46 protein-coding genes (1 of these 46 running past the window's edge) are annotated in these 57,671 nt (G+C 48.8%); 7 read left to right on the top strand and 39 right to left on the bottom strand.

Annotated elements, in window-relative coordinates:
• Nucleotides 1-714: 714 nt before the first annotated feature.
• Together ACYVC2_RS07230 and ACYVC2_RS07225 are read right to left on the bottom strand one after the other, a co-directional pair.
• On the bottom strand, nucleotides 715-1,356 hold the full coding sequence (locus ACYVC2_RS07230) for an alpha-ketoglutarate-dependent dioxygenase AlkB family protein (protein ID WP_461101635.1): 642 nt from the start codon (nucleotides 1,354-1,356) through the stop codon (nucleotides 715-717).
• Between the two features lie 12 nt (nucleotides 1,357-1,368).
• Nucleotides 1,369-2,031, bottom strand: coding sequence for a hypothetical protein (locus ACYVC2_RS07225; RefSeq protein ID WP_461101634.1), 663 nt, complete (start codon nucleotides 2,029-2,031; stop codon nucleotides 1,369-1,371).
• 281 nt (nucleotides 2,032-2,312) lie between these two features.
• Here ACYVC2_RS07225 and ACYVC2_RS07220 point away from each other — a divergent pair, with 281 nt between their 5' ends.
• Nucleotides 2,313-3,266 (top strand): helix-turn-helix transcriptional regulator, encoded by a 954-nt coding sequence (locus tag ACYVC2_RS07220; protein WP_461101633.1) that lies wholly within the window; start codon nucleotides 2,313-2,315, stop codon nucleotides 3,264-3,266.
• A gap of 150 nt (nucleotides 3,267-3,416) precedes the next feature.
• On the opposite strand, the gene ACYVC2_RS07215 is transcribed toward ACYVC2_RS07220, so the two are convergent.
• The 10 genes from ACYVC2_RS07215 to ACYVC2_RS07170 all read right to left on the bottom strand — a co-directional run bounded on the left by ACYVC2_RS07215 (nucleotide 3,417) and on the right by ACYVC2_RS07170 (nucleotide 18,210).
• Entirely contained in the window at nucleotides 3,417-4,283 is an 867-nt protein-coding gene (locus tag ACYVC2_RS07215) for a hypothetical protein (protein ID WP_461101632.1), read from the bottom strand.
• A gap of 43 nt (nucleotides 4,284-4,326) precedes the next feature.
• The gene (locus tag ACYVC2_RS07210) at nucleotides 4,327-5,559 is read right to left on the bottom strand and encodes a PspA/IM30 family protein (RefSeq protein ID WP_461101631.1); all 1,233 of its coding nucleotides are present in this window, start codon (nucleotides 5,557-5,559) and stop codon (nucleotides 4,327-4,329) included.
• A 407-nt stretch (nucleotides 5,560-5,966) separates the two neighbouring features.
• Nucleotides 5,967-7,445, bottom strand: a complete 1,479-nt coding sequence (locus ACYVC2_RS07205) for a hypothetical protein (RefSeq protein WP_461101630.1) — start codon at nucleotides 7,443-7,445, stop codon at nucleotides 5,967-5,969.
• Nucleotides 7,446-7,486: 41 nt separating this feature from the next.
• The gene (gene csm5 / locus ACYVC2_RS07200; protein ID WP_461101629.1) at nucleotides 7,487-9,079 is read right to left on the bottom strand and encodes a type III-A CRISPR-associated RAMP protein Csm5; all 1,593 of its coding nucleotides are present in this window, start codon (nucleotides 9,077-9,079) and stop codon (nucleotides 7,487-7,489) included.
• Nucleotides 9,076-10,119 (bottom strand): type III-A CRISPR-associated RAMP protein Csm4, encoded by a 1,044-nt coding sequence (gene csm4 / locus ACYVC2_RS07195; RefSeq protein WP_461101628.1) that lies wholly within the window; start codon nucleotides 10,117-10,119, stop codon nucleotides 9,076-9,078. Before csm4 ends, csm5 begins: the two co-directional genes overlap by 4 nt.
• A 3-nt stretch (nucleotides 10,120-10,122) precedes the next feature.
• The gene (csm3, locus tag ACYVC2_RS07190) at nucleotides 10,123-10,836 is read right to left on the bottom strand and encodes a type III-A CRISPR-associated RAMP protein Csm3 (protein ID WP_461101627.1); all 714 of its coding nucleotides are present in this window, start codon (nucleotides 10,834-10,836) and stop codon (nucleotides 10,123-10,125) included.
• 20 nt (nucleotides 10,837-10,856) lie between these two features.
• Nucleotides 10,857-11,354 (bottom strand): type III-A CRISPR-associated protein Csm2, encoded by a 498-nt coding sequence (gene csm2 / locus ACYVC2_RS07185; protein ID WP_461101626.1) that lies wholly within the window; start codon nucleotides 11,352-11,354, stop codon nucleotides 10,857-10,859.
• A gap of 4 nt (nucleotides 11,355-11,358) precedes the next feature.
• A complete protein-coding gene (gene cas10 / locus ACYVC2_RS07180; RefSeq protein WP_461101625.1) occupies nucleotides 11,359-14,046 on the bottom strand; it encodes a type III-A CRISPR-associated protein Cas10/Csm1 in 2,688 nt (895 codons plus the stop codon).
• On the bottom strand, nucleotides 14,003-14,734 hold the full coding sequence (locus ACYVC2_RS07175) for a CRISPR-associated endonuclease Cas6 (protein WP_461101624.1): 732 nt from the start codon (nucleotides 14,732-14,734) through the stop codon (nucleotides 14,003-14,005). The genes cas10 and ACYVC2_RS07175 overlap by 44 nt, the downstream gene beginning before the upstream one ends.
• Nucleotides 14,735-14,799: 65 nt before the next feature.
• On the bottom strand, nucleotides 14,800-18,210 hold the full coding sequence (locus ACYVC2_RS07170) for a DEAD/DEAH box helicase family protein (RefSeq protein ID WP_461101623.1): 3,411 nt from the start codon (nucleotides 18,208-18,210) through the stop codon (nucleotides 14,800-14,802).
• A gap of 197 nt (nucleotides 18,211-18,407) precedes the next feature.
• Here ACYVC2_RS07170 and ACYVC2_RS07165 point away from each other — a divergent pair, with 197 nt between their 5' ends.
• Together ACYVC2_RS07165 and ACYVC2_RS07160 are read left to right on the top strand one after the other, a co-directional pair.
• Nucleotides 18,408-20,243: a trypsin-like serine peptidase gene (locus ACYVC2_RS07165; RefSeq protein WP_461101622.1), complete on the top strand. Its 1,836-nt coding sequence runs from the start codon at nucleotides 18,408-18,410 to the stop codon at nucleotides 20,241-20,243.
• 20 nt (nucleotides 20,244-20,263) lie between these two features.
• Nucleotides 20,264-22,246 (top strand): hypothetical protein, encoded by a 1,983-nt coding sequence (locus ACYVC2_RS07160; RefSeq protein ID WP_461101621.1) that lies wholly within the window; start codon nucleotides 20,264-20,266, stop codon nucleotides 22,244-22,246.
• A gap of 46 nt (nucleotides 22,247-22,292) precedes the next feature.
• On the opposite strand, the gene ACYVC2_RS07155 is transcribed toward ACYVC2_RS07160, so the two are convergent.
• The gene (locus ACYVC2_RS07155; protein WP_461101620.1) at nucleotides 22,293-23,438 is read right to left on the bottom strand and encodes a restriction endonuclease subunit S; all 1,146 of its coding nucleotides are present in this window, start codon (nucleotides 23,436-23,438) and stop codon (nucleotides 22,293-22,295) included.
• A 221-nt stretch (nucleotides 23,439-23,659) separates the two neighbouring features.
• Here ACYVC2_RS07155 and ACYVC2_RS07150 point away from each other — a divergent pair, with 221 nt between their 5' ends.
• Nucleotides 23,660-23,887, top strand: a complete 228-nt coding sequence (locus ACYVC2_RS07150) for a hypothetical protein (protein ID WP_461101619.1) — start codon at nucleotides 23,660-23,662, stop codon at nucleotides 23,885-23,887.
• Nucleotides 23,888-23,893: 6 nt separating this feature from the next.
• Nucleotides 23,894-24,700, top strand: coding sequence for a hypothetical protein (locus ACYVC2_RS07145; RefSeq protein ID WP_461101618.1), 807 nt, complete (start codon nucleotides 23,894-23,896; stop codon nucleotides 24,698-24,700).
• Nucleotides 24,701-24,795: 95 nt separating this feature from the next.
• Here the strand turns inward: ACYVC2_RS07145 and ACYVC2_RS07140 are convergent, their stop codons facing one another.
• From ACYVC2_RS07140 to ACYVC2_RS07040, 21 genes are all read right to left on the bottom strand, one after another.
• Nucleotides 24,796-25,422: a hypothetical protein gene (locus tag ACYVC2_RS07140; RefSeq protein WP_461101617.1), complete on the bottom strand. Its 627-nt coding sequence runs from the start codon at nucleotides 25,420-25,422 to the stop codon at nucleotides 24,796-24,798.
• 37 nt (nucleotides 25,423-25,459) lie between these two features.
• Nucleotides 25,460-27,043: a type I restriction-modification system subunit M gene (locus tag ACYVC2_RS07135; RefSeq protein WP_461101616.1), complete on the bottom strand. Its 1,584-nt coding sequence runs from the start codon at nucleotides 27,041-27,043 to the stop codon at nucleotides 25,460-25,462.
• 47 nt (nucleotides 27,044-27,090) lie between these two features.
• Entirely contained in the window at nucleotides 27,091-30,228 is a 3,138-nt protein-coding gene (locus ACYVC2_RS07130) for a helicase-related protein (protein WP_461101615.1), read from the bottom strand.
• Nucleotides 30,229-30,467: 239 nt separating this feature from the next.
• Nucleotides 30,468-31,715 carry a DUF2130 domain-containing protein gene (locus ACYVC2_RS07125; RefSeq protein ID WP_461101614.1) on the bottom strand — a complete coding sequence of 416 codons (1,248 nt, stop codon included), beginning with the start codon at nucleotides 31,713-31,715 and terminating at the stop codon, nucleotides 30,468-30,470.
• Nucleotides 31,716-32,260: 545 nt separating this feature from the next.
• Nucleotides 32,261-33,247 (bottom strand): DUF3871 family protein, encoded by a 987-nt coding sequence (locus ACYVC2_RS07120; RefSeq protein WP_461101613.1) that lies wholly within the window; start codon nucleotides 33,245-33,247, stop codon nucleotides 32,261-32,263.
• A 1,203-nt stretch (nucleotides 33,248-34,450) separates the two neighbouring features.
• Nucleotides 34,451-34,822 (bottom strand): hypothetical protein, encoded by a 372-nt coding sequence (locus tag ACYVC2_RS07115; RefSeq protein ID WP_461101612.1) that lies wholly within the window; start codon nucleotides 34,820-34,822, stop codon nucleotides 34,451-34,453.
• 20 nt (nucleotides 34,823-34,842) lie between these two features.
• On the bottom strand, nucleotides 34,843-35,769 hold the full coding sequence (locus ACYVC2_RS07110) for a DUF6371 domain-containing protein (RefSeq protein WP_461101611.1): 927 nt from the start codon (nucleotides 35,767-35,769) through the stop codon (nucleotides 34,843-34,845).
• A gap of 133 nt (nucleotides 35,770-35,902) precedes the next feature.
• Nucleotides 35,903-36,991, bottom strand: coding sequence for an AAA family ATPase (locus ACYVC2_RS07105; protein WP_461101610.1), 1,089 nt, complete (start codon nucleotides 36,989-36,991; stop codon nucleotides 35,903-35,905).
• A complete protein-coding gene (locus ACYVC2_RS07100) occupies nucleotides 36,988-37,341 on the bottom strand; it encodes a helix-turn-helix domain-containing protein (RefSeq protein WP_461101609.1) in 354 nt (117 codons plus the stop codon). Before ACYVC2_RS07100 ends, ACYVC2_RS07105 begins: the two co-directional genes overlap by 4 nt.
• A gap of 920 nt (nucleotides 37,342-38,261) precedes the next feature.
• On the bottom strand, nucleotides 38,262-39,134 hold the full coding sequence (locus ACYVC2_RS07095) for a hypothetical protein (protein ID WP_461101608.1): 873 nt from the start codon (nucleotides 39,132-39,134) through the stop codon (nucleotides 38,262-38,264).
• 21 nt (nucleotides 39,135-39,155) lie between these two features.
• Nucleotides 39,156-40,277, bottom strand: a complete 1,122-nt coding sequence (locus ACYVC2_RS07090; RefSeq protein ID WP_461101607.1) for a tyrosine-type recombinase/integrase — start codon at nucleotides 40,275-40,277, stop codon at nucleotides 39,156-39,158.
• Nucleotides 40,274-40,828, bottom strand: a complete 555-nt coding sequence (locus tag ACYVC2_RS07085; protein WP_461101606.1) for a helix-turn-helix domain-containing protein — start codon at nucleotides 40,826-40,828, stop codon at nucleotides 40,274-40,276. Before ACYVC2_RS07085 ends, ACYVC2_RS07090 begins: the two co-directional genes overlap by 4 nt.
• A gap of 228 nt (nucleotides 40,829-41,056) precedes the next feature.
• Nucleotides 41,057-42,436, bottom strand: a complete 1,380-nt coding sequence (mnmE, locus tag ACYVC2_RS07080) for a tRNA uridine-5-carboxymethylaminomethyl(34) synthesis GTPase MnmE (protein ID WP_461101605.1) — start codon at nucleotides 42,434-42,436, stop codon at nucleotides 41,057-41,059.
• Nucleotides 42,437-42,490: 54 nt separating this feature from the next.
• Nucleotides 42,491-43,564, bottom strand: coding sequence for an oxygenase MpaB family protein (locus tag ACYVC2_RS07075; RefSeq protein WP_461101604.1), 1,074 nt, complete (start codon nucleotides 43,562-43,564; stop codon nucleotides 42,491-42,493).
• Nucleotides 43,565-43,679: 115 nt separating this feature from the next.
• Complete coding sequence (locus ACYVC2_RS07070) at nucleotides 43,680-44,441, bottom strand: MBL fold metallo-hydrolase (protein WP_461101603.1); 762 nt, start codon at nucleotides 44,439-44,441, stop codon at nucleotides 43,680-43,682.
• Nucleotides 44,442-44,527: 86 nt separating this feature from the next.
• Nucleotides 44,528-44,908, bottom strand: a complete 381-nt coding sequence (locus ACYVC2_RS07065) for a response regulator (protein WP_461101602.1) — start codon at nucleotides 44,906-44,908, stop codon at nucleotides 44,528-44,530.
• A 233-nt stretch (nucleotides 44,909-45,141) separates the two neighbouring features.
• The gene (locus ACYVC2_RS07060; protein ID WP_461101601.1) at nucleotides 45,142-45,657 is read right to left on the bottom strand and encodes a GNAT family N-acetyltransferase; all 516 of its coding nucleotides are present in this window, start codon (nucleotides 45,655-45,657) and stop codon (nucleotides 45,142-45,144) included.
• Nucleotides 45,658-45,753: 96 nt separating this feature from the next.
• Nucleotides 45,754-47,322, bottom strand: coding sequence for a serine hydrolase domain-containing protein (locus tag ACYVC2_RS07055; RefSeq protein ID WP_461101600.1), 1,569 nt, complete (start codon nucleotides 47,320-47,322; stop codon nucleotides 45,754-45,756).
• A 185-nt stretch (nucleotides 47,323-47,507) separates the two neighbouring features.
• Entirely contained in the window at nucleotides 47,508-47,870 is a 363-nt protein-coding gene (locus ACYVC2_RS07050; RefSeq protein ID WP_461101599.1) for a hypothetical protein, read from the bottom strand.
• A gap of 281 nt (nucleotides 47,871-48,151) precedes the next feature.
• Nucleotides 48,152-49,186 (bottom strand): SO2930 family diheme c-type cytochrome, encoded by a 1,035-nt coding sequence (locus ACYVC2_RS07045; protein ID WP_461101598.1) that lies wholly within the window; start codon nucleotides 49,184-49,186, stop codon nucleotides 48,152-48,154.
• Nucleotides 49,186-50,391: a parallel beta-helix domain-containing protein gene (locus ACYVC2_RS07040; protein ID WP_461101597.1), complete on the bottom strand. Its 1,206-nt coding sequence runs from the start codon at nucleotides 50,389-50,391 to the stop codon at nucleotides 49,186-49,188. The genes ACYVC2_RS07045 and ACYVC2_RS07040 overlap by 1 nt, the downstream gene beginning before the upstream one ends.
• Nucleotides 50,392-50,676: 285 nt before the next feature.
• Here ACYVC2_RS07040 and ACYVC2_RS07035 point away from each other — a divergent pair, with 285 nt between their 5' ends.
• Complete coding sequence (locus ACYVC2_RS07035) at nucleotides 50,677-52,596, top strand: M14 family metallopeptidase (protein WP_461101596.1); 1,920 nt, start codon at nucleotides 50,677-50,679, stop codon at nucleotides 52,594-52,596.
• A 213-nt stretch (nucleotides 52,597-52,809) separates the two neighbouring features.
• Here ACYVC2_RS07035 and ACYVC2_RS07030 read toward each other — a convergent pair whose 3' ends face one another.
• From ACYVC2_RS07030 to ACYVC2_RS07010, 5 genes are all read right to left on the bottom strand, one after another.
• On the bottom strand, nucleotides 52,810-53,250 hold the full coding sequence (locus tag ACYVC2_RS07030; RefSeq protein WP_461101595.1) for an SRPBCC family protein: 441 nt from the start codon (nucleotides 53,248-53,250) through the stop codon (nucleotides 52,810-52,812).
• Between the two features lie 149 nt (nucleotides 53,251-53,399).
• Nucleotides 53,400-54,212, bottom strand: coding sequence for a LytR/AlgR family response regulator transcription factor (locus tag ACYVC2_RS07025; protein ID WP_461101594.1), 813 nt, complete (start codon nucleotides 54,210-54,212; stop codon nucleotides 53,400-53,402).
• Entirely contained in the window at nucleotides 54,213-55,241 is a 1,029-nt protein-coding gene (locus tag ACYVC2_RS07020) for a sensor histidine kinase (protein WP_461101593.1), read from the bottom strand.
• A 38-nt stretch (nucleotides 55,242-55,279) separates the two neighbouring features.
• Nucleotides 55,280-56,296 (bottom strand): S41 family peptidase, encoded by a 1,017-nt coding sequence (locus ACYVC2_RS07015; RefSeq protein WP_461101592.1) that lies wholly within the window; start codon nucleotides 56,294-56,296, stop codon nucleotides 55,280-55,282.
• Between the two features lie 44 nt (nucleotides 56,297-56,340).
• Nucleotides 56,341-57,165, bottom strand: coding sequence for a hypothetical protein (locus tag ACYVC2_RS07010; RefSeq protein ID WP_461101591.1), 825 nt, complete (start codon nucleotides 57,163-57,165; stop codon nucleotides 56,341-56,343).
• 239 nt (nucleotides 57,166-57,404) lie between these two features.
• Here ACYVC2_RS07010 and ACYVC2_RS07005 point away from each other — a divergent pair, with 239 nt between their 5' ends.
• Nucleotides 57,405-57,671, top strand: partial view of an NAD(P)/FAD-dependent oxidoreductase gene (locus tag ACYVC2_RS07005; RefSeq protein ID WP_461101590.1) — the start only. It continues 738 nt past the right edge of the window; 267 of the gene's 1,005 nt are visible here — the first part of the coding sequence; its start codon is at nucleotides 57,405-57,407; its stop codon lies off the right edge, out of view.

The raw sequence follows: 57,671 nt of genomic DNA, 5'->3' as shown, positions 1-57,671 counted from the left end.
GAAAGGAAGATGGTCTTAATCCTTCTTTTTCTGGACGGGCAACCCCGGGTTAGTCTTTACATGCCTTCAGCCTCGATGGCCCACGACCCACAGAACATCCTAATATCCCAGTGGCATGGGACACCGGACCCTGGCTACGAGGACACGGTCCCACCCATGGCCTTCACCATTATGTCTTCATCCTTCTTTCTCTGGACGGGCAACCCCGGGTATTGATTATTTCGGTTATCTGTTCTATTGGACCGAGTCTTCATCCTTCTTGAGCTGGACACACAACCCCGGGATCTTGGCTCTGTCGATGATGACGAATACTCTAATGTGTCTTAATCCTTCTTTCTGTGGACGGGCAACCCCGGGCAGATTGTGACTCGTGAAACGCTTGAGCCTCTGTAGTTTTCATCCTTCTTGAGCTGGACTGGCACCCCGGCCCCGGGGAGCGTAACTAGTTACGTTGCTGATAATCAGAAGACAAAGAACATTTTTGTTCAAAAATTACAGATAGCACATTGAAATTTTCAAACAGAAAGGAACATCAATACCGTTAAAACTGACAAGTTTACCTATTCTATTTGGATTCGGAAAGCCCATCAACCGCTTTTCTGCGTGAAGGCATCTCAGGCAGAAAAGCGGAGATAACGTGAACATCACCCTTTGTCAAATCGGTTAAGGATTGGTTGTGTTACGCTGTGTATTGAAAATAAGTAATTAGTTGAGCTAAATTATCAGTCGAAAGGTCAGGTTTAACCGCTCCCCGATTTTAGCAGCTGTTTTTGGCACCTGGTGCTGCCAGAAGTGTTGCGTGCTGGCTTTCATCAGCAAAAAAGTGCCATGTCTGAGCTCAACTTCATGTTTTAGCGCGTGATCGTCTTTTCGACGCAACTGAAACCGGCGCGTGGCTCCAAAGTTTACTGAACCAATTACGGGATTCTGGCCAAGCTCCTTTTCGTCGTCGGCATGCCAGCCTACATAATCCTGCCCGTTACGGTAACGATTAAGCAATACGCTCGAAAACCTGGCCCCCGACGCTGCTTCTATGCGTGTTTTGATGGTCAACAGTTCGTTTGTCCATGGATGCGCCTGTAGAGTAATTCCGGAGTAGGTATAAGGTTTGTCAGTATCACCGTACCAGGCCGACAGCCTGGGCAAGGGTACCTGCTTACCATAGAGTTTGATCTTATCCTGCTTCCATTGGATCGTATTCAGTAGGGTTGTAAACAGCCGATCCGATTCAGTTGGGTCAAAAAACGCAGGGTAATACAACAGTTCCGCATCTGGCAACAGAATCAGCGGATTCGTTTCTGACACCTGAGCAGAGTGATTCGGAGTACCGAAGAGGTCGAGTTGGTTCGTCGTCATGGTTGTAAATGGCTAGAGTTGAACAGTAAACAGGCATTCCGTACGCTTGATGGAATAGGGTAAATAAGCCTTTCTATTTACCCTATAGACGTTGCCCACAAAATGGTCAGTCCGATCAGATAATGTCCGGGCAGTTGCGAACTGATCCCGAAATTCGCGCAGCCGTCTGTTGCGGAAATCAGCAATAGCCGGACTAACGCACACAAACCAGTTTTCGCCCGAGTGAGTCGCCCGAATGGTACGGGCGATAGCTGTATAGTCGACATGTGGCATATCAAGAAGGTTCGAGAACAAGTGAATTTTCACCGCTCGCGAATCAGTCGATAGCTGGATAGAGGCCAGAATATCAGCGTTTTGATTGAACGACCTTATTTCCGTTTTATCATCTCCAAGTAATACGGTCAAATGATCAATGGCACGATTCAGCGCTAATTTTGATGGCTCAACAAGCGTCACCCGGCTTAATGATAGCGGTAAGGCATGTTCGCGTATATAATCGATCAGCACACCACTCCCCAGGCCTTGTCCACACCCCCAGTCAATGATTTCGATCGGAGCTGCTGACAGATCACCCACGGTTGTAAAAAACTTCGTAAAAGCACGATCGAGTTTGAGTCGGTGCATGTCGCCATAAGCGGCCAGGTAAGCAATACATTGAGCTTCAGTGGTTAGCACAGCTGTTCCCTGCTGGCAGGCACGAAAGTCTTCATCGGTTCCAGCCGTTCGATACAACTCGACGTTACGCGCAATTAGCTGACGGAAACTGGCTGGCTGGCCGGCAAAATAAGCCTGGAGTTGATTGAGGTAGTTTTGATTCGTGAAGGCTGAAGAAAATTTGCGGTAAGTCTGGCGTTAGACTTCACGGCAAAACTCACTTCCTTCCATGTACTGTATTTGCAGTGAAAAGAATATTCCATAAATTGTCGAAAAAAGAGATGCCTAAAAACAAGCGATATATGGATCGGCTGATTGCGCTCCATGAGAAACTAAGCAGTGGTCAGCATTACACATTTGACGAATTGCGGGAAGCCTGTGAGCAAAAAACAGATCAAACGATCTCCGAAAAGACCTTATATAATGATCTAAATGATCTGCGTGATTTAGGCGCGATTATCCCTAAACGGGATCGTTCAGGAAGGCCGTATTTCTATAAAGAACCGTTCTCGTTGTATGGCGTCCTGAACCCAACCGATGCTGCTTTGGCTAATGAAGCCGTGGCGTTGCTGCGACAAATGAATACGTTACCACAATTTGCGGGACTGGAGGATGTAATGTTGCGATTCGAGCAACAGGCTGGCGTTATTGGTAAACCGCGCGAGAGTGTGGTGCAATTTGACCAGAATCAGCAATATAAAGGCCTTAACTGGTTGCCGGAGTTATATAAAGCGATACAGGATGATCATCCTGTATTAATTCACTACACAGGCTTCGGACAATCGACTGCTGAACTCCGGTTCAGTCCTTATTTATTGAAAGAATATAACAACCGCTGGCATGTCTATGGCCGAGGTGCCGAGTCGTTAGGTTTGGATAGCCTGGCGCTGGATCGCATAGATACTTTAAAATTATTACCTGACTTGCGACGTCAACCTAACCACACCGATTGGACCGCGCATTTAAACGATGTCGTTGGCTTCACTCACCTAACAAACGTGCCCCTAGAAACCTGGATACTGCGCATCCGGCTACCCAGGGCACGCTATGTAGAGACCAAGCCATTACATCATTCTCAAGAAATCGTTGAAAAAACCGCTGAGTATTGGGATTTTCGATATCGACTAAAATGGAATAATGAACTGAATGCCAGAATCTTAGAGTTAGGTGCCGATGCCGAACTGATAGCACCGGAAAAGTATCGGCAACAGCTGGTGGGAATGATTCAGGCCATGATGAATAGGTATTTGAAATAAATTTCAGCGATTGGGTTCTGTTTTGCCGGGCGCCTGTTGCCTTTTTAGATTTACGGTAATAGCAATTCTAATGGATTCCTCAGCCACTTCGATGAATTCACGGGCATAAAGGCCGCAAAGGATAGAAGGAAGGGTTAAACCCTTCCTTCTCTACGGACTCAGGAAACCAGTAAGGCTGGCGAGCGATTTCGGTAAACTACTGCGTAGCTGGCACTGCCTGCGCTTAACGCGCATCTCCTGGAGCCATTTTTGCCAAACCGCCACTAATAACTCAGTCTCTTCCAGCCGGTCATATTTCGGTTGAATTTCGGCCACACAAACCGATAAATTCGGTAGAGGTTTCGTTATGGGCAATAGACCTTCGGTGGGTAAGGTCAGGGTTTGTCGCCAGGTCGGGTCTTTTCTGAGTCTATCAAGTACCCGGGCATCGGTGGCACGATTGCCCTGAGTTAGGCCATGCGTATTGTGCTCAAAATCGAAATACCCATCTGTCAAAACCAACAGGCAGTTATCATAAGCCGGGTCCAGATCAGTTGGCAGCTGCTCGTTCGCATACTGCCAAAGGTCACATCCCGCAAAATCACGGGTTTTTGAGCGTCCGGCAGTAGCCTGAGCATAGAGTTTGGTTAGTTGGCCGGGTAGCGCTTTATGGATAGCGTCAAGTTGCTTACGCTTTTCGGCCAGCTTTAACCGGCTCATGTCCAGATATAGCCCATTCATGAATTCCTCCGCGTCGTAGGTTACGTTTCGTTGGGGAGCAATGACGACCCGAAATCGATCCGCAGAATTAATGATCAGTTGCTGGCGTACCCGCTGCTCAAACTGATTGAAAGCAGTCTGAATCAATGCCATATCGCGTTGCGGCTGGCCAGCTATCAGCAGCCGGTCCGATAAATCAAGCAACACGACTACATTGATCGGGCGGGTTCTGGCAGCTGGAGCAAAGGCACCTCCAGAAGAGGAACACGTAACAAACAGAACGAGTAGGCAAAACGGGCGCAAGATGAAAGTCGTCATGATTGATAAAGATTAATGGGTGAAAGGAAACTATACAGTTTGATTAGTCATTGGTCAGATGCTGCGTATAGAACGCTGACATCACTCGCGCACAGTCGTCACGCAGGCCCGCATCGTTACCCATCCGGTTGTTGATATACGTCAGCCAGCCGTCGTAAAAATCGGTCACGTGCTTTTCCAATTCCGAAGGGCTCAGCACCACTGATTGCCGACTGTCTTCCAGGGCTTTGATGTCCAGCTCGATCTGAGCTATCTGACCGGTGTACTCCGCCGTCTGGCCCTTAAGCGTATTGATTTGTTCACGCAACGCCTGCTGCTTCTCCCGGCAATGTTTGATATCAATAGCGGCCAGGCGGGCTACATCTTTCTTGCCAAATTCATGCAGTACAGCTTGCAATAGCCCACTCCAAACCATAGCGGCAACAAACCCCATTGCAATGACTAACCAGAATACCGGCGACGACCACCAGGTATGATCGTTCTCTTCTGCCAGCCCCATCAGTACCTTAACCTCGTTGTTTTTGGCTTCCACGAAGTAAGCGATCAACCCGTCGGTCATGGCAATTAAGGCCACCATGACACCCGTCAGTAAGCGCCCCAACCGGGTTTTGATCGCCAGCAGAACGTGCAGAAAACCACCGAAGGCAAATAACATAAGCGGGCCAGCCCAGTGAAAATCGAGGGTGGTAAAGGCTTTCCTGGAAAAAATAGCCGACAATACGCTGGTTTGCCCTTCAGGACCAGCCGCTTTTAGTTCAGTAGGTAAGTCGCGGAAGAAGCCCGAGTAAAAAGCTGACGTATAGAACAAATACACGAAAAAGGTAAGCAGACCAAGCAGAAGACTATAGAGTCCGAGCTGCATCCGATCGCGATGATCTGGATTACGCACACCATTAACCTCGTCTCGTCGAATTTGCTGGATCTGCTCGTCCTCCTGACGGATAGCCTCCTCCAGCGCCGGAATCGCCGACTCATCGTTTTGCCGGATTTGGGTGCGGATGGCTTCTACCTGCTTCTCAAGTTCCAGCACTTGGCTAGCCACGTTTTGGCGTTTTTCCTCCTGCCGAAGGGTGTTGTTACTTTCATCGACCAGATAACCGCGCAGAATACGGTTCAGCAAGTTTCCGAACGCTTGAGCGTTGCCGCGATGCTGCTCGGCTTTTTCGTAGCCGATCTTATGCAGGTTTACCGGGGGCAGCGAATCGTTTGTACCCGGTAGGGAAGAATTCGGGCGATTCGTATGATTATTCGCGGAGGTCGTAGGGAACGTCGTCATGGCTAGTTGTATCTAAGTGATTTAATGATACAAATATGCTAGCCTCTACTGTAACAGAATTGCAGTCAGTGAAAGAATTCATAGCTTCTACGGTATTATCACCACGAACGAACAGCACCAGCTATTGAAGCTAGTATAATCCTTGTTTTGCGGGATGTAAACTCCGAGGCGAAGAGGGACGACATGTATTGGAACAGCTTTGTGTTGTCTTAATCCTTGTTTTGCGAGATGTAGACTCCTAGAAGACAAACGTTTCCGTCACAATAGTCCGAATATGTGGTAATCCTTGTTTTGCGAGATGTAGACTCCTAGAGCCTATCTAGTGACTCACCTGATAGACAGACGATTAAAGACCGGTTTTTTTGCCCTAGTATGGCAAATTATGCAAATGATTTGTTTTAAGTAGTTCAAAGTAAATTTCTTATCTCATTGCGAATACGATCGTATATACCAAATCCAGTGATATTGAAGATTTGGTCGAGCGTTACATTTAATTCATCTAATTTACCTTTCCCAACAGTTTTACTTAGTTGCTCAATGCTGACGGAAGCCAAATTATGTGTAGCCTTATTACGAAAATTGGACAGTTGGGAGAGTATCTGGTCTGCTTTTTGAAGAAGAGCTCTATACTCATCACTATCATCTAATGCCCCTGATGCTATTAGAAACTCATAGCCGTGTTTGTACAAGTACCTGTTGGGGTTATTTATTTTCAGACTGTGCCCAGATACCTTACAGGTTTGTAAATAGCCCAGCAAATCCCGTCCCTCACTATCTTTAGTATCTGTGTAACCGCTTAAAAGACTAATCCACTTGCTATTTCTGTTATTTGGGTTTTCGTATACGCTATCAAAAAAATGAGCAGTATCACCTAATATCTGATCGAATTTGACCCGGTATAAGTTTTCCAGTAAAGTGTACATTCGCAATAAATAATTGCCGTAATCTTTCTGGTGATAAAGGATTTTTGCTGACAGATATAAGTCTCTGCATTTTGTTTCTGTTGTAATAGGCTTTTCCTTAAACTCTCCAGGAACCCCTTTGGGGAAGCTAGTATAATTTAAATTCAACTTGTAATAGGCAAACTTGGCATACATGTCAATCACTTCCTTATAAGGATCTTCATCAGAAAGGAGGCCAGCAATCAACCCAAAATCATAGTCATCCAGATGCTTGAGAATCTTCTGTTTATTTAAATCATCCAGAAACTTGTCTGTGAACTTTAGCACAAGCGGATCTTTTCCATCAGGCTTTTGATAAAGTTTTACTTTGTGCTTGAAAGCCTGAATCAATTGCAGAGTAACCGCCTGATTAACTTGGTCGATTCCCCCCTGTGGCAACAGAAAGATAGATTTTATATCATCTACGTTGTCGAAAAGCGAATGATTCCTGGCCGAAAACTGCTCGTATTGGTAATCAATGTCGGCAACCCGTTCATAAATTTCATACTGGTCAAACTCCGCATCAGTCAGCCAGGGATGCTGCTTCAGCATTAACTCAATGACCGTTGTCAGATGAATCGTATCGTTATTGTAGTGAAATGCCTTTACATTCCCTTCGCAGTATTCCTTTTCCTGATTCGTGTAAATTAACAGGACGGTATCGACCGGCTTTTGCTCCTGAGCGAGTTGCTCCACAACGGGTGTAATTAGCGGCAGCTCCAGCACATCGAACACAAGCGGTAGATGAGTAGCTAACTGCCGGCCCGTGGCGCGTGGCGAAACCGTGTAATAAGTTGGGAAATCTCTGGAAGTAAACACCTCGATGCGATGCCCATCTCGTTCAATAAATGCCTGCTGAACCGTCCATTCATCTGACTGCTCGATCAAGTCACGCCGAAGCTGCACATCCCGGGTACCAACGGTAATTATCAAATAATTTTTCATTTGCTCATTCAAGAGTTGAATTCTGGGAAGCTCGGAAACGATTATTTAGGTCGGACGTAGCGAATCTGTAACAAGTTTTTCTTTTTATCGAGTTGATCAGCTTTTACGACAACGACTTTGCCAACCGGTTCTGCACCTGAATACCCTATTAAATCAAATTGCCTGGTTTCGTATCCTATGGTATACACTTTTACTTTGTTGGTCTTAGCTGACACAACAACTTCAGCGTCCAGTTCCTGTCCCTGCTTGAGCACCCCTTCGAATAGCTTCGGCTTACGGGCTTCTTCAGCTTTCATACGCTCCTCCTCCAGCCGTCTGGCTTCGGCTTGCGCAGCTGCGTGGGCAGATTCTTCAGTAGCCAGGCGTTGAGCTTCGGCTTTTAGTTGCTTCTGGATCTCACGCTGGCCTGCCTGTTGCTGCCAGGTAACAAACTCATTTTCGGAGAAAACCGTCAACTTCAAGAAGCCCAGCGGTATACCTTCCAAAGCCATCTTCCGCGACTTTGGCAAAGCAAATTGGTTGTAACGCGCATTTCGTCGAACAGCTTCTGCCAGATCATCCATTTCGACGGCAAACTTATCTTTCGGCAAACTTACCTTCCATTGTTCTTCTGCCCAGCCACCGGTCATGTTCAGATAGCCGGTGCCAAAACCAACCCGAATTACACACTGATTTTCTTTTAAGCCAGTCATCATCCCTTTTAACGAGTCGAGGTAATCGCTGGCTCCATCAGGTAATTGCTGTGATTGATATTGGTAAATTTCTTTTTGGATAAGCCGTTTAGTATTGGCGTTAATATCGAGCAATAAACGGGTCCAGCTGATGCGATCCCGGTGGGGGATTTTATCGGCAGTCTCACGATAACGACGTTCGTTAAGCAGGCTGATCAGTTCGGCTGGTATCTGCACCCGACACAACGCTTCAGCACCGTCCGGGATACACTCAATAAGCTGTTTTACGTCGTCTTTCATTTCAAACGTATGTCCACCTTTTTCATTAAGTGTTTCTGATAGTAGACAGACCGTCTTGTCAAAATGGGCATCACCAACACGGAGAAACCGAAATACATCATGGTTAGGCACCTCACCCGGCTGACTGACGTTGGTGAAGTATTTCGACTCTAATCGTTGACCGTTGTAACTATTTCTTTGTTTGCGATCATCAAACCGCTTAAAATCACTGATCCGCTGAGCGGCTGCCGGATTTTCCTGGATTAACGCATTGAAAAAAGCGGTTCGAATAGCTCCTTTTAGTGAAGAGCCCGGTAAAATAGGTTGACCATTCCCTGAAAACAGTTGCTCACGAATGGTGGGAAACTTATTTTTTCCATTAATTGACCATTTTCCGGGTTTACGCTTACCAATCGTCGTCATCATGCGCTGGGCTACATCAGCCGGAGCCAACGTTGGTTTACGTTTGCGAACGTAGTCAAATAAGTCCTGCTCGTTATCAATGATCTGTACCCATTGTTCCAGATTTTCTTCCCCGATAACATCCAATATTTTTCGCTCATCAACAACAGCTACTACATTGGCTTCGGGGAAATATAAATATTCTGTATTACCCTGCAAAAAACGGCCACTGCCGATATGCAAAGGCGTAAGCGTCTCGATCAGAACGTGTCGCGTGTTCATGAATTTTCTGGATAAAGCGTGATTGGAATAGTAAAAGCCAGTCCGTCGCGCCATACATGCTGAGTTACTTCGGGAGTATCGGGTTTTAGATCTACGATTTTGCCGTCTGGCAACCCGCCTGTCCGGTGCGGAAATACGGAACCTTCCGTAAACATATAGATTGATTTCTTTCGGTAAGTCAGGTGTTCCAGTCGTTCGGGGCTTGCTATATAACCTCCTCGTTTGAGCATGCTGTACGCACTCTGGTCCAGGTAAGCCGCCGTAAGCTCGTTTTGTTGGGGACACCATAGCGATAGCAGCATATGATGGGAAGGGTCATCGGATACGCGTAGCGTAAGTGCGGCTTCCATTACCTCAAATTGTCCATTACCAACGCTCCTATCAGTGCCAATGCCATTGTCACCAAGGTATTTTAGAGCGGCCAGCATTTCGTCATAGATGGTTCCATCACCATCTATCCCTTCAAAAGCAAACCATAGTCCAGTATTATGGCTGAAGTACAGGCGATCTACATAATAGGGTAATGGATCTTCTTCATAGTTAGCCGGGATGGTAACGCGTTGTTGCACATCCGTAGCGAATACAGGAGTATCGCCTAGCGCCCGCACGTCGGCATGATCACTGACAAACCGGCCATCGGCGGTAAAATCATTAGCACGCAGGCTCCGTTTCCGCTCCGTGATCAGATCTTCTACATACGATTGCCCCAGGAACGCCAGCTTTTTATGTTTCTTAGCTTGTCTTTCTTCTGACACTTCAGTGTTTAGAAACGGCTGAATGCGAATCTGCGGTTTTGGAAAAAACAGTTCATTTCCCACAAATGGAAATGCTGATGTGATGCGAAACCGTTTGAAAAAAGCAGCTGTATCCCCTGTTTTTTCAGTCCCAAAGACCTGTCGGGCGCAAACATATAAGGCCGATTTTAGGGTGTCAGCGTGTAGCACGTCTTCGCTTTCACCATATTCGTCGGTTTTACCCTTCGAGAGGTGTAAAGGTGAGCGAAAGTGCATTTTTAACACTCGATAAGTGCGAAAAGCCATGGTTTAGCGCAAATCTTGGGGGACATTAGCTGCGTCAAGCGACAATTCGCTCTGACCGACTTTACCCTGATAAAATTCACTGGTCCGCTCAACAACCGACTGGATTCTAATTTTCACCTGCCCATTTCCGCGAGAACCCGATCCGCCAAGGTAATCGTCCTGAAGAAGTTGAAGGGCTTTGTAAGTGAGGTTATGAAGCTCACTACTATATTTATCTTCATCGAATATATTGACAACGATGTTCAACCCGAAGCGCGCACCAGCGGGAACGCGTTCAAAAGTACGAGGCATGGCTGCCGACGTGATTCGGTCAATCACTACCTCGGTTTTTGCTTCGGTAAAAGGTAATTCTGTTCCCTTTAAGTCTTCGGGATTAAGTAGAAAACCATCCCGGCAAATGATGCGCGATGGCCGTTGACGATCATCTCCACGGGCTGATCCAAACAATACGGTTGTCTGATGATCTGGATTTTCACCAGGACCGTTTTTCACTTTCCCCATCGCCTTTTCGCCAATATAGCCAAATGAAATTTCGAGTAAAGAGCGCATTTTGCCCTTAACCGAACTGCCCGGCACGTAAGGTTGCTTAGTGATTGGATTACGAATGACCATCTTGTCTGGGCCGCCAATACCCATCGCGGTGTTGGACCCGCCAATCATCAGACCGGTCAAGGCTTCGATTTCACCTTGTATCAGGATCTTTTTTATTAATTTCATGTCTATCAGTTAGTTTGAAGTTAATCACGGCCACCGGCGGCTTTGTGGTAAGCAAGTATGGCTTCAATAAAATCACAGAAGTTTTTAAATCGTCTCCCATCCCCTTCTGTACGAGCTCCGACAGATTCATGAGCTAACTTCATTACCCGCTCAAAGTCAGCTGCTCCCGTTGATTTGTCTTTATCCTGCGCCCGACGGGCCGCGTAAGCCATCTTAGGCTTCAAGAGGAGAAAATCAGTCTTCGCTGTGTCGAATCCTGCCATTTGGATTCGTTTTATTTCGCCAAAGACATTTCGTATCTGCGAAGTAGTGAAACTGCTATTCTTTAGATGATCACCAAATCCTTCAGCGAAAACGATAGCATCGTCGGTTATACCATTCGTGATCCAGTCGGCAGAGAAAGCAACTTTTTTTTCGCTATTGCCATAAGTGGGAGGACCACTCTGTTGACTTGAGCCGGCATCTCTGGATGAATAGCCACCCCGGTCGCGGCTATAATTGTAGGGTTGTTGTGCCATTTGATTAATCGGATTGTTTATCTTCGCTTCGCATCTCTAGTTCGGCCCATCGAGCCGCAACATTAAGCAGTGTCAGAAAATCATAAGTAGTCCCCGTTAAGGTTTGGCCTTTGTAGGTCCGGTTTGTAAACAGATCGGTTTTCAACTGATCGAAAAAGCGTTTAGCCTCGTCGGACTTAGCCCGTTCACGCGCCCGCCCAAGATCATAAGCCGATAGCCAACGCCAGCTTGGGTTCTGTTGATTCTTTTTCTGCTCCTGTTGCATTGTGTAGAGTGTACTGATTTTTGAGATCAAGGCTTTCGGGATATTTTTTTCTCCACCGATATGCCGTTTAAGATCGTCTTTTAATTCAGTCACAATACGCCATTCTTCCCCCCACGCCAGCGGAGTTCCAAACAAACTCAAGCTGTTCTTTTCGCGGTCGGCATATCTGTGATTCTTCGCCCGTTTTTCCTCATCGGCGGATTGGTCGGCGGCTTTGGCGATCGGATATTTTGTGGGGACAATAGCTACCCCTCCTGAAATACCAAGATGATTGCTGTGGCAGGTCCAAGCGGCAAATTCGCGCTGAATGGTCTCAGCAAAACGTAATGTTACGTCCCACTTACCAACAATAAACAGATCATCGCCACCAGCGTAGAGAATAAACGTGTTTTCCCGAAACTCTTCATTCGATTCCCGAATGTGATTCAGATAACCTTTAAAAAAGTAATCGAGCGACCGACTTAGCGTGCTGTAGCGCGAAAAGGTACGTTTACCAGCCGAAAATCCGTTTTTGAACAAGAACCCCAGATTATCGACATCCATCCGCAAAATCCCCAGCCGTTTAAAATTCAGACTTTCCGACCCTGCCAGCTCATCAAAATATTTAGGTTCGCCTTTTTGGCCACGGGGGATTGTATTGCCGCCATAAAATGTGAATCCATACGTCTGATTGTTACCCGGAAGTTGAAAGCCCGACGTCTGACTGGTATTTACACTCTGCACCAGCACATCATCTACACTTCCCCTGGCCAGGGTGCGAAAGGTATTAAGCTGGCTTTCACCGATGAAATAATAATACTGACCCAGGTTGAGCGGATTAAAAAAACGAGGGGTTTTGTGACCGAACGTTGGTTCGTCTGGCTCCCAGTAGTCTATTCGCTGATTTGCTCTCACCACATAGCGTATTGACTCGCGCAGAGTACGTCCCAGCCGGATTTGCTCAAACGTTGCCTTTCGAACCCGCTGGTTGGCCTCGTCCGCGTTCTCTGTCGGCCCAAGGGGAAAGCGCTCTTCGCCCGGCGCAAACTCTTCACTGGTAATTGCATCACGATTGCCGCGACTTTCGCCACCTACCTCGCTGGGTGTGAAAAAGTAAGCATAATCCGTTGTTGCCAGTGTAGACGAGAATCGCCGTTTCTTTTGGGCTGCCAACTTCTCCGTCAACCCAGCCCAAACGGTTCCAATTGTATTGAGTTTGTCTTGTCCGTAAATCTGCGCCGGTGTGATGGGCTGGGAGTCCATCGCCAGAAAGAGCTTTACACCCTGCTCATTGCGTAACTTGTCTGCAATTTCCTGCTGGAGTTTTGGTAGTTCGATTTGGCTGAATTGGGTATTTGGGGCAAGCAAATAAAACCCTCCTCCTGAGCTGTAAATGATATTGGCCCGATGAAGTCTGAGCCCGTCAAGTAAATATTGCACAATACTATCGACCATCAGTTGCAGATAAAAGGATCGACCTTTTAGATTTTTCGCTGCGCTACGACCAATAATATCATAGATAAACGTCTGAATTCCGGACAAATCACCGCCAATCAACAATAACGGGGTATCGTCGGATTGAATCGTGGGCTTTTTCAACGGCTTCTCCCGACAATAATCCAGCAGGCATAGCGACAGAGCTGCCGTGCTTTTCAAGTGATCGTATAGCGATACATCGGGTAAATGCTGTGTACTGCTGGGTACCGTAACCGTATATTTTTCAAGCAAAAACAGCAGCGTGTCGGCTAGCGTTCCGAGGGTTCTGGGCCGGTTTTGCTGGTTACCAAGAGTCATTAATTCCGCTGAAAAATCCCGCCAGAGCGACTGGTATTGTTGGGGAGCCGACTGGTCAAAATCAGCTGCCGATGTTTGCGGAAAGTACGAACGGCTGAAAGTGATCGGGGAGATTGGTAAGCGGTAACGTTTGGTTTTTTCGTCGTAAATCGTCTCAAACACGCTGACCATTCTGACTTTTTTAAAGTCATCCCAATGAGCACCCCCTTTTTTTGGGTTTTCTTGAAATTCGTCAATCATCCCCTCTTGGCTAGTTCGGTCGATGCCAGATGAGTAATGATCTGCCAGCTGAATTATCGTTTCCTCCAGACTGGCCGGATTGGGTTTGTGGTGAGCAGCAGCCAGTAGCGCCAGTTGACGTTGTTGATCAGACGGCAATACATCAATAAATAAGCCTTTGAATGTCTCAAAGAACTGGTATGTCCAGAGAACATGTTTATGGGTGTATTGGTCAAATTGACCTTTTGGACAAAGTGTACTCTCTAAAGCTTTTACCTCTGGCGAAAGTAATTTTGAGGTAACGACCCCTTCGGAGTCCGCACGCTGGTAAAACTTCCCGATGTCGTGCAGAAGCCCCGCCAGATACACCAGTTCTCTTGTATTGTCTTTTTCAGTATTCATCATCTGGTTGTGGGTGCGATTGTTTATTCTCATGTATTGTCCGCTGCCGGTTATTCCGTAGCTGCGTTACTACGCCAAATCCGGTACTCACACCTTTACCTAATCCGATAAAGTCGGGCAGAAAAACATTACAGTCAAATTCAACATCAAAAGTGGCCATGCGCTGCTCTTTGAACTTCTGCCAGCGTATAGGTGCTATATCACGAATGTTTACCAGAACGGTTTTATCAATGAACCAGTCTAATCCTTTAGCCATCGACAGAATGTTTCCCGTTAGTGTGCGCTCCAGCAGTTCGGCACGTTCGATCAATCCGGTGGTCGCTTCATACCGGGCATAGTTTTCCTGGTTTAAGGCGATCCAGTCGGTGATACAAAAGCGGAAGGTGTGTTCCCAAGCCTGCAGGGTATACTGATTCAGACGCAGGTCTTTTACCTGTAGGGTTACAGGGCGGTCACCGATGTGAATGTCCCAGGAGCGGTTCGCAAAGAAGTGGTGAATGTCATCTACCCCTTCATCAACGCAGACAATAGCAGCATTACGGCCAATCCGTTTATACTGAATAACGGGATACCGATAATTAAACCCTGAATCCCCGAGGTGATTATGAAAGTTAAGGTGTTCGCGTCCCGCTTTTTCGATAATCGCGGAACGAAAGGCCGGAATTTCGTAGGACTTGATTTCCGCATCAAAGCGGACTGTGAGGTAGCGTATTCGTTTCAAGGTGTGTTTAGGTAAAGCTTGTAAAGTATCTATCGAGTTGCTTATACTGGAAATTTGTCGACCTCTTAGGCTAAGGCGCGTGCATTAGCGTTGATATTATCGATAATGTGGAATAACTGCTTTGTTTTGTCGCTGAATAAATTCGTGACACCTCGACTATCAATATCCGTGAAGGGCTGCTGGTACAGTATTTTCTTTTCGACAGTGCCATTCTCGACCAGATAGTCGATCAATGTATTGACAAAATCAATTTGGGTTGTCGATAGCTGATTCGTATCAATAAAGGCTGAAAAAGCAGCTTTGGCCGCTACGATGTCCAACCCTACAATCTGGCGGACAAACGCGCCCAGTGGTTTTTGTCCTACGGCTTCGGCAAACTGCTCGGGCGATTCGATATGGGTCTTTTCATACAGCATACGCTCCAATTCCTGTAACTCATGCTCAGTGATCGGCTGGTTGCTGCGCAGTTTACGAACCGTTAGATGATCGGCATTCTGACGAATAATCTGTTCCATACGATCCCGGTAGGCTTCACTGCTGACGTAGCCGACAAGGTGTTCGTGTACCTGCTCTTCGCCCATAAATTCGTCCGTAAAATCGGTGTACATAACCGGGCGCGACTCTTTGTCCAGGTAGCGTATGAGCCCACGCATAGCCAGACGAACAGGTTCCAGCGCCGGCGTACTGACCGACTTCCAGTAGTCTATACCGGCTACCCTGTCGATCAGCGGCATCTGCTGGGTTACCTGTGGAATACCGCCTTTCTTCTGTAGGCCACGGCTAATCTGGCGAACTTTACCAACCAGGCTGGCGACCCGCTCCGAAGTACCCACTACCCGGTTTAGCTGAGTCTGCAACAGGAGTAGATCGAACCGCCGGGCTGACTCATCCGAACGTTCATCGGTAATTAAGGGGGCGATGTGCGTTTCCAGATCGGCCAGGTCGGCGGGATCAGGACTCCCGTTTGCTAAAGCTTTCCAACGGCCTTCGTCTTTAAATTTAATCACTCGTTCCCACTGCCGTCGAACCAGAAAGCTATCTTCGTTGAGCGACTGTACCTGCCCATACAGCGTTTGAAACAGGGTTTTCCGGAGGTCCTGGGTTTCAGCATCCGACGGTTCGTTTGTGCTGTCAACCGGCAGAGCTAAAGCCAGTCGAAGCCGGGTTCTGAAAATCTGCTCGCTTAAACTGGGTGGGATTGGTGTACTGACTTCGTTGAGCTGCTGGGCAAAAAACTCGAAGTTGCCGCAGTAATCGAAAATAACGAAATGGGTTTTATCCTGACCAGGGCCAAATAGATCGGGACGAAGGCGGGTACCACGTCCGATCATCTGCCAGAATTTGGCTTTCGACAAAACGCGTTTAAAAAAGACCAGATTCACCACGTCGGGAATATCGATGCCGGTATCAAGCATATCGACCGAAACGGCAATTTGAAAATCGTGCTGTTTTGGGTCTGTAAATTCGCTGATGGCTCGGTCGGTTTCGTTGCCCAGCGAGTAGTCGATCAATTTGCAGAAATGTCCTTTATAAGCTGGAAACAACGCATTGAACCGCTCCACGATAAACACGGCATGCGCGTGGTTTTTGGCAAAAATGATGGATTTCCCCAGCCGGTCTCCACCTTCAATTTTCAGCCCATTGGTCATCAAATGCACCAACACTTTATCAACTGTATCGCGGTTAAACAGCCAGGTATTCAACTCCTCAGCATCGATTCCTTCGGGTACGTTGCCGTCGTCATCACTGAAGGTTTCTTCGTACTGCTCTTTTTCTTCGTCGGTCAGCTCATCGTAATGAATGCCCTGACGCATGAATTTAAGCGGCACCGACACGCCCCGATAGGGCACCAGATACTTGTCGTCGACGGCTTTACTGAGCGGATAATCGTAGGTAGGCTGATCGTTGGGCAGGCCGAAAAATCGGAACGTATCGCGGTCGGTTTCGTCTTTGGGCGTAGCAGTCAATCCGACCAGTAAGGCATCGAAGTAATCGAAAATAGCCCCGTACTTTTTGTAAATACTACGGTGGGCTTCATCGATGAGGATCAGGTCGAAATACCCGACCCCCAACGTGCGGCTCCCATCCTGCCATTCATGATCGATTCGGTTGAGGATAGTCTGATAGGTAGAAAACACGATCCGGGCCGCGGGAGAGATATCGTCGGTTAGCAGATTGATGCCCGTATAATCGGGCAAATAACTACCAAAGTTATCGCAGGCCTGTTTCACCAGCGTGCGCCGGTCGGCCAGGAATAGCACCCGCCGAACCCAGCCTGCCCGCATCAGTACGTCGACCAGGGCAGCGGCTGTCCGCGTCTTGCCACTGCCCGTTGCCATCACGACCAGCGCCTTCCTGAAGCCATGACCGATGTGTTCACCAACGGCGGCAATAGCCTGTTTCTGATAATAACGATCGGCTATATACGTAGACACTTTCTGCGTACCGACAGGCTGTTGGCGGGTTCGTCGGCCAATAGTCAGCTCCATCTCCGCTGCTTTATGAAAGCCCTGCACTTCACGGGGGGCATAGCGTTGGTCGTCCCAAAAACCAGTTCGGAATCCGTTAGTATAGTAGATTAACGGACGTCGACCGTAGCGCTCTTCCAGCGCGTCGGCATAGCGGACGGCCTGTTGCTGGCCCTTGTCCCAGTCGGCGGTTGCGCGTTTGGCTTCGACTACGGCTAAGGGTAAGCCATCAGCTCCCCACAGGATATAATCTGCTATGTTGCCCGGACTAATGACTTCTTCAGTAGACACGTTTTCGTCCGGTGCCCGTTTGCCGGGTTTGCTGGCAACGATCCATCCTGCTTCGCGCAGCAGCTTGTCGATGAATAGCTGACGGGTTTCGGCCTCCGTAAAGGCACCGGTGTAGGTTTGCAGGGCCGCCGTATTCTGATTGAGCTGCGCTTTTAGCCGGTCGATTTCGGCTTCCTTGGCCCGAAGTTGCTCGGCATGAATGTCGGTCAATAACGTCTGTTCGGCCAGCTTGGCTTCGAGTTCGGCCCGTTCGTCAGCGGATTGATACGTAGCCTGGGCAGGAATCAGGGTTTCGTCGAACGGACGAATTGAAATGGATTGACCGAAATAAGTACGTACCGCCAAAGCACAAATCCCATAGAGCGCTTTCAACGCCACGAGCGCTTCGTCGGTTGTCACTTTGGCATCGCTGGCATGTATGGCTTTGTTGCCGTAATCTTTGAGCAAAAAAAGCTGATCTTTCAGTACGGGCGACAGCAGCCGCTTGAACTCCCAGTTGCCAATCAGTTTGGCCAGGGTGCGCTCTTTGGGGTCGGTCGGAAACGAGGGTGTCAGCCGCGGGTCATTGGCGTACATATACATGACCAGTTCCTCAAGCCCTTTGCGACAGAGGGAAGCGCCAATAACCGGTTTGACCCGCGTAAATTGTTCGGCTGACTGAGCCGTTTCGCCGATATCAGGAAGGGTTTGAGTCAGAAAGGAAAAGTTTGAATTCATAAAGGGAATTTAGAACATAGTGTTATAAACAAATATAAGCCAAAAGGCCTATTTTATTCATTTATAATGAATGAAGATCAACTCAATGGTCCTCATGGAAACAGGCAGAAAACTCTCGGGCAAATACGGGAAAAACCCCATTGTCTTCCGCACTAAACGGGTAGATTTTTGACAATTATATTCAAACGTACATGCCTATGCCACAGCCCTTTCCTCAGCTGACCCCTAAACGCTGGTTTGGCTATATAATCAGTATCTTAGGAATTCTGGGAGTTACCTACCTGCTGCTGCATCTGCTTCTTCCTCCAGGCCGATCGAAGACCAAACTGACAACATCTGATGTAACCATCATCAGCAGCCTGATCTATGATGAAGTTGTACCGGCCAAACCGCAGTCAACAACGACGGTAAACGATAAACCCGCGGCCCCAAAAAATGTAGCAGCAGCCGCAAAGAAGCTGACAGCTACGACGCCGGTACCCAGCACGACCGCAACCGCTATTCCCGATAGCCAGAAGCCCCTTACTGATTACCAGCGTCAGCGGGTCATGGCTTATATCGCCAATACCTACAATTTGCTGGACACGGATACCCTTCAGGTGATCCGATGGATCGGCATGTTCAGACTTCCCGCGGACCTGATCCGATCGCTCAGCGACTATGTTTTTCCTGTCCGATCCTACTTCTGGCTCTACAACGGCGGGCTATATGCCGAAGTCCTGTTCTGGACCTGGTTTGGACTGATTGCCAGCCTGCTCTATAGCGTTTCTGAAGCGTTGCGAACGGGAGACAGCGTATTCGATAAAAATGAGGTCTGGGTACATATTGCTAAGTTTTTTTATGCTCCGCTATGCTCACTGGTCATTTTTCTGGGGTTAAGTCTGGCCGTTTCGGATAAGTCGGTTATTGAACGAATCGACTACAGCCCCAATCAAATTCTGGTGGCCTTCATTATGGGCTTCTTTTCAGGGCGACTGGTGCAATTTCTGCAGGGTATTAAAAACCTGATCTTCCCGGACGATAGCACCAACCTTTCAACGACATCCGGTGGCTTAATGGGAACGGCTGGATTACCTACTCTTCCCGGCAATCCAACCTCCAGAGATATCCAGACGGCTATTGAGCAGTTGGGAGCTGGCTGGCGGCTGATGTATCCTAATGTAACCGGTATCGCCCTTCAGACAAAACAGTCGCAGGGGCAGCCAACCGGACAATTGTCAGCCCTGTTTGAGGTAACACGTAAGGTGCCGGATTTAACGGTTGGTCAGATCCCCGCCCTGATTCCATTCGTAACCCCCGACGGACGGAGTGTCATGATTCCGACCGATGTGGCTGAAGTAGGAATCACCCAGTTTGCTTATAATCCGGGACCTACACTCCAGCTAAACGTACCAACGGCTCCTGGCGGCAGCATCCGGCGAGCGAACCAGACGATATGGGGGACGCTGGGTCTGCGGCTAAAAGACGCCAACTTTCAGTATGTACTGTCTTGCTATCATGTGCTGTGTGCCGACTTGCTGGCTGCTGGTCAGCGATCCTTTCATTCTGCGGCAGGACTGCCAGCAGCAGTGCCCGGCGTGGGCGGTAGTCCAGCCATCATTGGCGACGTAGTGGAAGGGGCTTTTAACAGCAGTGAGGATTTTGCCCTGGTGCGTCTAACGGACCCGGCAACCGTAGCCAGTTTTCCTACGGGTACAGACAGCGCTTTTTCAGATATCCTGAATCAGCCAGGAGAGACCTATATAGGCCGAACGGTTTTTATGATTGGCGCCCGTTCGAACCATCAGGAAGCTAGAGTCGTGGCTCCTTATCAGGAAGGCGAATACCAGGTGCCAGGCATTCCTACGCAAACCATGAAAGGGCTTATTAAAACCGAACGGCTAGCCGATGAAGGGGATTCAGGGGCCGCCGTGTTTCTGGAAGAAGATGACCAAAAGCGGGTCATTGGAATCCTGATCGGATTCAATAAGGATTACTCCTACGTACTGCCTGTTGGTAATTTTTGTTTTGCTCATCATTTAACGGTTGCTTAACTCTTTTACAGCTTATCGAAATGGCTAACTATTTGTTTTTCATGAGTGTATGGTTTTCAGCTTTGTTCTCCTTTGGGCAATCGCCAAAGCCTGTTGCTATTACGCAAGCACTCTCGTTAACTGCCTTTGAACCCGGCAAAAAAATTTCGGCGACAGTTGCTTTTCCAGCAGGAGCCTTTCAGCAACTACGCCGAGATAACGTTGCTATCGATGTGCTGCTTCAACTGGACAACGTACCGGCCAGTCTGGCCGATAAACTGAGGCTAAGCGGTACGCAACTACCCGAGAAGAAATTAAGTGGAAGTAACGGAACAAAATCGTTGATATTCAGCCAGCCGTGGACGTCGGGCACCAATCCCCTAAGTCTGACGATAACAAACGTGGATGCCCCTCGGGAAACTCAGAACGTGATTATAAGCCTGAATGAACCTGTTGATAATTCACCTGGAATTGAAAGAGCCCCAGAAGGCACGAAATCAGAAAAAAAAACGGGAAATGAGAAATTTGTGCTAGATTTTTGCAAAGAAGTACAGATGCCACTTACTGTACCGAATGGCCGAACGTGGGCTTACACACGCGCTGGCAAGAAAGTGCAATTGCAGTTAAATCACATCAATCCGCTTCGCTATAAAGTGAGTGTTGATGCTGCTACGGTCGCCTTAAATACTGATCCGGCAAAAGCACTTGCCGATGCCAAAGGTATTTTAGAAAGTTTTAAATCTGGAGCGGCAGGTACAGCAGCAGACTCAATAGTGAAGGAGTCCTCTGCAGATAAAATTAGGGTCATTTTAGCGATACGCAGTTCGTTAAATGAGATGCTGACGAAAATGCAGAAGCTCGAATGTTTGTCTGATGCGCAGCTTGACGAAATCGATTCATTGGTAAGCGCACAAAGCCAGGAATTAAAGAATCGAGGTTATGTTGATGCTACGATGCTGGCTATCGTTCTTAAACGGTTGTCGAATGAAATCAGCTCCCAACTTAAAAAAGATACGTTATCACAGGAGCAGTTTGCTAAAAAAGTGGATACGTTGCTAACCCGTAATACAGCGTTAAGTGCGACGCTCAAAAAACGTATCGATTCGCTGCTCTCCACCACGTTGCCCCCGAAAGACATTCTCAAAAAGAGAATTGATGCCCTGCTTGCACGGGATGCTGCGTTACGGACGGCGATCAAAACAGAAGTTGATAAGTTATTTGCTGACCAACATCCTCTTTCTTCGGATGAGCGGGCTGATTTGTCCGATTTAGCGGCATACGCAAAGACCGAAGGGCTTGCCAAAGAGATTTTTACGACCCTTGGGCGGCTGGGTGGCGTTCGGAAGGGTGCCGAACTGATTACCCGTTCGATTGAGGCACCCCGTAGTAATGCTGATTTACTTCGCTTTACGATGACTACGACCGACCGGCTTGACTCGACCGCCACTCCGGTGAAGCAATTTTACGACGTATCTGTCGTGGGCAGCTTTAAATTTGATTTCAGTGCTGGTTTGATCATGACGGGGTTAGCCGATGAAGTGAAAGCTACTTACGACGAATTGACTACGCAAACGTTACCAGTTGATGGAGGAGGAACTAAAGAAGTTAGTGTCATTCGTCAGCGCCCAGCCGACGAACGACACGACAGGATTACGCTAGCCCTTGCTACGCTCGGCCACCTATACTGGCGAACAGCCTGGTTTAAAGGTGGGCTCAATGCTGGTTTATCGCTTGGGGCCGGCGTTACAACGCAAGGTAGGCCTGTTTATCTGGCGGGTGGAAGCCTGATGCTGGGTCGACAGCAACGACTTGTACTCAGTGTTGGAGCGGCCGTGGGTACGCGAAAGGAACTCTCGTCGCGCTACGACAATACGGCCAACTATTACCTCACGGCTCCGGCCACTAGTTTTACATATGTAGACCACACGCGGACAAAGTGGTTTGTTGGACTGACATTCAACTTTGGCCAGAATGAAAAAGTACAGACTATTATTGGTAAAGCAGACGCAGAAAAAGATAAATAGTATCCCGTGCCTATAAAGCATCATGTTTTATAGGCACGTTATGGCTCTACCCGAAACTCTCCTGCAACAACCGCCCAAACAGGGCCTCACTGGCCGCCATCTGCTGACGCACCACCGCCTTCTGCCGCTCAATCTGCTCGATCACATTGGCAAAATGGGTTTGGAGGGGCAGCGGTGGAACGGGTATATTAACCTCTTTAATTTTAGTTAAACTTAAGAAGGTTCTAACAGTGTCTGTTATCTCCTTCTGTAATTGTTTTTGGACATGATTGCTATTAAAGCAATATTCAAAATACAGAGGATTTATAATATTTTTATCAGGAGTAACTTTGTTGAAATTTTGAGACATAATCATTTGTGGGGCGTCGTGTGGAATTCTACAAGAAAATCCTGAATTTCCTACAGCTATAACTACCAAATCATCTGGAAAAACAGCACTTCTTTCAAGAGATGCTGCTTTGCGCTCAGATACATATTTTACATCCTTAAGGATCAGATTACCTTTAGTAACGTTCATGCCTCTTAAGACAATAATTCCTTCCTTCGTATAGTGTTCCGACGTTAAACTTGAGCCGAAAGGACCGCTAGAAAGAGAATATTTTTTTTTGCTAGCAATATCTGCGACAGTCTTTTTTGGGAAGGATGAAAAATCGCCAAAGAGATCCAGAAATACGCTTTGGGCGAGTTTATCGTAGTGAGCGAGAAGCTGGCGGTCTTTCTGACGGAGCGCGTCGGCCTTGTCCAGCAGAGCTGCAATCCGTCGTTGTTCGGGGAGCGGTGGTAGGGGGATCGGATAATTTAAGATATAATTCGTTGAAACTCTTGGCAGATTGGCTCCTGCTACATTGGCAGACATATCCTCTACAAATTTGTCGGAGAGCATATAATGTAGCAAATACTGGGCATGAACAGCTTGACTTGGACGTAGCACCAAAATGTCTGTAGAACAAACACCGTTGCGCTCAGCTAAAGTCACTTTATTTAGATAAGGACGCAGTTTACCATACAGGATCTCACCAGCATAAAATTTGTTTTTTATCGCATTATTTAATTCCTCTTTCGCCAGTGCGGAAATTCTACCAGTATCTTTTTCAATATGCTCTAAGCCAACGTAGTATTGCAGCTTACCATCAGGTTTATAGCTTTCTGGTGAAACTTTCACAATCTCGCCGAGGGTAACAGTTTTGGTCATGGGTTGATGCGTCATACGTTGCGAAAATAGTCAGTTAATGAGTAAGGACAAGGGGCCGTTGTACAGGTCCACAACCGGTTTACAGGTTTGCAGGATTATTAAACCGTTCAATCATTTCTGAATCAAAAGCTTATCCGGTTTGTTATTGATTATACGGCCCTTGCCTTATTCAGCGTTATTCTGTAGCTTTAGCGGTTTTGTTTATGAACACGTCGCACCATATGATTAGTATTCCAGAGGAAACAGGACTAACCGTCGATCTGTCGGTGGCTTCTGTTGCTGCCCAGGCCGTTCATGCCGCTTTTTTAGAAGCCCGCGAAAACGATCTTCCTGTTGTTGTTGCCGAGGGCGACGAACTGGTCGAATTAGGTCCCGGCAATAGCCGGACCGTGATTAAACAGTTGCCACCTCTGCGGAAGCCTACCCGGCGGCTGCTGATCATCCAATAACACCCCGTGCCTACCCTGACCTTATTTGCCGGACCCAATGGCTCCGGTAAGAGTACTATTGTCAATTACGTCCTGAAAGGGAATCCGTATCCTTACCCAACCGGTACGTATTACCTCAACGCCGATGATCTGGAGCAGCAGCTACGGACGAAACCCTTCTGCGATTTGCGGGCCTATCGGCTTCAGTCGCTCTCCCTGACCGACTGGAATCAGTTTGTGATGGAATCCACCCTGACCGTCAAGATCTGCCAGGTAAAACAAATCAGCGTAGATGATTTGCTGGAATACGTCAAACTGGTTCGCGGTAGCATCATCATCAAAGCCGTCCTGCTGGAACCGGATTCGTACCTGGCGGCTCTCATCATCGACTTTATCCGATACGCTCTCATCCGAACCCAGCAATCGTTCGCCTTCGAAACCGTCATGTCGCATCCTGACAAGCTGGAAATTATGCGGCTGGCCCGAGACGCGGGCTTCACCGTGCGCCTGTATTATATTACCACCCGCGATCCGGATATCAACGTAGCGCGGGTTAAAAACCGCGTGGCGCTGGGTGGGCATCCAGTCGATGAAGCGAAAATCCGCAGTCGCTATTTAGGTTCACTGGATAACCTGGCTGGGGCACTCCGGCTGGCCGACGAAGCCTATCTCTTCGACAATTCTACAGACGGCCAAAACAAGACGAAGGTAGATGATATCGAAGTGACCAGTATTGAAGTGGCCCGCAAAAACGGCACCGATCTCATGGTAACCGCCGATGACGTTCCTGAATGGTACATTACCTATGTCGAGGAAAAATTTCTGACTGAATAATTTATCAGGGGGTTATGCTCGTTTGATCATGGGGCTAGGTGGGCTTGATCAATGATCCGTTTTAGGTTTATCCAACCTCTGGCTAGAGAAACGTGCTACCTGTTTGATACATCCAGGTTATCAAGCAGGTCCGTGAAATATGGTTCCGCCTGTGCGTCGATTTCAATGTTTTCCACAAAGCCAAACAAACTGAGTGCGGCAAGAAAGTCACTGCGTCGGGCTGGATCAATACGCAGCAATACATACTCATCGAGATTATGTTGATTGCTTTCGTGATCCTCACTATACGGATCTAAATAAGCCTGAACGCGCGGATTAGTGTCATTCAGCGCAATTTGCAGTATCTTATGCATTAAGAAAGTACTAATCTCGTCCATATTAATGCTTTCATAGTCAAGCTCATCAATAGTATTAGACGCTTGTACTGCAGCAAAGTTGACAAACAGCTGCTCTTGATGGCTGAGCGACTCAAAGCATCCTTCAATGACACCCTCAATAGTCATTTCATAAAATTCCCAGGAATAAAATTCTTCTCCCTGCCGCTGCGCACAAATTTCGTCCCAGCAGTTTTCTAGTGGGCCTTCATCATCACCATCTATATGTTGATTAATACTTTCCAGATCTGACTTGATTTGATTCAATAAGGTTTCTACGCATGAATCAGCATGCAAGTCCAGGTACTCATAGGAAGTATCAAGAGAATTTTGTGATGAAGAATTCATACATTCTATTAAAGTTAAAAAACCTCATTGTTCGTATTTATGCTGCCGTATGATCAGCAGGTTCAGCTAAAAGCATTCCTTCCAGTTCAGCCAGTAGGGTCTGCCGCTCCGCATCCAGTCCTTTAATCTGGCCGATGATGATTTCGGGCGTATCATATTCTTTCTGCTCATAAACCACTTCCTTATAGCGGTTGATGCTCAGGTCGTAGGCGTTGGCCCGGATGTCGTCGACGGGTACCAGAAAACTCTGATCGGTCCGTTTCCGATTTGTCTCGCCCGGTCCGTCGTTACGGTCCAGATTCCTCCAGCGGCTTACGATGTCAGGAATGTCAGTCGTGTGAATCGGTGAGGTAGCGTGCTGCTCAATGAGCAGTTCCAGGTCGGCAAACCGCTCGAAATCGGGACCGGTAGGTGTGCGTTTGTCGTCCAGGCTATACCCATCCGCCCGCATGTCGTAAAACCATACCTTATCCGTTCCACCCGTTCCGGTTTTGGTGAATACCAGCACGGCGGTGCTTACGCCGGCATAAGGCTTGAACACACCACTGGGCATGGAAATCACGGCCTGCAATCGGTGTTTCTCAACCAGTTCGCGCCGAAGCTGCTGGTGGGCTTTACTGCTGCCAAACAAGACCCCATCGGGCACGATCACAGCCGCCCGGCCACCCGTACGCAGTCCACGCAAAATAAGCGCCAGAAACAGCAGCTCGGTTTTCTTGGTCGATACAGTTCGGATGAGGTCTGGCATAACGTGGTCAGCATCCAGCGATCCTTTAAACGGTGGATTGGCCAGCACGATGGTGGCTTCATCGTCAAACCGTTCGTTATTCTTGCTGAGGGCGTCCACATCGGCTAGCCGTTCGGGTTCGATGCCATGCAGGAGCAGATTCATCGCCCCAATCCGGATCATGGTCGGGTCGAATTCCATACCCATCAATAGCCGACGGCGATAATGCTGCTGGGCAGCTGGTTTAAAAAGTGCCTGGCGGTGATGTTCGGCTACGTATTCGCCAGCTGCCACCAGAAATCCCGCCGAACCTGCCGACGGATCACATACGATATCGTCCGGGCCGGGAGCCAGCATGGCCACCATCATTTTGATGATGTGACGGGGCGTACGGAACTGCCCGTTCTGGCCAGCCGTGGCAATTTTCGACAGCAAGTACTCATACACATCGCCTTTGGTATCGCGGTCGCGCATCTGCACATTGTCGAGCAAACTAACCACCTGATCCAGCAGCCGGGCCGTCGGAATCATAAACGTAGCGCCCTTCATGTACCGCCCAAAAGCCGACCGAGCCCCAGTGCTATCGGTACCTAAATTTCGAATGAAGTCGAATACGCCATCGGGCATGGTGAAAAGCCGGAAACGAGTTTCAGGATCGGTATCTTTGAAATGACTCCAGCGCAGTTCGTACTGGTCGGGTTCATAAATTGGCTCTTCTATCGGTTCCTGCAAGTCATTGGCCTGCTGCTCCTTAGCCGTTTGAAGCTCGTCGAGCCGACGAATAAATAGCAGATACGTAATTTGTTCAATCACCGTCAGCGGGTTCGATAACCCACCCGTCCAGAAGGCATTCCAGACTTTATCAATATTGGAGCGCAGTTCGCCGGTAAGCATAGTTTATGAAAAGGATATGTTGTCAAAAATACAGTTTTTGAATGGAGTTAATCCGCAACGGCAGCAAGTTCTTCGGCTTCTCGTCCAAGAAAATAATCTTCTATAAACTGCCACCGCTGATCGTCAGCCATATCCATCTTAAAAAATCGGTCAAGCAGGGCTACCGAATTCTCGTGGCGCTGGTGAACATCTTCGACTACACTGTTTTTATAAGTCGAGGTCGCAAAGCGTTCAATCTTCAGTGGATCGTTAATCCTAATAAATATCTGTGGAAGCTCACCACCCAAAAGCTCATATGTTGCCAACTCAAACATTTCCAGCATATAAGCCAGCTTAAGTGTCTCCCGATTTTTGGCTGGATCAGCCGCGATATAGTGCTGCAAATTCATGGCTGTATCGGGCAGCCCACCAAATAAGGTCTGGAATTTCTGACGGGTGGCATTTTTTACTCGTGTTAATCCATTGTCAATAATCCGGAATTCATCATGGCCTGTCGTCTGATTTCTGCGCGCCTGAATGAAATTCGTTCCGGTCACAATTGTATTGCCATTGCGTCCGAAATCGGTTCGTTCACTATACAATGTTGTTAACAAGTTCGCTGCTTTCTGAGCGATTGTCTCATCCGCAAACTCGGCATTCAACTTTGCTTCCAGTGTATCCTTGCTGAAAAAACCGGAGAGGCTATATAGCACGCGTTCTAACTGGTTAATCCGATTGGTTAACACATCGAACGTTTCCTTCCAGCCTGCTTCTAGCGTCAGGTTGTACTGCAGCCTGGGACGAACCGACGTAAAGCCAAATTTAGGGAACAGCGTACCGGCAAAGAACTCCTGCTTAATCATCGGAAAGCTTTCATTAGGCAGGTGATCTTCCCAAAGCCTATCCAATTCAATCCGATAACAGACGCCCTCGTCGGCTCTGGGAATAATATATCCACCGACTGAACCCGCAAGTGGAATGACCCCGGGTAGATTTCCCTGTTGTCGATCGATCCGTTGAACAAACTGTCCAAAACGAGTTTCAAAAGCCTCAGCCTCCTCGCCAGCTACTTTAGCGTAGACCGTTGAGAAGAGAGCTTTGGGACGGACAATGAGCACGTTATAGCCGAAGCGGGCCAGGAAATCCTTTTCCAGAACGAGCAGCGCACTTTTTACTTTTTGCTCCGGGTCATCTTCATTCGGAAAAATGTAGTTGAAATCATCGACCGATACCAGAAAATTCCGTTTATTTTTGAGCCGGTACACATTCCATAATTTCTTAAGCACTAAGCCAACCTGGTACTGTTTGAGGGACGACAGGCCAAATAAGTTTTTTATGAATTTCAGATCACGCTCATTAAAATCCATGCTCGCAACGCCTTCCAGATCTTTCTGTCGTGCCAGCCGACCAATCTCCTGAACATAATCAGCGAGATTGCCAGAAGGGGCGTGGTGATACACCTCAACGATATCAGCAATATCTACGCCCATACCAAAGGCTTTTGTCGCCAGGACAACCTTTATTACGCCGGTTTTAAAGCCCTGCACCGTCCGTTCCCGTTCGTTTTGTGCTACACTACTGTAATAGGCCGCAACCTGAGTGCGGGTGGCTGGATTCAACTTGGCCAGTACATCTTTTATCTGACGGACCCATGGAAAATAAACAATCGCTTTTGTCGAACTAGCGACCATTGCTTCAATATGCCGGGCAGTTTGATCCAGCTTAATCAACTCATGATTTCCAGAGGTTATAGGCAGCCGATCGATGCTAAACGTAATTTCAGGACGTTTGACATTACCAATGTATTTCGTCGGATTCTGCATGTTTAGGCTCGAAATCGTCTGGTAAACCAGATCATTCGGTCCATCGTGAACAGCTGTTGCAGTCAGTGCCATTACTGGAAAGCGGTAGTCATAATACTTGCGAATTTTTCGGATGTAGTTCCCCATGAACCAATAGTCAACCCGGAAATCACGACCCCAGGTAGTAACTAAGTGAGCTTCATCAACAACGAATAAGCCCAGCTGACGCCCACCGATAAAGGTGCGGATATCATAAGAGAGTAAAAGTTCGGGTGATAAATACAGCACGGAAATTTCTTTCTGGGCGATTTTATCAATAATCTCCTGACGCTCGATAAGCGTTATATCCGAATTAATGTAGGCCGCCTGATGATAATCCCGGTCACGGCTGAGCGCTTCGACCTGGTCGTACATAAGTGCTTTCAATGGTGCTACGACAATGGTCATCAATTCATACCGTTCAGCGAGGTACATAGCGGGTACCTGAAACAGGACTGATTTTCCTGCGCCGGTCGGAGAAGTTAGGAATATGTCCTCGTAGACGCGTTTGGCCTGGGCAGCCTCCGATTGGCGAACAACCTGCTCAACAACGGCACCTTGAGAAACTTCAACAAGCTCGTTACTAATAGCAGGATCAGCGTAAATTTTTAGCGTACGAAATGAAGGCTTCGGATCCGATTCGGTACGCCAGTGCTTTTGTAGCGTGGTCAACAGCTCAGGCCGAAAATAAGTGTCCCGCTCGGCCTTACGAACGTAGAACTGATACGAGACGTCAGCCTGCATTAATATGAAATTCAGAATAGCCAGCTCACGCTTCTCACCCGAAGTTCGAATACTGCTTTCATCAACGAGCACCTGAACCGGCTGTTCCAGCGACTCACCAACAAATAACTGCCATTTGAAATCTTGGTAGATATTGTCTGATGAGTTGAACTGAATTGTTTTAGCAGGTGTGGCCTCCTGTGAAACCGGTAATACGTTGGGCAGCGCATCGATCCCGGCGAAAAACGATCGACGCGTTACATTCGATGAAGTCGTCGCTTCATTTTCCAGGTACTTTACGTATTCTTTGTTGTTTAGCCGGACACAATCTGCATAAAATGACGAAAATACGTCGTCGTCTTCAAACCGCCGGTTCTGCTCAATATGCCATTCAATATCCACAAAGCTATGCGTCGACTGGTTTGGTACCTGACGATAGAATGGGTTATCGAAAACAACGAACTGACAGCCCAAGCGATTCAGGTTGCGGACCTCCTGTGAAAGCTTAAGAAATTCCTCATAGAGCATAATCCGGTTGATAGTCGCCGGTTTCCGTAAAATGCCTGCATAGTCCAGAATGGCCTGGTCAATATAGTCCAGATCTATCTGACCAGCGTCAGTAATGGACTGTTCGTCCACCATGGAGAACGTAGCGGCAACTGCCTGAATGAACGATACAGGTAAGCCTTTATAAACGAAGACTTGATTCTGGGCCGGATAATTAGCGTTAAGTTGGGCGAGGTGCCAGGAAAGTAGGTTTGCGAACATGAAAAGACGTTTAAGAGTGAATAAATTTATTTAATGCGATTCCTGAGTATACGATTCAGTTAATTGACATTTTGTAACGGTAGAATCGGAAAGAGAATGGAATGATTATGCTTCTAATTCACCACAACAATTTCGTCATCAGCAGTAAATTCCAGTTCGGGCAGCGATAGGATTACTCCTTCAGCTATGCCACCAATGGCGCCTACCATACAAGTTGTACTATCTATGACGGCTTCGATCTGCTTTTCCCGTCGGCTCCAGATCTGTTTCATTGCACGCTTTTCCTGTTCCAGACCTGTCTGAAGCATCTGAAAGGCTCGTACGATAGACCGAACGCACTGCTGGAATTCGTTACCCGTCAGGTAGTCGTAAAGTCGCTGAACTTTGTCGCCTTTGTTTTCGCTGGCCGTCCGTACCTCCGATACCTTCAACACGCCCATGCGCAGCACCGTAGCCAGCGCCCGAACATCCGCGAAGGTGCACACCCAAACACCGTCAATCTGAGCGAAGTGAGGCAGATCAGCAGGCATGGCTTCAGTGACCAATACGGCTATATCTCCATTATGTCGTTGCATATCAGCTTTTAGCTTATCAATCCAGTTTCCGCCAAAGGCTTTCGTACGTTTACTTTCGTAAATAATTCGTCCACACAGCCGACCAAATTCATTTCGGACATCATGGATCAGGTCAGCCCCATTGACCCCCTTCGCAACATCCGTGATCAGATCGAAGGGAAATGTGTTCACCAGAAGCTTTTCCAGCGCAACTTCCTGTACCTCGCCCTGAGTTTGCTGCGAGCCCTGTTTGATCTTCCGTTCCATTGCATGAAGCTGGTCCGTCAATGACCGAATTAAGCCCTGCTGCTCTTCCTCCTTGAGATGATTTTCATCCCGCGCTTTTTGAACAGCCCTGGCTTCGATCTTAGATCGTTCCACTCGCAGCTGTTTTTCAACTTCGAGCTTCAAGGAAGCCTGTTTCTCTTCCAATTCCCGCTGTTGACGCAGCAGGTTCAACTCTTGTTGCTGAAGTGTTTTTACTGTCTCTGATTTGTCTCGTAATTCAGCCTGTAAGGTTTGTACCGTTGCTTGCTGCTCAGCTTGTGCTTTTCTTAAAGCGTGGGCCTGCAACGTTTTGAGCTGCGCGGCCACAGCCTGCTCTATTGCTGCCTGTTGGTCTCTTTCTTTGGCTTGGATAGCTAGCTTCTGTTGACGAAGCTCTTCCTGTTGCCGATTAAGGTTCGCCAACTGGCCGGCATAATGCTGGTTATACTTGTGGGCCAGTTGTTGTTCTACCTGATGGACAAAAGAGGCTTCCAGATCGATAGGTTGTTGGCAATGAGGACAGGAAAGTGCGTGGTTCATGAAAGCTCACAATGGTTAATGGTGGAGACTATACTGCTTTTACATATATAGTAGATCATTCGAAAAGGTGAATGACACTATATAATGATGTTGCAAAGCAAGAAAAAGATACTGCAATCTATTTACAGTGAAGCGTATTATTCTCGTTTCATGCCGAATACCGAAGCGATCAGAATATCAAGCAAGGCTTGAGCAAAGTGATTATAGATACACCAATACGCTTGGGCAGCATCATTCTAAAGTGTGACCATTATTAACCGAGCAGAGGCAATACTGATCCTCCTGCTAGGATCGTGCCGATATTGGGGGCCATCAAGACCAGGTAAATTGAAACGTGTAATGTATTGATTGGATGGGAATATGGCCAATGCAGAAAGTCGGTCAACAAAACTGGTTTGTGGTTTACGTTAAAGAAACGGTACACCTTCCAATGGCGAATAAACCAGTATTTTTAAAAAGCTGCGGCTACCAACTTCAATAAGATCGGTGTCTAAGGAGGCAGAAGTCAACTGACTTCTGCCTCCCAAAATCCTTTCCTGAATACTTTACTGGAGATACCAGTTTGTTCCCTGCCCAGTCAAGCCGGCCCGTACCTGCTCGACAAACGCCAACGCGTTAACTGACCGGTCTAAAAACGTATCGATGTAGCTCGACTTGTTAACGCCCGTAAAGAGATTATAAAGCCGCCATAAGTTGATGCTGCCATCATCCTGACGACAGAAACTATCATCCCGGTAGTAGTCCTTGCAGATTGATCCCAGCTGGGTATCTCCAAACAGTAATGGCGGAATATACCGCTTTGCCGAAGTGGGTAAGTGTTGGTACATCCGACAGCGACCCAACAGCAAAGCAAACTGCTGCTCAGATAGTGTATAGTCGGGCAGGGATCGGATACGGCGCAGCAAATTGTCCTGATCGTAAGCCTGGAGCACCTTGTAGATTGCCATCTGTAGCTGATCTAGGCTCTTCACCCTCAGATCACTCAGGTAGCCGTCCGTCCAGACACACATATTAGTGCAGACCTTATTCTGGAACCCGATGAATACCTTGAAGTGCTCATCCGCCCCCTTCTTCTGATACAGGTTATCCAGGTTATAGGCCTTAACTCCTCCTACTGTAAGCGATAATGTATTGTCCCCTATAGTGTCCTGAATGGAAGCGATTTCGACGGCAAAGATGAGCCGTTCATAGTAGAGCGTCTTTTCCCACTCCTGAAGTTGGCTAGCCGGTTTATCTTTGGCCTCCGGGATACGTCCTTTGATGGGGTGGGACACGCGAATCTGGGGTAGAAGAATGCGTTCCCCCCGAAAGACATCACTCATGGCATCCAGAGTAGCTCCAATAAAGTCGCCGTGACTAATCAGAGGTTCGTTATCCTTGACAAAGACCGGGATCAGATGCTGATGACGGACTTCATCTAACGCAGCGGTTAGGGTATTGGCCTCGATAAAGGCCCGGCTGCTTGATGGCTGTTTTACAACTGGTGTAAAAGGTACGGGTAATCGATCGATTCGAACAGGAATGTGTTCCATAATCATTTGGGTTAGTCTACAAGTTGCCTTGTAGCAGTTGTAATAGTTTGAAATGCTGAACCCAAACGGACTGTGTCCTTCCCAGCGAGGAACGAGCCTATGAAGATTTGATAGGGTTATTTTACTCTTTAATCCGCTGGGGTTAACTCGATACCAGTTAACTCTAAGAAGTTTAAACCTACTTGTAGGGGGTGAAGGGGTAGCAACGAATGCCCGGGGGTAGATATGGGGGTAGGTACTGAGTCGCGCCTACCCAGACAGAATGCCAAGTAGAAAAATTTTTTTATAATTTTTTTACAATTTCCTGGGAACGTCTGTCCGTTGGCAACGATACTCTTTACCAAATTTATGAATTCATAGCTATTGTATTGGAAAGACAAAGGGACGCGTCATAATTGATAGGTACTATCTTAAGGCAAAAAGCCGATTTACAGAGTAGATTTGCACACGCGTGCATACAATATAATTTACGCCGTAACCCATAGCATATATAAAAATTGCCTTTTATCGACCTTGTTCAGGAATGCTCAACAGCGTAGTTGGCTTACCTGGGCGGTAAAATGTGCCTATGGGTATAGAGAACTGGTGGCACGTTGCCAGGTGGATGGTCTTAGCTATAATGTATCTCGTACTTCTCTTGAGCAGATCACAACATAATCAATTAGCGTCTGCAGCATTTATAGCGATTATTCGGACTATAAGGATCGGCTTAGTGATTATTGAATTACTCACTCTGTCGTGTCCATTCTGAATAGACTTTCAATTAGCTACTAGTGAGAAGCCCGCTCCATCTGGAGGCTTAGATCGACGACCTCTTCTACCCGGAAAAGCATTCCTGTCCAGATTGAGGTTTGTGTGCTCATAAAAACGGATGGTTCCCTTCGCTACGCGGAATATCCTCATGCCACCCACGATATTTGGAAGACAGTAGTTAAAACAGCCGGTTCATTAGACTGGCTCTTTACAAAAAGGGACTTGCTAAATCTTTCCCGTGCGCTTTAACGAAACAGTGAACGCGCCATATATGCCGACTATTGGGCTCGCTAAGGCAAAATGTATCCTCATAACGCAGCCAGTCACATTAGCTTATTAACATGTGAGACCGAAATGGTTTACCTACTAAATCTGCAAAAATACAGCACCGATGTAGTACGAGCTGGCTATGGATATGCCGCACACAAAGGTGCTGTATATGACTATGTTTTAGATTCTAAACATCCTGCGAATTACTTGGCGAATTGGTTTAAAACGACCTATCAACTCATACCATTGTTCTCCTAGCAAATACTGTTCAAGTCTTTCCAAATATTCTCGCAGTATCAGAGAGGCATCTGGTGGCCCAAACTTCAGAAATAGGCTTACATGTTCAATAAGAACATCAGGTAATGCTTTATTTCTTAAGTACATCCGTAGAATCGTATCAAAGTACTTCAGATCGTCATCGGCTCTAAACGTTCCTTTCAGGAAGACTATTGTCGCTTTTTTTGGTTCTTCATAAAAGAACGCATAAACCCGAGGCATATCGACTGTTGTTCCAGCAAGTAGGACGTTGAGAAATACGTCTTCTTTCAGCATGTTGATATTGCAGTTAAGGGTTAATGTATCGATCCAGATGACGTGACCTCAAGTATATCGTTGGGCTGAACTTGGTTGCCGTTATCCCCTTTCGCCAGATCAACATCAGTTGGATGGGCAGGTCGTAGAAGGAAGTCCGATACATCCATTCCTGCCGCTCGTTCATCCTCCGAAGCATTGTCTTCTAAATAGCGTGAAATCCGGGCTTGGCAATTCAAATATTTTTGAAAGTCATTCGCCTTACGACTCCATTTTTTGAAAGTGCTGCCATCTTTGGATAAACTTGGGTACAGAACTGCATTCCGCTTGGCTAGGGCTTGCCAATAGTCCAGACCGATCAAATTTGTATCATCAGCAGCCAGCCAAATACATTCAGGATAGAAGGCGGTGGCTATGAGCGCGCTCACTTCTTTATCAACGATGCCTACGGTAGCCCTGGGTCTGATGCTCAATTGATGTTCACCAAATAGACAAGGCTTGAGTATGTAATTAGACAATTTTAGAGCTTGGTGTGCTAATACTGGCCGGTATGCTGGTTCCTGATTAAGTTTACCAGTTGCGGCATCCAGCAAAACAATCTTACCTGACCGTATTTCGCCCCGGGCATTGATCTGCCAAAAAACACTCCCCCCTGACCAGCCGAGAGTTGTGCCTATTTGGTACTGGCTCATTAATTGAAAAGCCGTTGTCTCCCCAAAGTGCTGCTTCAAAAAAAGAAAAAGATTGTTTTTGTCGTAGTTGTTTAACGACCGTTCCAGGTGTTCAGATTTAATTAGACTGGCCGGCTGGTCCCAAAAACGCGGTTTCATATAGGAGTCCTGTAGGGGCTCGGTAATCATGGGTTGCATAAAGTTTAAAAGAATTGACAGTGACGCCACCATAAGTTTTACTGTGGCCATTGTTTCGATAAACACATCTGACAAAGTCATTTCCTGACCAGCCTGCACAGGCTGACAGGGTAGCTCTGTTGAATGGTGTTCGTGATGACGGCAGAACGATAAGAATAGCCGTGAGATGGGCTCTGTTGTTTCAGTGTTTCTCTTGTTTCTAGCAGAAACAAGTGTAACACTGAAACAACCATCAGGTAATTGCTGATACTTTAAGCAGTCGATTGACTGTCGCGGGGGATACGCCCATGATCTCAGCAGTTTCGCGTTGCGTCTTTCCCAGAGAATTAAGTTCTTTGGCTTGTGCGATTAGTTCTGCCTTATTATTCTCCTTTGCAATCTTTAGGTGTTCTTGCTCGGTGCTGTAACCAATGGCTTTCAGTTGTAGCAAGTTACCGTCCTTACAGATCTGGCAAACGACCACATTTTCAGCATCGTATTCATAAGCAGTACTGCGCACCTTAATTTGTTTGAGGTACTTAATATGGCTTCCCTGAGTGCTGGCACCGATGGCGAAGCTGCTATCACAAAACTGCATCAGTCTGGAACTCCCCTGAAGATCGCTCTGCGTAATGGGTCTGGAACCGTCCCGCTTAGGGGTATGTGCCAGAATCAGAACCGATAAGTTATGTCTGGTCTTCATCTCCTTCAGCCGCTTCATCAGGGGAGCTGCATTCTTAGCGGTCTCTGTGTCGCTTGACAGATAAGTCAGGTTATCAATGATCAACACCTTAGCACCCGTACGCATAATGACCTCTTCAATAGAATCGACCAAATAATCTTCGAAACAGGCGAATTTAGCAGGCGTTTCCACATCAGGATTTAATTCGTACCGACTGAAGTTATCGCTCCATTGGTAAGGCTCACCTCCCTCTTTGCAGTATCGGATAAGAAACTGCCGGGTTGACATCTCGAAGTCGAAGTAAATGACCAACTGAGCGAGGGACTCCAGCACGAACTCCGGCAGAGGTATGCCTGAACTGATACTTTGTGCAATTTGCACAGCCAGAATGGATTTACCCTGGTTGGAGCTGGCAAATAGAATACAGATTTCACCTTCAATCCAAAGGGACCCAAAGAGTTTTTTTAGATCAGGTAGACTCTTTGCTCTCGCCATCCAATCGTTACTTGTCTGTCCAATAAACGCTCCGATATACTCTGGTTGCTGTTTTATAGTTACATCCTGTCGTTGAAATTCATTAACGAGTCCTTTGAGCGTAATTTTACTTTGCTGTAAACCATCTTTTCCTAGACCCAATTGACCGGATACTTCATGTGTCATTGCTTACCCCTCCCTTTCTTAGTAGCTACATATCGATCTGCTATAGCATTGATCTCGCTGTGAGACATACAAGCCTGCCCGTTTAAATATTGATCTATTTCTGACTGACGAAAAGCCAATCGACGACCCAGGCGTTTGAAAGGTATTTCACGACGCTGCACCTTACCATACAGTGTCGTTACAGCGGGCTTACCAGGTAGATACTCACTCAGTTCTTCAATTGTCATCCATTTATCTATTTCCGATTTGGATAGGGTAGACAATGGCAGAGACTTCAACGCGTTAATACAAGCATCATACACCAATGCTTTTAACTGGTCACGTGGCACTAAAATGATTTCGTTTTCCATGTTCAATATTTTTATGAAACATGGAGCAAAGATGTGTAACTCAGTATTGCGTATAGTGCAAAAATGCACTATACGCACTTAGTACACCTAATGCACTATTAGAGTGAAGGGATAGCCAGAAGCTGGTCATGGGCAACCACTGACCCATTACCAGTGGGCAGCAATTTCGCTTTTTTCAATGACACCGTCCATCCAGATTGAACGCAAGGGTAAGCACGATTATGCCAGCTCATAGACGCGATTTTATGGTTACTCCGTATTAGCTATCAATGGCGCAACCTGCCGCCTAGATGGCCGCATTGGTAAGCAGTCTACTATTACTTTGACCAGTAGAAAAGTCGACCTCTTCCAGCACATCAATGCCGACTTTAATTAACTGGACAGCCAACAAGTGAGACGTATGCCGTTACCATCGCTGCTATGTATTGATAAGCAACCTGTTAAACTAGCTTTGATGGTCTGTGAGTTTCAGGCCAATGATGTACACAAACTTGTGAATGGCCGTATGCATACCTTTGTCTTTAATACGCAGGGAGTGCTGTGGGTAGCTGACGTAGATGCTGGTAACTGAACTGATGGAAACTTGTCAATGCCGTTGGTAACAGACATCTTGTGGCGGGGCGGCGAACAGCTAGAAAAAGTCTTCAGTGATCAGAGTTACAACTAAGTTTTCGCGAACGAATTAGCTCAGTGGTGTATTAACCTTTGAGAAAGCATCCCGGCCAGCCTTAAGCCGTGGTTTGGTGCCCATAGCCGAGCGCTGGGTCGTTGAAAGGAGCATTAGCTGGACCTTTCAGCGCACTGTCAAAGATTACGATTACACCGTATCTTCTTTGGTGGCTTGGCTCTATTTGACCAACAGTTAAATTATGTGGCAACGGATCGAGACTTATCACTAAATATACATCCCCAAACTCCTATTAAGGAATTAGCTTCTCGAACTTTTCTTTTATATCGTGATTTACAGGATTGTAAAAATATCGTAATTTTTCCCCGAATTTTAGTCCTTGAAAGAAGTTTTCTAGCATTAATACTAGCCTCTTTCTATCCAGCTGCCTTGGGATTTTATCACGGTATTGTAAACGATCTAACCATCCAATAAGAATCATTTTACTTTTATCCTGTCGACCACCAAGCCATTTGTTATTGTCATTTATAACCGGCTTATTAGGCCTGAACTCTCTCAATATATTTACATATTTGGTTAGTTCTTCTGGGCTATTAAAAAGATCAGCAAAGGTCTCATTAGGAGCAGCTGAATTTTCAGTCAATTCTTTATTATTATAATGCTGAGGCAAAGCACTTGGGTCGCCGTACGTAATTATAAGGATTTTGTCATTCACTTGAGAATCGAAAATGGCTTGTGATACTGCATTTGATTCTAGAATCTCTTTTTTAACTAATGGTATAGTAGGCTTGCCAAAAAGTATCTGATTACGTTTTGCCTCGAGTAAAAGTTGTATAGCCTTATAAAAGTTATTATAAAAATCATCAAATGCCTTCTTTGTCATAGTATCCCTTTCATGAATACTGATTATCTCAAAAATCTGACTTAAAGGATAGTGAAATACTATAGGCATATTTACATCATGGGGCTGGTTTTGACTCCAAATAGATTCTTGTTCATCAATTTCTTTTTTTCCTTTCTCAACCCATTCTTTGAATAAATCAATCACTGCTAGACCTTTCGATGACCAAAAAATGGGATCCAACTCAGTCCGTATTTTTTCAACATTACCCCCTTTTAAAATTTTGAGGAACAATTCTTGAAGCTTAGTCAGTTCAGGCGTCATTACTATATTGGAGAACGTCTATTAAAAGTTAATTTTGATTTTGTCCGCGGCAGCGCGCTTCGCCTTATCTATGATTTTACCGTAGATCTGCGTTGTTTTCAGTTCCCTGTGGCCTAGCATTTTAGAAACCGTATAAATATCTGTCCCAAGCGATAATTGCAGCGTAGCGTAAGTGTGCCGAAAGCAGTGAAACGACAGATGCTTACCAGTTATACCAGCATCAGTGGCCCATCTACGAAGCACTTTGTTAAGCGTTGCCGAATATTCTAAACCCGGTAAAATAGGCTGACTATCCCCTAACCGCTCTCCTAGAATCATTACCGCTTGCTCTGGAATAGGCATTATCTCAACCCCTTTAGTTTTCTGCTGGGTAAAATGAATGACATACCCATTCGCTGTATCATGGCGAATCTGCCCCCAGGTAATCGCTTCAATATCCGAATAGCGTAAACCCGTCAGGGCTGAAAATAAGCCTGCTTGCTTTAGCTGAGGCATGGCAGAACAGTCAGTACGGGCCAAAGCCTGCAACTCTTCAAAAGTCAAGTACTCGCGATGGGTTTCGTCAGGTTTTATTCCCTCAACCCTACCGCTCAGGTCCGTCTGCAACAGTCCATCTTTGTAAGCCTGTTTCAAGGCAGCTTTGAATTTGCTGAAGTATCCGACAGCTGAATTAGTAGCCAGTGCATCCCCATTCCGACGGCTAGGCGCGACTAGTAAAAAGTCTTTGAAGGCTTCGCATTTATAAAGTGTCAGGTCTGAAAATCGTAGCGTACCGCCAGTGAAGTCTTTCAGATAATATAAGGCGCTGGTCCAGTTATCAGCATTACTCCCCTTTCGCTTGGCGGTAAGTTGACCGAAGTACTCGACAAAGCAGGCCATACGTTGCCGTCTGGAAATAAAGCCATAAGCCCCCATTTGCACATCGATCTGCCGTTTGGCCCGAATAGTTTCGGCCAGGGCTAATGCTTCTGCATTCTGTTCTTTATCCGCGGGGGTCTTAGGTCGATTAAATAGATAAATACCTAAAAACTCACGCCGAGTAGATTTACCTGTATCTGGGTGTGGAATCGCCGGATAGTAATCTAAATATAAACTTGTGCGTCCGTTACTGATCGGCTTTTTACGCAAATGGACTTTTATCATGGTTGTTGAGTAGAGAGTAATTCATCAATCCGCACTTTAGGAACATAAGCATAGATCCCGCTATATTGACGTGGTATGTTGTTACGTCGTATAAGGTCATAAAGAGCCTTATCCGAAATGACATATTTCTGCCGCACTTCTTTGAGCGTGTAGCAGTCGATCAGCGGAATCAAAACCTGCACAGAGTTGGTCACAGTCGTTGGTTCAAATAGGCGGTCTACATCTGAGCGACGTATGAGCGTCCTTCTACCCAGTTTAATGGCGCTTAAACGTCCCGCTCCTATTGCCCGCCAAATTGTCCAACGGCTAACCCCTAGTAACTTGCTGGCATCAGCAATATTCAACGTCTCTTTAGCGCGAATATCCTGAATTGGCTTTGCAATAATCTGTCTGGTTTGTTCATGACTTATAGCAACTTTCGCAGCTCGCTGGCGAGCTTTATAGGCTCGTTTAGCACATGCGTCACTACAGGTTTTTGTTACTGTCGTCCGTGCCTCAAACTCATTTCCGCACTGCTCACAAATTCGCTTTACCCGAATGTTCGAACTCATAGCTACATGTTTCAGTATGTTTCCTTATGGTGCTGTATGTTGCATAATTTCACCAAAAAACGAGCTCATAATAAAAGCCCGTCACTGAGGTACAACGAAGGTACAAATACATACTGAATTAGCAAATATCAAAACTTACAAAAACGGTAGCTAACAGCTGTTGAAAGTCCATTTAAAGGGCACTTAGCACGATTTATTGCTATAATATAATATGCTTATTCAGTACGCTTACTTTCCGATACAGAATTTACTAAAAATCGAGTCGAGCAGATCATCGGTGGTTATTTCGCCCGTCAATTCGCCCAGGTGTTGCAGAGCCACACGCAGATCCATAGCCAGCCAGTCGGGAGTGACTCCTGAATCAAGGCCCGAAATGGCTCGGGCCAAAGCCTCATCGGTGCCGGTAAGGTGCTGATAGTGCCGGGTGTTGGTCACGACGGCGCTACCGGTCTGCACGGCGGCATCGGTTCGAACCCGTTTCGACAGGGCCGCTTTCAGTTCGTCCAGGTTCGTTTGCTGAGCAGCGGAGATCCAGACAACTTTTTCGTCCGCCACAGCTTCCAGCGACTGACGACGAGCGTCGGTCAGCGCATCCAGTTTGTTGCCAACCAGCAGATAGGGTTTGCCCGATGCCCGGACCTCGCCCACGGCAGTAGCTAACTCATCGACCAGAACGGCTTTGCCATCGAAGAGGTAAACGACCAGGGCGGCATCCCGCATTTTTTGCTGAGTTCGCTCGATTCCGATCGCTTCGATCTGATCGGTAGCCTGCCGTAAGCCCGCCGTGTCGATCAGCCGGAAGCGGATGCCGTCGATAAACAGTTCGTCCTCGATAACATCGCGGGTGGTTCCGGGAATATCCGAAACAATGGCTTTTTCCTCATTCAACAACGCATTCAGCAGCGTCGATTTACCAGCGTTGGGCTTGCCAACGATAACCGTCGGCACGCCGTTTTTGATTGCATTCCCCGTTGAGAAGGAGTCGATCAGCGGATGCAGCACCCGGCGAATGTCGAGCATCAGCCGACGAAGTTGTTCGCGGTGCGCAAACTCGACATCTTCTTCCCCAAAATCCAGTTCCAATTCTACCAGCGCCACAAAATCGATCAGTTGCTGCCGAAGCGCCTTCAACTGCTTCGAGAAACCACCCCGCAGTTGCGTCAGGGCGGCCCGGTGACTGGCGTCTGAATCGGACGCGATCAGATCGGCCACAGCTTCGGCCTGTACCAGATCGAACTGGCCATTCAGAAAAGCCCGTTGCGTAAACTCACCGGGTCGGGCCAGTCGAGCGCCCTCTGCCGTTAATCGATGCAGAATCTGCTGAATGATGAACTCCGAACCATGACACGAAATCTCGACGACATCTTCTTTGGTAAACGACTTCGGCGCCCGAAACACCGTTACCAGCACTTCGTCGATGATACTACCATCCGACCTCCGTAGGGTGCCGAAATGAGCGGTATGTGAGGGCTGCTGAGCCAGATTTTTTCCGTAAAAAACGCGGTCGACGATGTCGATGGCTCCTTCACCTGATACACGCAGAACGGCAATAGCCCCAATGCCCGGCGCGGTAGCCAGTGCAGCAATAGGCTCTAACTGATAAATCATATACAAGTTCCCCAGACTTACCTCCGGGGTAATTAATCCGTCATCCACCACTTCTTACTTAGCCGGGGCTTCCAGCCGGGTCGGGGTGGTCAAGGTCGAGAAGCCAGGCAGGCGATTCAGGAGTTTAGCCAATCGTTTTTCAACGGGCACCGCCGGAATACCAAGCCAGTCGGCGTAGCGGTCGCCGATGAAGAAACGCATTTCAGCCGCTACGAGGTTCCGCAGGAATTCGGGCCGATTCTGCTCCGAATTCCGATCACCTGCCGCAAGGAGTTGCTTCGCGATGGCGTCCAGCAACGAGCGGGTAAGCCCAACGCCTGCTTCCGAAGGCGCAAACTGCCGCCGGGCAATGGCCTGACTCAGGTTGTAGGCCTCACGCAGGTTCTGCGGCAGGAGTTCTTCAGCAACCCCGTTCAGGTAGTCGATCACATTGATGTGATGCAGGTAAGCTTCCTCCTCCTGCTCGCTGACCGCTACCCCCGTTTTGCGAAGACCTAGCAAAACGACATACGAAAATGTCAGGTTTGTTCCCGCCATGTCTTCCTGATTGACCGGATATCCCCACGTATTGTTCCACCTATTGGAGTGCAGCGCGAACCAGCGGGCACCAGCATGAATCAGGCGAATTTTCAGGGTCCGGAAGATGGCTTTGGGCGTATGTCCCGGCGCTGAAGCCAGCCATTCTTTGGGATCGTTGACGGCAAAAATCCACTCCCCGGTTTCCTGCAGTCGGCGGGTCGTATCGTTTTTAATTCGTTCGGTCAGCCAGAGAACCTGAGCGCCGTTGGCACCCAGATAAGAATAGGGTAGCGAGAAAAACCCAAGGGTCAGGCCAATCTGCTGGGCGTGCTTCTTGAAAAATGCCATGCCCAGGCGCATTTTTTCGGGCTCGGCCCAGGCGGGTAAATGAGCGTGCCGGGTCACAAAATCCTGAACGGGTTGCAGTTGGTCCACAACCGAAACATCCTGCGGATCGGCCAGCCACCGCATCAATGCCCGCAGACCCGTTGGCCCTGCGGCAGCGACCACGGCATCGATTACCGTATCGGCAACGGCATCCCCCTGTTGTCTGTACGCCTGCAACTGTTCGTCAGAGAATACGCGGGAGGGCTTAATATAGATTGGCATCGTACGGTTGTGTTTCTGTACGAGTAACGATGCGTGGATGGAATTGGTTTGTAGCGTCGACCGTCCTGATCGGGTTTATAAAAGGCTTTATCCAGCCCAACCAGGCCAGTCGACGCTACAGTTTAATCTGAAGGCCATCGTAGCCCAGCCGGATGTTGGGTGGAAGCTCTTTTTCAACGTCATGGTGCAGACCCAGTTTGTGGCTGATGTGGGTAAAATAAGTCCGCTCGGCGCCAATCCGCTGCGCCAGTGCCACCGCCTGATCGAGGGTAAAGTGCGAGATGTGCGCCTGGCGCTGAAGGGCGTCGAGCACCAGAATTTTAGTTCCGTAGACCTTTTCCAGCTCTTCGTCGGAAATGTAATTAAGGTCGGTGAGGTACGTAAAATCACCAATCCGGTATCCATATACCGGTAATTTGTGGTGCATGACTTCAATGGGAATCACGGGCACGCCCAGTACATCGAACGGTTCGTTGGCGATTTCGTAAAGCCGGACGCGGGGCGTGCCGGGGTATTTATGTTCAGCAAAAATGTAGGCGAACTCCCGCTGCAGCTGCGCCAGCACCGACGGTCGACCGTATACAGGCATATCGTTTCCCGACCGGAAATTATACGCCCTGACTTCGTCGAGACCAGCGGTGTGGTCTTTATGTTCGTGGGTAAACAGGACTGCGTCGAGCTGGAGGAGGTTGAGCCGCAGCACCTGCTGACGAAAATCGGGGCCCGTATCAATCACCAGGCTACGACCGTTTACGGCGATATGGACCGACGACCGCAGCCGTTTATCCCGAAAATCGACGGAGCGGCATACCTCACACGTGCACCCGATCAGCGGTACGCCCGACGATGTTCCCGTACCTAACAGGGTGACAAGCATAAAGACGAAAGAGTAATAGGACCAGGCCGCCGGAGCGGTGAACGAGTGAATAGCCTGTATGGCTCACTCGTTCACGTAGTTACTCTTTATTTATCAGTAAGTTGATTGACAACTTCAACCAACCGGTCGAAGTTGAGCGGTTTCACCAGCACATCGTTGAAACCAGCGGTTTTGAATTCTTCTTCGGTATAATTCTTGGCGTTGCCCGTAATAGCAACGATGGGTACACCGGCTTTGTCTTTGTCAGGTAAAGCCCGAACCCGCCGAACGCACTCCATACCGTCCATCAGCGGCATGTTGATGTCTAACAGCAGAATGCTGAAATCTTCTTTTTCGAGAATCTGCAGAACCTGTTCTCCGTTTTTCACGGCCGTGATGTCGTAGTTTTGGAACTCAAGAATTTTGCGGGCCAGATTCTGGATAACAGAGCTATCTTCGGCAATCAGGACGCGTTTGGAAGCTGACATATAGTTTGAAAGATCGTGTTTCGTTTTATGGTGGTGAAATTAGCAGTTAAATCGGCAAACACAAAAGCGCATATTTGTCAAAACCAGACAACACTCACTTTTTACCCGAACGATTCTATTGACCGGTTCGTCACGGATTCAGTGACTGGTTTTTAATTCTTCACGGCTAGACTGAGGCTACAGTTACCAGCAAACCTCAATCAGGCTACACAAACCGATTCGCCACCAGCCCGTTAGAGGGTTTTCGCCATCACGATAAACGCCAGTGGCTGTTTCGGGAACCCAAACCGTGGGTCGTTTGGAAAGGGCTGCGTCTCGCCTGTGGGTCGATATCCGCGTCGTTCGTACCAGGCAATTAATTCGTGGCGAATTGTGATCACCGTCATGGTGATGGCCTGGCAGCCCTCTTCAACCGCAATCTGTTCGGCAGCCGCCAGCAGTTGTTTACCGATGCCGTTGGCCTGTGCCTCGGGCGATACGGTCAGCATGCCCAGGTACAGGTCATGCCCTTTCGTTTCCAGATACACGCACCCAATCAATTGATCCGCTTCCTCATATTTGAGAATCCTGGCCGAGGGATTGCGAAGCATCGTCCGGAGGGCGTCTTCATCGGTTCGGATACCGCCCAGCAGATCCGCTTCGGTGGTCCAGCCTTTCCGGGAGCTTTCGCCCCGATAAGCACTGTTGACCAGGCGATTCAGCGCCGGAACATCCTGTTCCGTAGCGGTCGATATGGATGTCTGCCTCATACGATTGTCATTATTGGTCATTTGCTGCACGTCATTCATCGTCACTTCTGGTAACGCGGGTGGAAACCCGCGCTTATCAGCCAGAAATGACCCATTTTATTTACCTACTTCCCGAAAATCGAGTTGCTGAATCAGGGCCGGGTTTTCGGGGGTTAACGTAAAGAACACGTCAATAGCGCCTTTTTCGCCTTCCAGCAGAAAATGTCCCCGCAACTGATTATCCGGAACCAGTTCGCCGACGCGCTGGATCGTCCCGACTTTAGCGTATAAATCCTGCACCACCTTCCGGCGAATCGCAACGGGTTTGTCGGGGAAGAAGTTTTCCGCAAAAATACCGCTCTGCTCGGCGTTTGTCCAGTTAGGCAACAGCTTCACCAGCTCGGCTTTGCGCTGAGCGAGAATAGTCGACACGGGTAGTTGGCGCGGTTTCAGCTGACCAATGGCAACCAGCGTATCCAGCACAGCCGCGTTGATCGAACCCATACCGGCATACGTCAAATTGGCGTACGAGATGATACCGATACCGTAGTCGGTCAGGATGCGCCACTGGCTGCCGAAACCCGGCAACCCACCCGTATGCCCGACGCCCGTTTGTCCCTTACAGTTCTGCCCCCAGCGGATGCCGTAGCCGTACCCATTCACCTCCGGACAAAGCTGCCCCGCCGAATTTCGGGCCTGCGCCGATAGACCCGAAATCGTCCAGGGCTGGTGCATTTCCCGAATCGAACTCCGCTTGACAGGTGATGCGGCATTCCGACCGGTGTCGGCGTCGTTTCTCGGTGGCCAGGCAGCCTGGTGCAGCGCGACGTATTTGCTAAAATCCTCGATCGACGTGATCAGGCCGCCCATAGCCCCATACGAACCGTCGTGCAGAAGCGGTTCTTCGAGCCATTGCTCGTCCTGCCAGCGGTAGCCATGCGCCAGTTTCTCGGCCGGTACGCGGGTGTACTCCCACTGGGTGTCGTTCATGCCCAGCGGTTTCAGAATGGTTTCGGTAATGTACTGCTGATAGGGTTTGCCCGCCACAACGTTGATGATGTGCCCGAGCATGGCAAAACCCAGATTGCTGTACTCATACCCGAAACTCGGCACGTTGGAATTGGAAATGCCGCCGTTGATCAGCTTGAGCAGATCGGCGTCGGAGTCGGCCAGTTGGCGGTCGCCCCAGGGATTGTCTTCGGGGAAACCCGCCGAGTGTGTCATCAGATTACGAACCGTAATACGGGGCGCGTCGGCCGTCAGGTATTTGTGGTTTTTCAACTCCGGGATATAGTTCTCTGCGGGATCGTCGAGCCGGAGTTTACCTTCGTCGCGGAGTTTCAGAATCGCCATCGACGTCAGGCTCTTGGTCATCGACGCAATCCGAAACAGCGATTTGGATGTTGCCGGAATTTTCTTCGCCACATCGGTATAGCCCAAGCCACCCGAATACACGAGCTTGCCATCCAGCATAATCCCGAATGCGACGCCGGGGTAATGCGCTTTTTCCATACGCTCCCGGTACAGTTTTTCGACGATCGGGAAGGCGACTTCCAGCTTTTTCAGGCGATCGGCATCCGTAAAGACCGGCGGTTTGTAGTCGGCTACGTGAGCCACCGGTCGGTTCGCAGGCTGGGCCAGGAGAGTGGACGCCGACAAGAGGAGACTTGGTAAAAACAGTTTCATACGCGTGCAGGAAGAGGTTGTATCCAGGATGCAACTTAGCAAATAACCCGATACGTGGCCTTTTTCTGCGCCTGCCTTTCGCGTCGACCTTATTTCAATAGAACAAACCGTGGTACGCCTACTCGTTCAACCGATCATAAAAAAAGCGCCGGTGTTTGCCGACGCTTTTCCATGCATATCCAGCTTTAGCTGACCAGGAAATTAATGGCCTGCTTCAGCGTACGCTCGTTGCCGGTTTCCGGATCGGTATAAGCCCGTTCGCCTACTTCGATGGTTACCACTTTGCCAAGCAACTGCTTCGTATCGAGTTCTTTCCCTTCTTTAACGTCGATTCCGGCCTGTTCGAACAGACCCACGATGGCGGGCATGCCAGCCTGCGACTGGTAAAACCGGTGTGAAACATAGCCGTCTTCGTTTTCGAAGCGAACGGCAAAAAAAGGAACTCCCTTGTGTTCGCTCGTTCCTTCGTCGATGTGGGTAATGGTCACCTCATGCTGACCGTCGGTCAGTAGGGTTTTTGCCTGTCCCTGCTCTACTGCGATTTTCATATCGTTGAGAATATGTTTTATTTGTATTATAAACTACGAGCAGCACGGTTTGTTCAAGTTTGTGTGGGTCAAAAGAAGGCGATGACCTATTTTAGTTGTATGACAATAATTTATCAGGTGAGCAAAAGGTCGAGTAGATGCCCGACATTGAGTTTGTTTGTAGCGGTATGATCCCTTGGGGGTCAAATAGCTATAGAACCCATTCTAGACTATAACTATGTGACCCCGAAGGGGTCATACCCAGGTTCCCCTACCAACTAAACCCGTTTAATTATTTTGCGCTACTTCATCGCTTTGATCCACTCCCGCAGCAAGTCGAGGCTTTCGGTATGAACGGTTTTGCGGCCCAGTTCGGGCATCATCTCACCCGGATCGGTGGAATGCAGCCGGTAGATCAGAATCGATTCGTCGGGTTTGCCCGGTACGATATCGAATGGCCGCCCCCCCGACCCGCGCCCGGCGGCAACGGGCGCTTTCAAAATACCCAGGGCCGTTGGATTAGTCTCGGAAACGCTCAGGTTCAGCCCCGACGTCATGGCCGGACCGCTGGGGTTATGGCAATGGGCGCAGTTGATGTCGAGCCAGGCGCGCGCCCGGTCGGCCAGCGAACCAGTTTCCGGTTTGTTCCAGACGGGCGCTTTCGGGCATTTTTCCAGCGTTGGTAGGCCCGTAATCAGCCCCGACCGCTGCCAGTGTATCAGTTGGTTTTCTGTGCCGCCGGTATAAGCCAGTTCGCCGTTAAGCTGCCGCACCGACGGACCAATCGGCACCAGCTTCTCGGCCCGGTTGTGGCACCCTTTGCATTGATTCAGGTTCGGAATCAGGTATGGCTGCTGATGCTCCTGGCCCTGCATATCTACGTACCGCACGGTTTTAGTGTCGCCGGCCACGTCCAGAAAGGCGTCGGTCTGTTCGTCGTTCCAGACGTAATCGAACGCCTTCCAGCCTTCTGTTTGGTGAACCAGCAGCCGCGTTTCTATCAGGCGTCGGCCTTTGGCCGGATCCCGAAAATCGGTTGGGAAATAGAAGGTTTTGATCAGGGTGGTGCCGATCGGGAAGGCCAATACCGCCGTGTCGTTGTAGGCCACCGACTGACCAGCGGGTAGTTTCACAAAGCGAAGTTTCTCGGCATAATCGGAAAACAAGGGCGTGTTGAGCGCGTACGGAACCACGCCCGGCGCAGGCTGCTGATTGGCCAGCTTTCCGTTGAAAAAACCGTAATCCGATAATTTTTCGGGCACAGCCGCCATCCGTCCGCTCACCAGCGTCAGCCAGGCAACCAGCAGAAACAAGCCGATGGAGAGATTGCTACGCATTATTTACCCGCCATGGTTTTTAGAGGAGCCAGCTGGCAATCGAACGGAGCAGCCTCTAGCGACACGTTCTTAAAGCCACGTCCTGCATCGAGGTTGACGACGCTCTGGTTCTTGTTGTTTCGGATGCAGATGCGCCGGTCGGGCAGCGGTTTCCCCTCTTTATCGAACGTAGCGGGGTCGGCGATGCCGTCGTAGATGATGTGCGGCACCGACTGATCGGCTTTCAGAATCTCTTTGAAAAGTTTGCCGTATCGACCGCGCGGGCTGGCCGGACCAGGATTTCGCTCGTACACATTGTCGTGAATCGATACCGCCGTTGAAAACGGGTAATAGGCTTTGTCCTTGATGGGGAGTTCGGTCAGCAGGTAGCTGATGATTCCCGTTCCCACGCTTTGGTTCCGGATGAACCGATTCCGGAACACCTCTACCCCATTGGCAGCCAGAATCAGCAGGCCGGTACCGTCGGAAACGCTGGCGACGATATTACCCGCAGGGGCGAAATTGGGCAGGTTGTTGTCGTGCACATAGTTGTTGAAAACCCGCACGTTTCCGCCCTGTTTCTGCACCAGGTCGGGCAGGTCGAAAACCAGAATACCACCCGTGTTTTCGTAGGCTTCGTTGTCGAACACATCGGCATTCCGCGAATTCTCGATCTCGATACCGGCTACGTTATGGTAGGCTTTGCTGTTTTTGACCACGATTCCGCGCGACTGCCCCACATAAATGCCCGCGTCGGAGGCCCCGATGGCCGTGCAGCCGTCGATCAGAACGTTATCGCACTGCACCGGATAAAGGCCGTAACCACCATTCTCAGCTTTTGGAGGGCCGGTCCATTCGACTTTCACATTCCGAAACGTAATGCCTTTGACGTTCATGGTCTTGATGCCATCGCCCTTCGAGTCCTGAACGGTCAGGTTTTCGATAACGATTTCTTCGGCATTCGAGACCCGCAATCCCTCGGCCCCGTCGGTCTGCCCTTTGAAACTCAGCACGGTCTTGTCGATGCCCTTCCCCCGGATAACAATCCGTTTCTTGTCTTCCAGCGACAGGGTTCCGGTAAAGGTAAACGTGCCCGCGTCGAGGTCGACGGTGCTGCCGTTTTCGGCCATGATCAGCCGGGTTTGATAGCGTTTCTGAACGTCGGCCTGGGCCCAGAGCTTTGGGCTTATCAGGCAAGCCAACAGGAGTACATGATACGGTTTCATGGGTACTGGATTTAGGACAGAGTAATGAGTAAATATATATCCATTTAGCCATTCTATTGACTTGTGTATTCGAATTCGGTCAACCCAGGAGTTGGTCCGACGCTTTCTCGGCTGATAGATCGTCGAGCTTATAGCCAACAGAATATAAATTTATATTGGCATGTGAGGTATTTTTCAAATAGATTATTCTGCTTTTTCTCACACAGCCGAAATAGTCTATAAATTGCCCGGACAAATGCATTCCGTACAAAATTGCCCATCGTTACCTCTTTACAACCATTTTCCATGAAACAACCCCTTGCGTTAGTACTCTGCCTTCTTCTTTCATCGACTCTCTACGCTCAGCGATCCTACTACGGTACCGAAGAAAAAAGGCCTGAACAGGATACCGCCCGAAAAGTGTACACCGTCAAAGGAGAACGACACGGGATCAGCTATTTTAAGAAGCACAAGTTCAAGGACGTACAGTACCAGATGGGGTCAGCCCTTACGTTCGATACATATCATACGCCCGACGTGATGTATGGCTGGTGCCGGAAATGGGCCGAACAATACCCGAATCTGGTGGATCTGTACGAAGTCGCCCGGAGCTACGAAGGTCGCCCGATCCTGCAGATGACCCTCACCAACAAGAAAACAGGCAAGCATACCGACAAGCCCGCAGCCTATTTCGAAGGTGGACGACACAGCGGTGAAGTGACCAGCAGCGAAGCGGTGCTCTGGCTTGCCAAACATCTGCTGGACAACTACGGCAAAGATGCGTCGATCACGAAACTGCTGGACACCAAGACGATCTACCTGCGCCCCGAAAATAACCCCGACGGCGCAACCATGTACCTGTTTACGGCGCAGCGCAACCGCAGTACCGTGCGCCCGAATGACAACGACCGCGACGGGCTCATGGACGAAGATCCGGACGATGACCTCGACGGCGACGGGGTCATTTACCAGATTCGGAAAAAAGCCACAACCAAAGAAGAGCTGGAAAAAGCGGATTACGTGATCGATCCAAAAGATAAATCGGGCCGACTGATGAAGCGGGTGCAGGCCGGTCAGGGTACGTACATCGTTTACACCGAAGGCATCGATAACGATGGCGACGGCAAATTCAACGAAGACGGCATCGGCGGACTCGATAACCACCGCAACTATCCCGAAAACTGGCGTCCCGATCAGGGGGGCGACTTTACGGGGCGGGGTTATACCCAGGGCGGAGCCAGCGAATACCCGCTCAGCGAACCCGAAACTCGGGCAACCTACGTCTGGCTGATGGGCCACCCCAACATTACGGTCGTGAACTCGATGGATACGAGCGTGCCGATGCACCTGCGGCCACCCTCCACGTCGGCCAGCGCCGAGAGCATGTTTCCGGCCGACGAGGCTATTTACAAGCACATGGACAGCCTGGGGCTTTCGTTTACGGGCTATCCGTGGGCAGGCGACGTGTATGACGTGTATAACACTCGCAACAAAGTCAACCGCCTGACCGGCGACCCCTCGAAGCCGCAACCGCTGTTTGGTCACGGGCCGGATTTCGGGTATTTTCAGTACGGCGCGGTCTGGTACGGCGATGAACTCTGGAACAACGGAGCCATGAAAGATTACGACGGCGACGGCGACCGGGACGAGTACGATGCGCTGATGTGGGACGACGAAGCCAACGGAAAGCGCGGATTCAGGCTCTGGACCAAAATGATGCATCCGCAACTGGGCGAGGTAGAAATTGGTGGCTTCAATCCTAAATTTTTCTCGCAGAACGGCCCGGCCTGGATTCTGGAGAACTGGATTTCCAAACAATCGCAGTTCAACCTGGCCATGGCAAAAGAGTTGCCGCAGATCGAGCTGACCGACGTGACCGTAAAACCGCTGGCCAACAACGAATACGAGATCAAAGCGAGCTGGACGAACTCCGGAAAGCTGCCCGTTGCGCTGGAGCAGGCTAAGCGGGTGAAGATGGTGCAGGAAGACCGGCTTACGCTCGACATCGACAAAGCGCTGCTGAAAGGGTTCAAAGACGCCAAAGTTATAATCACCCAGCCTGAACTGTTCGACAAAACGATTTACGCGGGCTATACCAACGTAGGCGAGAAAAAAGAAGCGACGTTCCGGGTGAAGCTGGCTCAGCCGGGACCGGTGAAGGCGAAACTCAAGCTGCTTTCCACGCGGGGCGGCTACAAGGAAAAAGAGATTACCATCGGTAAGTAAGCGCTAACGCTCAATAGCGTTGACGTTTTTAGGGGGTTTGTCATCCCGACAAAGGAGGGATCTTGAATTCTCCTAATGCTCTGGTAAAGATGCTTTAAGATCCCTCCTTTGTCGGGATGACAAAAAATGCGCTCTGTCAATAGAGAGTAAAACGACCGAACAGCTTCGTCTTTATGCATGGGTACCCGGCTATAGGCTGGGTGCCCATGCTTTTCAGGCTTCCCCTTCTACTACTTCTTTCAGTCCTTTCAGGATATTATCCCAGCCTTCTACCGATCGTTCATAGCGCTCTTTTGCCCCTTCGCCCGACCCAACGTCATCGGTAATGGACAGAATCGTCTGCCCGTTTTCGTACGTCAGCTCGTCGGTCACGGTCGAGAAGCCAGCGTCCGGATCGTCGGCATCGTCACCGTTTGTTAACGTATATTTCAACAGCCGGGCGGGTTCGATGTCGAGGATAATGCCCTTCATTTCGATCTTTTTAATCAGAAATATCCGGCCCGTAAACAGGATCGTACTGCCGATTTCCCAGTCGGAGAAGACTTCGCAGTTGAAGAAGTATTTTTTCGTCAGCGCCGGATTGGTCAGGGCATTCCATACCACAGCAGGCTCCACATCGAGGCTGATTTTTTTCCTGACAACAAACTCGTCCATATGCCTTTGTCGGTTATAACCAGGTTTTTCTGTAAAAGCGGTTTGGGGCAGGAGTTGTTTAGTCGGCTTCGACGCCACGCGCCTGACATCCGGCAGAAATTCACTTGTCGTATTTGCCAGAAGAATCTATCCGGCGACTATTAATTACTTTATTCGCCCAGCCAATGCCGGAACGCCATCGCTTTTTCGCGGCTGATGAGCACCTCTTCGTCTGGCGCGGGTTGCAGATCTATTTTTAGTTTGCTATTAAAATACAAGTGCAGTTTCCGAATGGCTTTGTGGCTTATGATATATTGTCGGTTGGCCCGGTAAAATTGCCGCGGATCAAGTGACTTCTCCAGTTCATCGAGCGAATAATTGAGTAGATAGTGACTGCCTGTATGGGTTTTTAGGAACGTCATTTTATTCGTTGAGTAAAAATAGGCAACCTCCCCACTGTCGACGGGAATTAGCCGCTGGCCGATGTGTACCAGAAACCGTTCCCGAAACACTGGAGCCGACGCCTGACGTTCGCTAAGCTGCCGGATCAAGTCATCGACAGGCAGGGTTACAGTGGTTTGACTGCCGTACGTTTGGCGCAGATTCCGGAATTTCTGCAGTGCCTTCTGGAGCGCCGTTTCCTGAATTGGCTTCAGCAGATAATCGACACTATTGACGTCAAAAGCGCGCAGGGCGTATTCGTCGTAGGCCGTCGTGAAAATAACGGGGCTAGTTACCGAAACCTGATTGAAGATCGCGAAGCTCTGACCATCAGACAACTCAATATCCAGCAGAATCAAATCGGGACGAACCGTTGAATGGGCGTTTTCTGGCTTTTCAGAACTTTGTTGCAGGTATTCTACCGAACGCTCGATACTGTCGAGCACAGCCAGCACATGAATATCATCGCCCGCCCGTTCGACCATCGCCTTAAGCTGCCGGGCCGCCACCGCTTCGTCTTCAATAATCAGTACGTTCATCATTTAGGCTGTTAGAAGCAACGGAATCGACACCTGAAAAATGGTATCGGTCTGACAGATAACCGGATCGGGCTGGTTGAGCAGTCGGTACTTGGCCGTAATATTGGCCAGCCCCATTTGGTTCGACAATACCACGGTTTGTTTTCGCTGCAGATTATTCATCACCACCAGGTTCCGGGCAGCATCACTGTAAATACGAATCGTAAGCGGGTGGCGGGTCGAAATGCGGTTGTGCTTCACGGCATTTTCCACCAGCATCTGGAGCGTCAGCGGAGGTAGATGATAGTCGAGCGCGTTGGCCGACACGTCGATTTCCAGCACCAGCCCCTGTTCGTATCGGGTTTTGAGCAGATCGACGTAAGCCTGAATGAAAGCCAGTTCCTTCGCCAGTGGAATCAGCACCTGCTCGCTACTCTGCAGCAGATACCGGTATACTTGCGATAGATTGATGATAAATGCCACAGCCTGCTCTTTAGCGTCTTCCATCACCAGCCCTTGCAGCGTGTTGAGGCTATTGAACAGAAAATGCGGTTTTACCTGTTCCTTGAGCGATTCCAGCTGGGTCTGCAGGTTTATTTTTTTCAACTCCTGGGCCTCGTAGTAGGTGACGGTCCATTGCCGATACAGATACATACCTTCATAAATAGCCGCTACGGGTATAACCCCGAAGAGGCCGACCGCTACATTGTACACGTACCGAATCGGCGTATAATGGTATCCCCAGATCAGCGTAACGTCGTACAGAAACGTGGTCAGTAGCCGGAACGCCGTAGTCGTAACGACGAACCACAGGATTTGGAACAGAATCCGCTGGCGCGTCTGACTCAGGGCAGGATAGCGCCGTCGCGATCGCAGGATGCCATACCGGCTGAAGGTCCAGAGCAGGGATACTTCCAGCAGGCTAAAGATCCCGTCAATCCAGAAACGCTGGTCATGCTGCCGGTTGATTTCGTCGTAGAAAATCCAGTTAGCCAGCAGAGCCAGTACGGGAATACCCACCAGCCGAAACCACTTGTCGTTTAACCGTATCATTCGCTGTTGTCCGAAGGATACAAAATAAGCAGGCAGACTCATTGCAACAAGTCGATGGCTCGTTCCAGCGCCCGGTCGTGACCCGACTTTAAGTCATCCGGCGTATTCCTGATCCGGTATTTCGGCATAATCCCAATGCCTTCCAGACTCTTTCCGGCGGCATCGCGTACGTCGGCAATAGGCACCCGAAAGCTCCAGCCATTTGGTAAATCCCGCGGGAGCGCATCCGAAAAAGCACCACCGGTAATGTCGCCTACCTGGGTCACCTGCCTGTTTTGCAACATTGCCAGCAGGAACGTCTCCGCCGAGCTAAACGACGACAAATTAGTAAGAACGATCACCGGTTTGGTATATTGAAATGGCCCCGCCGGTTCGGTGTAGAATTTTAGTTCGGGAGCAAAGTCCGTGTGGAGTGGGCCGTTGCGCATCCGCACCGTAAAGGACAAATGCCGTTCGGTAGCGAAGCGATTGGCGATGTACTGCGCCACCCGGTCTTCGCCCCCGCCATTGTCACGCAGATCAATAATCATCCCTTTTGTCTCCACCAGGTAAGTCAGTACGGAATCCATCGTTTTTTCGTAGGTTGCAAAATTCTGCTCGAAACCCCTGAGCAGAATATACCCGAGGTTGGGCCTGATCTTACTGACTATAAATTCGCTGGTCACTGGCTTAGTGCAGGTCAGGTAGGTTTTCACCACGTCGGGGTTATAATCTTCCACTTTTGTTCGGCCCAGAATCCCGCCCGAATACCAGGGTAGTTTCGTATCGACCGTGGGGCGCAGGTATACATGATTATCGTCGAGCACGTCGAGTAATTTCGTCATTACCCGGTATAGTTCTGCGTCGGTCGTCTGGTCGTTCACCTGCGGGCGATAGGTTTTGTAGGCCGCTGCCCAGTCTATTTTTTTGGGTTCGAAAGTGCCGTACAGGCGGTCATATTCCTGCCATAAATAATCGAAATTCGTAACGGGCGAATTGATGGTCTGCGGGCCGATCAGCTGCGAAGTACAAGCGGTAGAGAACAGAACCAAAGCAAAAATAAGTGTCGTTTTCATGAGTTGACAGACGTGTAGCCGTTCCAGGTGACTGAGTTGTAGGGTTAAAAATGAACTTCTCCATCCAGCGAAAGCGTGCGGCTGACTGCGCGAATCGGTTGCGGATCGGGATACGACAGGTAACGAACGCGATACGTAGCCCCTATACTCAGCCGTGAACTTAGGGAATAACGGTAGCCAACCTGTACGTTCACATTCGCGAGTTTGCCTACTGTGGTAGCGTGGGTCCCCTGTTTGAAATAGGCCGAAACGTTCGTATCGCGGGTCGACTTGGGAAAATTCGACCAGATAGCGCGGCTGATCAGTCCTAGCACGGCCATGTCCACCCGCAGTGACAGACTATGGTTCGCTTGAAAAGCATAATCGGTTTGTACCACCGGGGCCAGCGAAACTGTGTTGACGATCCAGGGGAAATTACCCACTTCATCGGCATACCAGGCCGCTTCCTGAAGCGAGCCGCCGACCCAGGTCGTAAGTTTGCCAGGCTCTGCCGAACCTACGCGCCGAAGGTAATCGGCTTCCAGAGCCACCGTATACATAGCCGAGGAAATCTGATACGAATAGGTTTTGCCATCGCCCACGGGCGTTGTATACGTCCGGGCACCGAAGCGTGTCGGATTCATCTGCCCGGCCCCGCCCGAAAGTCGCAGGTTGACCCGCGAACGATCTGACTGATGGCGATAAGACAACCCGATCAGCGGCCAGACATTACCTGTGTATTCCAATACGGACGCCTGCTGATCGAGCGACCGGAGCCGAAACGTTCCGACCGAGAGGCCGATGGTATTTTGATAGGCCTGCCCACTGGCCGATGCCATAAGTCCGATGAAGAGTGTAGCGCTGACAACCAGATTGATGAAGAAATTCATGAGGTCGGTGGTGTTGATTTGCCATGACAAAGTTGCGGCTATCCTACCGGAACCGAAAGCTCTTACCGACGAACCGGAAGATACCGATTCCTAACCTGGAAAGATGGCAGCCAGGGCGCTCCCCTATTCCTTTTGCTTATCCCGCATTCTATTTTTTGATAGCCCCCGGGCCAGGCCTCTGGCTACCTTTGCAGGGTATTTCAATATAGTATGTGACTACACGCATACTATCCAACCCAATGGTAACAACAGATATTTGCATAATTGGCGCGGGTCCGGTGGGTCTGTTTGCCGTTTTTGAAGCGGGTTTATTAAAAATGCGTTGTCACCTGATCGATGCGCTGCCGCAGGTCGGCGGGCAGCTTTCGGAGATCTACCCGCAGAAACCGATTTACGACATTCCCGGTTATCCGTCCATCACCGCCCAGGCGCTGGTCGATAACCTAATGGACCAGATTGCCCCTTTCAATCCGGGCTTTACGCTGGGCGAGCGCGTCGAAACCCTC

The organism is Spirosoma koreense (genome assembly GCF_054777875.1).
The sequence above is the reverse complement of the archived record's forward strand: the minus strand, read 5'-3'. Positions and strand labels throughout refer to the sequence as shown.

Excerpts from the sequence above, each read along its gene's own strand:
- ACYVC2_RS07230 (WP_461101635.1), bottom strand. The coding sequence starts at position 1,356 with ATGACGACGAACCAACTCGACCTCTTCGGTACTCCGAATCACTCTGCT.
- ACYVC2_RS07220 (WP_461101633.1), top strand. The coding sequence starts at position 2,313 with ATGGATCGGCTGATTGCGCTCCATGAGAAACTAAGCAGTGGTCAGCAT.
- ACYVC2_RS07215 (WP_461101632.1), bottom strand. The coding sequence starts at position 4,283 with ATGACGACTTTCATCTTGCGCCCGTTTTGCCTACTCGTTCTGTTTGTT.
- ACYVC2_RS07210 (WP_461101631.1), bottom strand. The coding sequence starts at position 5,559 with ATGACGACGTTCCCTACGACCTCCGCGAATAATCATACGAATCGCCCG.
- ACYVC2_RS07205 (WP_461101630.1), bottom strand. The coding sequence starts at position 7,445 with ATGAAAAATTATTTGATAATTACCGTTGGTACCCGGGATGTGCAGCTT.
- csm5 (WP_461101629.1), bottom strand. The coding sequence starts at position 9,079 with ATGAACACGCGACACGTTCTGATCGAGACGCTTACGCCTTTGCATATC.
- csm4 (WP_461101628.1), bottom strand. The coding sequence starts at position 10,119 with ATGGCTTTTCGCACTTATCGAGTGTTAAAAATGCACTTTCGCTCACCT.
- csm3 (WP_461101627.1), bottom strand. The coding sequence starts at position 10,836 with ATGAAATTAATAAAAAAGATCCTGATACAAGGTGAAATCGAAGCCTTG.
- csm2 (WP_461101626.1), bottom strand. The coding sequence starts at position 11,354 with ATGGCACAACAACCCTACAATTATAGCCGCGACCGGGGTGGCTATTCA.
- cas10 (WP_461101625.1), bottom strand. The coding sequence starts at position 14,046 with ATGAGAATAAACAATCGCACCCACAACCAGATGATGAATACTGAAAAA.
- ACYVC2_RS07170 (WP_461101623.1), bottom strand. The coding sequence starts at position 18,210 with ATGAATTCAAACTTTTCCTTTCTGACTCAAACCCTTCCTGATATCGGC.
- ACYVC2_RS07165 (WP_461101622.1), top strand. The coding sequence starts at position 18,408 with ATGCCACAGCCCTTTCCTCAGCTGACCCCTAAACGCTGGTTTGGCTAT.
- ACYVC2_RS07160 (WP_461101621.1), top strand. The coding sequence starts at position 20,264 with ATGGCTAACTATTTGTTTTTCATGAGTGTATGGTTTTCAGCTTTGTTC.
- ACYVC2_RS07155 (WP_461101620.1), bottom strand. The coding sequence starts at position 23,438 with ATGACCAAAACTGTTACCCTCGGCGAGATTGTGAAAGTTTCACCAGAA.
- ACYVC2_RS07150 (WP_461101619.1), top strand. The coding sequence starts at position 23,660 with ATGATTAGTATTCCAGAGGAAACAGGACTAACCGTCGATCTGTCGGTG.
- ACYVC2_RS07140 (WP_461101617.1), bottom strand. The coding sequence starts at position 25,422 with ATGAATTCTTCATCACAAAATTCTCTTGATACTTCCTATGAGTACCTG.
- ACYVC2_RS07135 (WP_461101616.1), bottom strand. The coding sequence starts at position 27,043 with ATGCTTACCGGCGAACTGCGCTCCAATATTGATAAAGTCTGGAATGCC.
- ACYVC2_RS07130 (WP_461101615.1), bottom strand. The coding sequence starts at position 30,228 with ATGGTGGACGAACAGTCCATTACTGACGCTGGTCAGATAGATCTGGAC.
- ACYVC2_RS07125 (WP_461101614.1), bottom strand. The coding sequence starts at position 31,715 with ATGAACCACGCACTTTCCTGTCCTCATTGCCAACAACCTATCGATCTG.
- ACYVC2_RS07120 (WP_461101613.1), bottom strand. The coding sequence starts at position 33,247 with ATGGAACACATTCCTGTTCGAATCGATCGATTACCCGTACCTTTTACA.
- ACYVC2_RS07115 (WP_461101612.1), bottom strand. The coding sequence starts at position 34,822 with ATGCTGAAAGAAGACGTATTTCTCAACGTCCTACTTGCTGGAACAACA.
- ACYVC2_RS07105 (WP_461101610.1), bottom strand. The coding sequence starts at position 36,991 with ATGACACATGAAGTATCCGGTCAATTGGGTCTAGGAAAAGATGGTTTA.
- ACYVC2_RS07100 (WP_461101609.1), bottom strand. The coding sequence starts at position 37,341 with ATGGAAAACGAAATCATTTTAGTGCCACGTGACCAGTTAAAAGCATTG.
- ACYVC2_RS07095 (WP_461101608.1), bottom strand. The coding sequence starts at position 39,134 with ATGACGCCTGAACTGACTAAGCTTCAAGAATTGTTCCTCAAAATTTTA.
- ACYVC2_RS07090 (WP_461101607.1), bottom strand. The coding sequence starts at position 40,277 with ATGATAAAAGTCCATTTGCGTAAAAAGCCGATCAGTAACGGACGCACA.
- ACYVC2_RS07085 (WP_461101606.1), bottom strand. The coding sequence starts at position 40,828 with ATGAGTTCGAACATTCGGGTAAAGCGAATTTGTGAGCAGTGCGGAAAT.
- mnmE (WP_461101605.1), bottom strand. The coding sequence starts at position 42,436 with ATGATTTATCAGTTAGAGCCTATTGCTGCACTGGCTACCGCGCCGGGC.
- ACYVC2_RS07075 (WP_461101604.1), bottom strand. The coding sequence starts at position 43,564 with ATGCCAATCTATATTAAGCCCTCCCGCGTATTCTCTGACGAACAGTTG.
- ACYVC2_RS07070 (WP_461101603.1), bottom strand. The coding sequence starts at position 44,441 with ATGCTTGTCACCCTGTTAGGTACGGGAACATCGTCGGGCGTACCGCTG.
- ACYVC2_RS07065 (WP_461101602.1), bottom strand. The coding sequence starts at position 44,908 with ATGTCAGCTTCCAAACGCGTCCTGATTGCCGAAGATAGCTCTGTTATC.
- ACYVC2_RS07060 (WP_461101601.1), bottom strand. The coding sequence starts at position 45,657 with ATGAGGCAGACATCCATATCGACCGCTACGGAACAGGATGTTCCGGCG.
- ACYVC2_RS07055 (WP_461101600.1), bottom strand. The coding sequence starts at position 47,322 with ATGAAACTGTTTTTACCAAGTCTCCTCTTGTCGGCGTCCACTCTCCTG.
- ACYVC2_RS07050 (WP_461101599.1), bottom strand. The coding sequence starts at position 47,870 with ATGAAAATCGCAGTAGAGCAGGGACAGGCAAAAACCCTACTGACCGAC.
- ACYVC2_RS07045 (WP_461101598.1), bottom strand. The coding sequence starts at position 49,186 with ATGCGTAGCAATCTCTCCATCGGCTTGTTTCTGCTGGTTGCCTGGCTG.
- ACYVC2_RS07040 (WP_461101597.1), bottom strand. The coding sequence starts at position 50,391 with ATGAAACCGTATCATGTACTCCTGTTGGCTTGCCTGATAAGCCCAAAG.
- ACYVC2_RS07035 (WP_461101596.1), top strand. The coding sequence starts at position 50,677 with ATGAAACAACCCCTTGCGTTAGTACTCTGCCTTCTTCTTTCATCGACT.
- ACYVC2_RS07030 (WP_461101595.1), bottom strand. The coding sequence starts at position 53,250 with ATGGACGAGTTTGTTGTCAGGAAAAAAATCAGCCTCGATGTGGAGCCT.
- ACYVC2_RS07025 (WP_461101594.1), bottom strand. The coding sequence starts at position 54,212 with ATGATGAACGTACTGATTATTGAAGACGAAGCGGTGGCGGCCCGGCAG.
- ACYVC2_RS07020 (WP_461101593.1), bottom strand. The coding sequence starts at position 55,241 with ATGATACGGTTAAACGACAAGTGGTTTCGGCTGGTGGGTATTCCCGTA.
- ACYVC2_RS07015 (WP_461101592.1), bottom strand. The coding sequence starts at position 56,296 with ATGAAAACGACACTTATTTTTGCTTTGGTTCTGTTCTCTACCGCTTGT.
- ACYVC2_RS07010 (WP_461101591.1), bottom strand. The coding sequence starts at position 57,165 with ATGAATTTCTTCATCAATCTGGTTGTCAGCGCTACACTCTTCATCGGA.